The sequence below is a fragment of the Methylorubrum aminovorans genome, from assembly GCF_022179725.1.
Taxonomy (GTDB): domain Bacteria; phylum Pseudomonadota; class Alphaproteobacteria; order Rhizobiales; family Beijerinckiaceae; genus Methylobacterium; species Methylobacterium aminovorans.
On sequence record NZ_BPRC01000005.1, the window covers coordinates 1 to 56,052 of the forward strand.

The 56,052-nt window shown below is 70.2% G+C and carries 50 protein-coding genes and 1 pseudogene (1 of these 51 only partly in view); 30 read left to right on the forward strand and 21 right to left on the reverse strand.

What is annotated here, in order from left to right:
- The 4 genes and pseudogenes from MFF24_RS09170 to MFF24_RS09185 form a co-directional block, all read right to left on the reverse strand.
- Nucleotides 1–129: pseudogene (locus tag MFF24_RS09170) on the reverse strand (IS3 family transposase); the annotation flags it as partial.
- A gap of 92 nt (nucleotides 130–221) precedes the next feature.
- Nucleotides 222–1,748 (reverse strand): phosphomannomutase/phosphoglucomutase, encoded by a 1,527-nt coding sequence (locus tag MFF24_RS09175; RefSeq protein WP_238224121.1) that lies wholly within the window; start codon nucleotides 1,746–1,748, stop codon nucleotides 222–224.
- A gap of 76 nt (nucleotides 1,749–1,824) precedes the next feature.
- Complete coding sequence (locus MFF24_RS09180) at nucleotides 1,825–6,549, reverse strand: malectin domain-containing carbohydrate-binding protein (protein ID WP_238224123.1); 4,725 nt, start codon at nucleotides 6,547–6,549, stop codon at nucleotides 1,825–1,827.
- A 324-nt stretch (nucleotides 6,550–6,873) separates the two neighbouring features.
- Nucleotides 6,874–7,077 carry a hypothetical protein gene (locus MFF24_RS09185; RefSeq protein ID WP_238224125.1) on the reverse strand — a complete coding sequence of 68 codons (204 nt, stop codon included), beginning with the start codon at nucleotides 7,075–7,077 and terminating at the stop codon, nucleotides 6,874–6,876.
- Nucleotides 7,078–7,554: 477 nt separating this feature from the next.
- Between MFF24_RS09185 and MFF24_RS09190 the strand changes: the two genes are divergently transcribed.
- The 7 genes from MFF24_RS09190 to MFF24_RS09220 all read left to right on the forward strand — a co-directional run bounded on the left by MFF24_RS09190 (nucleotide 7,555) and on the right by MFF24_RS09220 (nucleotide 13,745).
- A complete protein-coding gene (locus MFF24_RS09190) occupies nucleotides 7,555–7,833 on the forward strand; it encodes a hypothetical protein (RefSeq protein WP_238224126.1) in 279 nt (92 codons plus the stop codon).
- A gap of 430 nt (nucleotides 7,834–8,263) precedes the next feature.
- Nucleotides 8,264–10,618, forward strand: coding sequence for a TonB-dependent siderophore receptor (locus MFF24_RS09195; RefSeq protein WP_238224127.1), 2,355 nt, complete (start codon nucleotides 8,264–8,266; stop codon nucleotides 10,616–10,618).
- Nucleotides 10,619–10,628: 10 nt separating this feature from the next.
- Nucleotides 10,629–10,931: an iron transporter gene (locus tag MFF24_RS09200; RefSeq protein WP_133089148.1), complete on the forward strand. Its 303-nt coding sequence runs from the start codon at nucleotides 10,629–10,631 to the stop codon at nucleotides 10,929–10,931.
- Nucleotides 10,928–12,523: a PepSY-associated TM helix domain-containing protein gene (locus MFF24_RS09205; protein WP_238224128.1), complete on the forward strand. Its 1,596-nt coding sequence runs from the start codon at nucleotides 10,928–10,930 to the stop codon at nucleotides 12,521–12,523. The genes MFF24_RS09200 and MFF24_RS09205 overlap by 4 nt, the downstream gene beginning before the upstream one ends.
- A complete protein-coding gene (locus MFF24_RS09210) occupies nucleotides 12,520–12,870 on the forward strand; it encodes a DUF3325 domain-containing protein (protein WP_166060652.1) in 351 nt (116 codons plus the stop codon). Before MFF24_RS09205 ends, MFF24_RS09210 begins: the two co-directional genes overlap by 4 nt.
- Nucleotides 12,870–13,169 carry a hypothetical protein gene (locus MFF24_RS09215; RefSeq protein ID WP_238224129.1) on the forward strand — a complete coding sequence of 100 codons (300 nt, stop codon included), beginning with the start codon at nucleotides 12,870–12,872 and terminating at the stop codon, nucleotides 13,167–13,169. Before MFF24_RS09210 ends, MFF24_RS09215 begins: the two co-directional genes overlap by 1 nt.
- 381 nt (nucleotides 13,170–13,550) lie before the next feature.
- Nucleotides 13,551–13,745, forward strand: coding sequence for a hypothetical protein (locus MFF24_RS09220; protein ID WP_238224130.1), 195 nt, complete (start codon nucleotides 13,551–13,553; stop codon nucleotides 13,743–13,745).
- Nucleotides 13,746–14,239: 494 nt separating this feature from the next.
- Here the strand turns inward: MFF24_RS09220 and MFF24_RS09225 are convergent, their stop codons facing one another.
- Nucleotides 14,240–14,863: a thermonuclease family protein gene (locus MFF24_RS09225; protein ID WP_238224138.1), complete on the reverse strand. Its 624-nt coding sequence runs from the start codon at nucleotides 14,861–14,863 to the stop codon at nucleotides 14,240–14,242.
- A 150-nt stretch (nucleotides 14,864–15,013) separates the two neighbouring features.
- Here MFF24_RS09225 and MFF24_RS09230 point away from each other — a divergent pair, with 150 nt between their 5' ends.
- The 3 genes from MFF24_RS09230 to MFF24_RS09240 are packed head-to-tail and all read left to right on the forward strand — an operon-like array spanning nucleotide 15,014 to nucleotide 17,403.
- On the forward strand, nucleotides 15,014–15,355 hold the full coding sequence (locus MFF24_RS09230) for a PepSY domain-containing protein (protein WP_133089312.1): 342 nt from the start codon (nucleotides 15,014–15,016) through the stop codon (nucleotides 15,353–15,355).
- Between the two features lie 18 nt (nucleotides 15,356–15,373).
- Nucleotides 15,374–16,051 carry a response regulator transcription factor gene (locus MFF24_RS09235; protein WP_108941823.1) on the forward strand — a complete coding sequence of 226 codons (678 nt, stop codon included), beginning with the start codon at nucleotides 15,374–15,376 and terminating at the stop codon, nucleotides 16,049–16,051.
- Complete coding sequence (locus MFF24_RS09240; protein WP_238224140.1) at nucleotides 16,048–17,403, forward strand: ATP-binding protein; 1,356 nt, start codon at nucleotides 16,048–16,050, stop codon at nucleotides 17,401–17,403. Before MFF24_RS09235 ends, MFF24_RS09240 begins: the two co-directional genes overlap by 4 nt.
- A 129-nt stretch (nucleotides 17,404–17,532) precedes the next feature.
- Here MFF24_RS09240 and MFF24_RS09245 read toward each other — a convergent pair whose 3' ends face one another.
- Nucleotides 17,533–17,913, reverse strand: a complete 381-nt coding sequence (locus tag MFF24_RS09245; protein WP_133089154.1) for a response regulator — start codon at nucleotides 17,911–17,913, stop codon at nucleotides 17,533–17,535.
- Nucleotides 17,914–18,384: 471 nt separating this feature from the next.
- On the opposite strand from MFF24_RS09245, the gene kaiC reads away from it, so the two are divergent.
- The 5 genes from kaiC (at nucleotide 18,385) to MFF24_RS09270 (ending at nucleotide 23,336) form a co-directional block, all read left to right on the forward strand.
- Nucleotides 18,385–20,046, forward strand: a complete 1,662-nt coding sequence (gene kaiC / locus MFF24_RS09250; protein WP_238224407.1) for a circadian clock protein KaiC — start codon at nucleotides 18,385–18,387, stop codon at nucleotides 20,044–20,046.
- Nucleotides 20,043–20,390, forward strand: coding sequence for a circadian clock KaiB family protein (locus tag MFF24_RS09255; RefSeq protein WP_373322678.1), 348 nt, complete (start codon nucleotides 20,043–20,045; stop codon nucleotides 20,388–20,390). The genes kaiC and MFF24_RS09255 overlap by 4 nt, the downstream gene beginning before the upstream one ends.
- A complete protein-coding gene (locus tag MFF24_RS09260) occupies nucleotides 20,387–20,734 on the forward strand; it encodes a circadian clock KaiB family protein (RefSeq protein WP_238224142.1) in 348 nt (115 codons plus the stop codon). Before MFF24_RS09255 ends, MFF24_RS09260 begins: the two co-directional genes overlap by 4 nt.
- The gene (locus MFF24_RS09265) at nucleotides 20,724–22,475 is read left to right on the forward strand and encodes an ATP-binding protein (protein WP_373322679.1); all 1,752 of its coding nucleotides are present in this window, start codon (nucleotides 20,724–20,726) and stop codon (nucleotides 22,473–22,475) included. Before MFF24_RS09260 ends, MFF24_RS09265 begins: the two co-directional genes overlap by 11 nt.
- A 264-nt stretch (nucleotides 22,476–22,739) precedes the next feature.
- Nucleotides 22,740–23,336, forward strand: a complete 597-nt coding sequence (locus MFF24_RS09270; RefSeq protein ID WP_238224151.1) for a hypothetical protein — start codon at nucleotides 22,740–22,742, stop codon at nucleotides 23,334–23,336.
- A 46-nt stretch (nucleotides 23,337–23,382) separates the two neighbouring features.
- Here the strand turns inward: MFF24_RS09270 and MFF24_RS09275 are convergent, their stop codons facing one another.
- Nucleotides 23,383–24,372 (reverse strand): L-threonylcarbamoyladenylate synthase, encoded by a 990-nt coding sequence (locus MFF24_RS09275; RefSeq protein WP_238224409.1) that lies wholly within the window; start codon nucleotides 24,370–24,372, stop codon nucleotides 23,383–23,385.
- A gap of 109 nt (nucleotides 24,373–24,481) precedes the next feature.
- Between MFF24_RS09275 and MFF24_RS09280 the strand changes: the two genes are divergently transcribed.
- Nucleotides 24,482–26,245, forward strand: a complete 1,764-nt coding sequence (locus MFF24_RS09280) for an acyl-CoA dehydrogenase (protein WP_238224153.1) — start codon at nucleotides 24,482–24,484, stop codon at nucleotides 26,243–26,245.
- 6 nt (nucleotides 26,246–26,251) lie between these two features.
- On the opposite strand, the gene MFF24_RS09285 is transcribed toward MFF24_RS09280, so the two are convergent.
- Nucleotides 26,252–26,926 (reverse strand): TetR/AcrR family transcriptional regulator, encoded by a 675-nt coding sequence (locus MFF24_RS09285; protein WP_238224154.1) that lies wholly within the window; start codon nucleotides 26,924–26,926, stop codon nucleotides 26,252–26,254.
- A gap of 140 nt (nucleotides 26,927–27,066) precedes the next feature.
- Between MFF24_RS09285 and MFF24_RS09290 the strand changes: the two genes are divergently transcribed.
- Together MFF24_RS09290 and MFF24_RS09295 are read left to right on the forward strand one after the other, a co-directional pair.
- Nucleotides 27,067–28,272 carry an HlyD family secretion protein gene (locus MFF24_RS09290; protein WP_238224155.1) on the forward strand — a complete coding sequence of 402 codons (1,206 nt, stop codon included), beginning with the start codon at nucleotides 27,067–27,069 and terminating at the stop codon, nucleotides 28,270–28,272.
- A 209-nt stretch (nucleotides 28,273–28,481) separates the two neighbouring features.
- The gene (locus MFF24_RS09295; RefSeq protein ID WP_238224156.1) at nucleotides 28,482–30,062 is read left to right on the forward strand and encodes a DHA2 family efflux MFS transporter permease subunit; all 1,581 of its coding nucleotides are present in this window, start codon (nucleotides 28,482–28,484) and stop codon (nucleotides 30,060–30,062) included.
- 9 nt (nucleotides 30,063–30,071) lie between these two features.
- On the opposite strand, the gene MFF24_RS09300 is transcribed toward MFF24_RS09295, so the two are convergent.
- From MFF24_RS09300 to mnmA, 4 genes are all read right to left on the reverse strand, one after another.
- Nucleotides 30,072–31,628, reverse strand: coding sequence for a sensor histidine kinase (locus MFF24_RS09300; RefSeq protein WP_373322680.1), 1,557 nt, complete (start codon nucleotides 31,626–31,628; stop codon nucleotides 30,072–30,074).
- A gap of 122 nt (nucleotides 31,629–31,750) precedes the next feature.
- Nucleotides 31,751–32,611, reverse strand: a complete 861-nt coding sequence (locus MFF24_RS09305; protein WP_238224158.1) for a TVP38/TMEM64 family protein — start codon at nucleotides 32,609–32,611, stop codon at nucleotides 31,751–31,753.
- Nucleotides 32,612–32,773: 162 nt separating this feature from the next.
- Nucleotides 32,774–33,430 carry a class I SAM-dependent methyltransferase gene (locus tag MFF24_RS09310; protein WP_108941810.1) on the reverse strand — a complete coding sequence of 219 codons (657 nt, stop codon included), beginning with the start codon at nucleotides 33,428–33,430 and terminating at the stop codon, nucleotides 32,774–32,776.
- A 254-nt stretch (nucleotides 33,431–33,684) separates the two neighbouring features.
- Nucleotides 33,685–34,842 carry a tRNA 2-thiouridine(34) synthase MnmA gene (gene mnmA / locus MFF24_RS09315; protein WP_238224160.1) on the reverse strand — a complete coding sequence of 386 codons (1,158 nt, stop codon included), beginning with the start codon at nucleotides 34,840–34,842 and terminating at the stop codon, nucleotides 33,685–33,687.
- A 336-nt stretch (nucleotides 34,843–35,178) separates the two neighbouring features.
- On the opposite strand from mnmA, the gene MFF24_RS09320 reads away from it, so the two are divergent.
- From MFF24_RS09320 to flbD, 8 genes are all read left to right on the forward strand, one after another.
- Nucleotides 35,179–36,606: a flagellar hook-length control protein FliK gene (locus MFF24_RS09320; protein WP_238224162.1), complete on the forward strand. Its 1,428-nt coding sequence runs from the start codon at nucleotides 35,179–35,181 to the stop codon at nucleotides 36,604–36,606.
- Between the two features lie 9 nt (nucleotides 36,607–36,615).
- Nucleotides 36,616–37,287, forward strand: a complete 672-nt coding sequence (locus MFF24_RS09325) for a flagellar hook assembly protein FlgD (protein ID WP_133089164.1) — start codon at nucleotides 36,616–36,618, stop codon at nucleotides 37,285–37,287.
- Nucleotides 37,288–37,428: 141 nt separating this feature from the next.
- Nucleotides 37,429–37,704, forward strand: a complete 276-nt coding sequence (gene sciP, locus MFF24_RS09330) for a CtrA inhibitor SciP (protein ID WP_009865968.1) — start codon at nucleotides 37,429–37,431, stop codon at nucleotides 37,702–37,704.
- 243 nt (nucleotides 37,705–37,947) lie between these two features.
- Nucleotides 37,948–39,573: a flagellar basal-body MS-ring/collar protein FliF gene (fliF, locus tag MFF24_RS09335; protein WP_238224164.1), complete on the forward strand. Its 1,626-nt coding sequence runs from the start codon at nucleotides 37,948–37,950 to the stop codon at nucleotides 39,571–39,573.
- Between the two features lie 43 nt (nucleotides 39,574–39,616).
- Nucleotides 39,617–40,672 (forward strand): flagellar motor switch protein FliG, encoded by a 1,056-nt coding sequence (gene fliG, locus MFF24_RS09340; protein ID WP_012255236.1) that lies wholly within the window; start codon nucleotides 39,617–39,619, stop codon nucleotides 40,670–40,672.
- Nucleotides 40,669–41,295 (forward strand): FliH/SctL family protein, encoded by a 627-nt coding sequence (locus MFF24_RS09345; RefSeq protein ID WP_238224166.1) that lies wholly within the window; start codon nucleotides 40,669–40,671, stop codon nucleotides 41,293–41,295. Before fliG ends, MFF24_RS09345 begins: the two co-directional genes overlap by 4 nt.
- 5 nt (nucleotides 41,296–41,300) lie before the next feature.
- Nucleotides 41,301–41,648, forward strand: a complete 348-nt coding sequence (gene fliN / locus MFF24_RS09350; RefSeq protein ID WP_108941805.1) for a flagellar motor switch protein FliN — start codon at nucleotides 41,301–41,303, stop codon at nucleotides 41,646–41,648.
- Between the two features lie 151 nt (nucleotides 41,649–41,799).
- Entirely contained in the window at nucleotides 41,800–43,170 is a 1,371-nt protein-coding gene (gene flbD / locus MFF24_RS09355; RefSeq protein ID WP_238224168.1) for a sigma-54-dependent transcriptional regulator FlbD, read from the forward strand.
- Between the two features lie 52 nt (nucleotides 43,171–43,222).
- On the opposite strand, the gene MFF24_RS09360 is transcribed toward flbD, so the two are convergent.
- A complete protein-coding gene (locus tag MFF24_RS09360) occupies nucleotides 43,223–43,507 on the reverse strand; it encodes a hypothetical protein (RefSeq protein ID WP_238224171.1) in 285 nt (94 codons plus the stop codon).
- A 22-nt stretch (nucleotides 43,508–43,529) separates the two neighbouring features.
- The gene (locus tag MFF24_RS09365) at nucleotides 43,530–44,876 is read right to left on the reverse strand and encodes a KpsE/RkpR family capsule polysaccharide export protein (protein WP_238224178.1); all 1,347 of its coding nucleotides are present in this window, start codon (nucleotides 44,874–44,876) and stop codon (nucleotides 43,530–43,532) included.
- A gap of 255 nt (nucleotides 44,877–45,131) precedes the next feature.
- Here MFF24_RS09365 and MFF24_RS09370 point away from each other — a divergent pair, with 255 nt between their 5' ends.
- Together MFF24_RS09370 and MFF24_RS09375 are read left to right on the forward strand one after the other, a co-directional pair.
- Nucleotides 45,132–45,584 carry a (2Fe-2S) ferredoxin domain-containing protein gene (locus MFF24_RS09370; protein ID WP_373322681.1) on the forward strand — a complete coding sequence of 151 codons (453 nt, stop codon included), beginning with the start codon at nucleotides 45,132–45,134 and terminating at the stop codon, nucleotides 45,582–45,584.
- Entirely contained in the window at nucleotides 45,577–46,746 is a 1,170-nt protein-coding gene (locus MFF24_RS09375) for a lysylphosphatidylglycerol synthase domain-containing protein (protein ID WP_238224182.1), read from the forward strand. Before MFF24_RS09370 ends, MFF24_RS09375 begins: the two co-directional genes overlap by 8 nt.
- Nucleotides 46,747–46,809: 63 nt before the next feature.
- Here MFF24_RS09375 and MFF24_RS09380 read toward each other — a convergent pair whose 3' ends face one another.
- The 4 genes from MFF24_RS09380 to MFF24_RS09395 form a co-directional block, all read right to left on the reverse strand.
- Nucleotides 46,810–47,367 (reverse strand): biliverdin-producing heme oxygenase, encoded by a 558-nt coding sequence (locus tag MFF24_RS09380; protein ID WP_238224183.1) that lies wholly within the window; start codon nucleotides 47,365–47,367, stop codon nucleotides 46,810–46,812.
- A gap of 7 nt (nucleotides 47,368–47,374) precedes the next feature.
- Nucleotides 47,375–49,996, reverse strand: a complete 2,622-nt coding sequence (locus MFF24_RS09385) for a histidine kinase dimerization/phosphoacceptor domain -containing protein (protein WP_238224185.1) — start codon at nucleotides 49,994–49,996, stop codon at nucleotides 47,375–47,377.
- Nucleotides 49,997–50,220: 224 nt separating this feature from the next.
- A complete protein-coding gene (locus MFF24_RS09390; RefSeq protein WP_238224187.1) occupies nucleotides 50,221–51,597 on the reverse strand; it encodes a dihydrolipoyl dehydrogenase in 1,377 nt (458 codons plus the stop codon).
- Nucleotides 51,598–51,600: 3 nt separating this feature from the next.
- Nucleotides 51,601–52,407 (reverse strand): SDR family NAD(P)-dependent oxidoreductase, encoded by an 807-nt coding sequence (locus MFF24_RS09395; RefSeq protein ID WP_133089175.1) that lies wholly within the window; start codon nucleotides 52,405–52,407, stop codon nucleotides 51,601–51,603.
- Nucleotides 52,408–52,676: 269 nt separating this feature from the next.
- On the opposite strand from MFF24_RS09395, the gene MFF24_RS09400 reads away from it, so the two are divergent.
- A complete protein-coding gene (locus tag MFF24_RS09400; protein ID WP_238224193.1) occupies nucleotides 52,677–53,105 on the forward strand; it encodes a VOC family protein in 429 nt (142 codons plus the stop codon).
- Nucleotides 53,106–53,125: 20 nt separating this feature from the next.
- Nucleotides 53,126–53,596 (forward strand): SRPBCC family protein, encoded by a 471-nt coding sequence (locus MFF24_RS09405; protein WP_238224194.1) that lies wholly within the window; start codon nucleotides 53,126–53,128, stop codon nucleotides 53,594–53,596.
- Between the two features lie 65 nt (nucleotides 53,597–53,661).
- Here MFF24_RS09405 and argF read toward each other — a convergent pair whose 3' ends face one another.
- From argF to MFF24_RS09420, 3 genes are all read right to left on the reverse strand, one after another.
- Nucleotides 53,662–54,612 carry an ornithine carbamoyltransferase gene (gene argF / locus MFF24_RS09410; protein WP_108941792.1) on the reverse strand — a complete coding sequence of 317 codons (951 nt, stop codon included), beginning with the start codon at nucleotides 54,610–54,612 and terminating at the stop codon, nucleotides 53,662–53,664.
- Nucleotides 54,613–54,640: 28 nt separating this feature from the next.
- A complete protein-coding gene (locus MFF24_RS09415; protein ID WP_238224195.1) occupies nucleotides 54,641–55,831 on the reverse strand; it encodes an aspartate aminotransferase family protein in 1,191 nt (396 codons plus the stop codon).
- Between the two features lie 179 nt (nucleotides 55,832–56,010).
- Nucleotides 56,011–56,052 carry the final stretch of a helix-turn-helix domain-containing protein gene (locus MFF24_RS09420; protein WP_238224196.1) on the reverse strand. 906 nt of this gene lie beyond the right edge of the window, so only the last 42 of its 948 coding nucleotides appear in the window; the start codon falls outside the window, past its right edge; the stop codon is at nucleotides 56,011–56,013.

Genomic DNA, 56,052 nt, shown 5'->3' on the forward strand with positions numbered 1-56,052 from the left:
GTAGTAGGTCACATCCGTCACGCCGATGGCCCGGATCGCCTCCACCACGCTCTGGCCCTGCGAGACCAGAACATCCCCCTGCCGCAGCTTGGCGACCACGTCTTCCGGCTTGTGCCGCTTCGTTCCCATCTGTCCGTCCTCATCTGGCTCAAAAGCCATACCTCAGGACGGACCACTTCAGTGGGCGCGGATCAAGCCGAAGCGATCACCCGGCTTCCGCATCAGATCGTCTGATTGTAGGCCCCCACCTCGGGATGCTGGCGCAGCACCCCGTCCACCGCGGCGAACATCTCCCGCAGCCGTGCCTCCGAGACCGGGCTCTCGACCACCACGACCAGTTCGGGCTTGTTCGAGGAGGCCCGCACCAGCCCCCAGGTGCCGTCGGCGGTGGTAATCCGCACGCCGTTGACCGTGACCAGATCGGTGATCGCGTGCCCGCCCACCGGCTCGCCGGCCGCCTGGAGCGCCCGGAACCGCTCGGTCACCGCCTCGACCACGCCGTACTTCACCTCGTCGGCGCAGTGCGGCGACATGGTCGGCGAGCCCCAGGTCTTCGGCAGCGCCCGGTAGAGGTCGGCCATGGTCTGTCCCGGATTGCGGTCGAGCATCTCGATCACCGCGATGGCGGTGAGCAGGCCGTCGTCGTAGCCGCGGCCCACCGGTGCGTTGAAGAAGAAGTGGCCGGACTTCTCGAAGCCGGCCAGCGCCGAGAGCTCGTTGACGCGGCGCTTGATGTAGGAATGGCCCGTCTTCCAGTAGTCGGTGCGCACGCCGCGGGATTGGAGCTCGGGATCGGCGGCGTAGAGGCCGGTCGACTTCACGTCGACCACGAAGGTCGCCTCCGGATGCAGCTTCGACAGGTCGCGGGCCAGCATGACGCCGATCTTGTCGGCGAAGATCTCCTCGCCCTCGTCATCGACCACGCCGCAGCGGTCGCCGTCGCCGTCGAAGCCGAGGCCGACATCGGCGCCGGTCTCGCGCACCTTGTCGGCGATGGCGTGCAGCATCGCCATGTCCTCAGGATTGGGGTTGTAGCGCGGGAAGCTGTGATCCGGCTCGACGTCGAGCGGGATCACCTCGACGCCGAGCCGCTCCAGCAGCGCGGGGGCGAAGGCGCCGGCCGTGCCGTTGCCGCAGGCGGCCACGACCTTGAGCTTGCGCGAGACGGGTTTGGCCCGCGCCACGAGATCGTCGAGGTAGACCTGCGCGAAGTCCGAGACGAACTCGTAGGCGCCGCCGTCGCGGTACCGGAACGCGCCCGTGGTGACGATCTCCTTGAGGCGGCCCATCTCGTCGGGGCCGAAGGTCATCGGCCGCTCGGCGCCCATCTTCACGCCGGTCCAGCCATTGTCGTTGTGCGAGGCGGTGACCATGGCCACGCAGGGGCAGTCGAGGGCGAACTGTCCGAAATAGGCCATCGGCGAGAGCGCCAGCCCGATATCCTTCACCCGCAGGCCCGCCGCCTGCATGCCGGCGATCAGCGCGAGCTTGATCGCGGAGGAGTAGGAGCGGAAGTCGTGGCCGGTGACGATGTCGGGGCGCACGCCGCGCTCATGGATCAGCGTGCCGAGGCCGAGGCCCAGCGCCTGGACACCCATCAGGTTGATCTCCTGCGGGAACAGCCAGCGGGCATCGTACTCGCGGAAGCCCGTCGGCTTGACCATCGGCCATTGCTCGAAGGCGAAGGTGTTCGGTTTGAGCTTCGGGACAGGCGTGGGAAAGGTCTTGGGGGACCGATCGGATGACATGGCAGACCTTTCGCGCGGGCGGTGACGCACGAGACCGCGTGCGCCGCCGGAAGAGAAGCTGAAGCCTGTTGCGGTTCTAGACCAAGAGAGCGTCCTGAGCCGAGGCGCCGTTGACCTTCCACACCTCGATCGCCGCCACGGTCGGGTTCTCGGCCGCGCCTTGCCAGAAGGCGAGATCGAGCGTCCCGTCGGTGATCGAGACCGTCCGCGTCAGGCTCGTCGCCGTCGCCCCCCCGGCAGCCGCGGCCCAGATGTCGTAGTTGGCGATCGTGGTGCCCTCGATGCCGATGTTGAACTGGCGCTGGCCCGCCCCGCTGAGGCCGCCCGGATCGTCGGGCTGGTTGTAGATCTCGGCGAAGTGCAGGATCACCTCGTAGGAGCCCGACGCCAGCGCGCTGCCGTCCGCGTTCTTGACGGCGTAGCCGAAGCGCCCGTCATCGGCATCGGTGATGGAGGCGCTCGCCCAGCCGAAGCGCTGGTTCTGGTAGAGGGCGTCGTCCGTGGTGCCCGCGATCGGATCGACGTCGGCGAAGATGGCGTTCCCGTCCTGGCCGGCGACGTAGAAGCGGTGCGGAGACGCCGCCGTGTCGGCCTCGAACAAGGTCCCGTCCGCGCGGGTATAGGCGCTCCCGCCGGAATTAATCGCCATGACGAGGGTGTCGCCGCCGGGCGTCACGTCGATGGTGAAGCCCTGCGAGGCGGCAGCGTTGGTGTTGGCCGCAGGGCTGCCGTCGGCGATCTCGCCGGCCTTGACGGTGGCGGTGTACGATCCGTCGGCCCAGCCGCTCGCCGGGGCGGCGACGAGGTAGGTGGCGGTGGCCGAAGTCGCGCTGGTCGCCACCTTCGATGCCAGACTGACGGCGCCGACCGTGCCGGGCCCGCTTACCGCAAGGTCCGCGGCGGTGATGCTGGCGAGATTGATGCCGGAGGCGTCGTTGTAGACCACCGTCACGCTGGCCTCGCCGCTGCCGGAGGCGGGACCCTGGATCGCGAAGGAGCCGACGGTCGGGCCGGCCGTGTCGGTGCCGCCCGTGGCTTGGCGCACGATGATGCCGCTGAGCTTGGCGTTGTCGAGGCCGTTGAGAAATTGCAGGTCCAGCGTGCCGTTGGCGCCCGCGGTGATCGGGCCGGAGACGTAGGTGTAGGGCGTGTTGAAGCTGCCGGTCTGGCCCAGGATGTCGAGATCGTTGAGGACGGTCTGGCCCTCCAGCGACACGTCGAACACGCGCTGGCCGGGATTGCTCCACCACAATTCGCCGAAACGCAGCTCGACGGTGTAGGCCTGGCTCGTGCTGGCGACCGGGATCGCGTAGCTGAAATTGCCGTAGCGTTCGGTCTGGTAGACGGTGTTGGTGAAGGCTGGCTGCAGGCCGTTGCCGCCGGTGCCGTCGATGAAGGTGGCGCCGCCGGTGAAATACTGATCGGCCGAGAAGCTGATCCCGTCCTGGATCAGCGCCGAACCACCGGCATTGATCGCCGCGACGATCCCGCCCGCGCTGCTGGTCTGGACCGAGAAGAGCTGCGAGGCGGCGAGGTTGGTGTTGGCCGCCGGGCTCGCATCCGCCACCTCACCGGTCTTGACGGTCGCGGTGTACTGGCCGTTGGTCCAGCCGCCGGTGGGCGCGGCGACGATGTAGGTCGCGGTCGCCGAGGTGGCGCTCGTGCTCGTCTTGGATTGCAGCGTGATCGCGCCGACCGTGCCGGGTCCCGTCACCGCGATGTCGGCGGCGGTGATGCTCGCAAGATTGATCCCCGAGGCGTCGTTGTAGACCACGGTCACGCTGGCGCTGGCATCGCCCGCCACCGGCGCCTGGACCGTGAAGGGGCCTACCGTCGGCTTGGTGTTGTCGGCGCCGCCACCGCCACTGGCCTGCCGCACGACGATGCCGCTGAGCTTGGCGTTGTCGAGGCCGTTGAGGAACTGCAGGTCGAGCGTGCCGTTGGCGCCGGCGGTGATCGGACCCGAGACGTAGGTGTAGGGCGTGTTGAAGCTGCCCGTCTGCGCGAGGATGTCGAGGTCGTTGAGGATGGTCTGACCCTCCAGCGACACGTCGAACACGCGCTGGCCGGGATTGCTCCACCACAGCTCACCGAAGCGCAGTTCGACCGTGTAGGCCTGGCTCGTGCTGGCGACCGGGATCGCGTAGCCGAAATTGCCGTAGCGCTCGGTCTGGTAGACGGTGTTGGTGAAGGCTGGCTGCAGGCCGTTCCCGCCGGCAACGTCGATGAAGGTGGCGCCGCCGGAAAAATACTGGTCGGCCGAGAAGCTGATCCCGTCCTGGGTCAGCGCCGAACCGCCGGCATTGATCGCCGCCACGACCGGATTCGTCGTGCCCGATTTCGCCGTGGTCGTGATGGTGATCCCGTCGAAATCCGCGGTGAACGGCGCGCCGTCGTTGGAGGTGGCGAGCAGGCCCACCGCCATGCCGCTCGCCTTGCCGCCGACGGTATAGTCGCCCTGAATCGCCTTCAGGAGCGCGCTGCCGCTCGGCACGCTCAAGGCGGTGCCGGCGGTGAACGCGGCGTTGGCGTCGGTGGCGGAGGAGACCGCGCCGGTGCCGAAGCGCCAGAGCGGCGTGACCGTGTTGGTCTCGAGATTGACCGCGAGGCGCAGCTGCACCCAGCTCGCATTGGCCGCATTCAGGAGGGCGTTGTTGGTGACCGCCGCGGTCTGGGCGACGCCGAGATTCTCCATCGAGGTCTCGAAGATCGCGCTGGTGTACTTGCCGCCCGCGCTCTCGCCGCGCCCGCCGAGCACCAGCTTGATGAAGTTGTCCTGGTCGCCCGTGCCGATCTGCAGGCCCGCCGAGGGGAAGCCGCCGTCGCTGGTGGCGTTGGGGATCCAGTTCGCCATCGTCAGGGTGACGTTGGCGGTGGCGACGCTGTCGTCAAACGTGACGCCGGCCTGGAGCGCATCCTTGAGGGTGTTGTTGCCTTCCGTGAAGTCGCCCTCCTGCACGTTCTTCAACTGGATGACGCCGCCCGCGCCGCCGGCGATGATGTTGGCGGAGGTGTAGAGACCGCCGTCGAGGAACGGGTCGAGCCCGTTGATCATCGCGCCGGTGAGCCCGCTGCCGCCGAAGGTGCCGGGGATCGCACCGGATTCGAAGTTGAACACCACCGTCTCGCCGCCCGAGATCACGTCGGTGCCGGCGGTGCCGTTGTCGGGGTCGAGGGCGAAGGGGTCGAGCGTGTTGTTGATCCCGTCGCCGTCGAGGTCGAGGTTCTGCGGATTGGTCGGCCCCGGCGTCAGGACCTTGATGTTGCCGTCGGCCAGCGTCGTGACCCAGACCGTGCCGGCGAACGGCTTGCCGTCGCCGACCGCGTCGATGCCCAGCGGCGCACCGCCGCCCATCGGCACGACCTGCTTGCCCGCCGCCACGATCTGGCCAGCGGCGCCCACCGTGGTGTCGACCCCGCCGGAGGCGTTGCGCGGGATGATGTGGAGATAGCCCGCGAGATCGGTGACGAGGATGGCGCCCTTGATGCTCGTGGTGCCGCCATCCGCCGTCGTCCACGTGGTCGAGGCGGTGTACTCGGCCAAGCCGTTGAGCGAGCCCTGGCCGGTATCGAGCGCCCCGTCGCTGATGCCGCCCTCGAAGAACACGCTCTCGCGCGGGTCGGCGGTGCCGGCCGGAATCACCGAGTCGAAGTCGGCCGGCAGGCCGGGATGGCCATGGGGGAGGAAGGTCGCGCCGTTGACGCCCGCGCCCGGCGTCAGGATCCAGCCGGCCTGGCCCCCCACGGCCCGCACGAGGTTGGGATGGCCGCCGTAATAGCCTTCCCCGGTGATCTCGTGGAGCTGGTCGTAGTTGAGCCGCTTGGTGCCGCCGTCCTGATCGGGCGTGTTGAGCGGGATCTGGCTCTCGCTCGTGACGACGTTGCCGGCGGCGTCCGACGGGCGCCCGCCCCAGCCGTTATTGGCGCCGTTGTCGTAGGTGAACATCTTGCCATCGGAGGTCAGCAGCACGTCATAGGCGTTGCGGTAGCCCGGCGAGTAGACCTGCACCGGGCTGTCGGCGGTGATCTTGGCCATGTTGAAGCCGTCGCGGCCGCCGAACGGGCCGCTGACGTCGGAGCCGTCCGGGTTCTCGTTGCCGGGCGTGCCGTTGTTGGGCCGGTAGGGATCGTCAAGGGTCGGCAGGTCGTAGAGGTAGGGGTTGAGGCTGTTGGGGTCCTTCACCGTCATGGCGTCGAGGGCCGTGAGATCGACCTTGAGCACGGCGGCCGCGTAGGCGAATTCGGGCAGCCCGGCGAAGTTGTTGGAGGGGGCGCCGGCATTGGTGTTGCCGCCTACCGCCACGTAGAGCGTCTTGCCGTCGGGCGAGAGGGCCATGCCGTTGGCGGAGTGGTTCTCCTCCGAACGGGGCAGGCCGCGCACGAGATCGACCTTCTTCCACGTATCGGTCGCGGCATCGAAGGTGAGACGGGAGATGATCGACGAGTTGGTGTCGAGATTCGTGTCCTCGCCGCCATTGCCCGCACCGATGCGGGGGTCGCTCGACGTGACGTAGAGGACCGGGTTATCGGCGGTGCCGGTGACGAGGATGCCGGTGACCTGGCGCTCTTCGAGGCCGAGGTTCAGCGTGCCGTCGTCGTTGTGGTTCGGGATGTCGAGGATGAGGTCGATCGATTCCGTGGCGGTGACGACGTAGCCGTTGCCGTTCTGAGCAACCGTCAGGGCCTTGATGCTGCCGAACCGCTCGGCGACGTAGAGGCGTCCGTCCGGTCCCCATTGCAGGGCCGAGGCCAGCCCCGAATACCCGGCAAGGATCGATTGCGAAAACGTCACGTCGGCCATGGTCAGTCCCCCCGTCCGAACTTGGCATCAAGCTCGGGGCCGACCGTATCCGCGCCCGATCCGGGCTCCATGCGCGCAGCGGTATTCCGCGGCGTTCTTCCGGGCTAGCGCGCCGTGAGCCGAAGGAGGGGCCGGTTCGGCGAAAGAGCACCCGCGGGAACAAGGGGGTGACGGGGCAGTCCGACGCCGTGGCCATCCGTATGCCGAAAGGATGAGGGGCGGGAACGACGTTCGGGTGATGCCGCTGCCCCGGCCATCGCCCGTTTCGGCCCTCCGGCGGGCTCCGGCCCTGGCGGCACGGCCCCGCCCCCGGACGTTCTGCGCTTAGATAAAGTGGCGGTAGACGACGGAGCGGACCGCCTCCTCGCCGTCACCGTCGCGATCGACGCTCGCGGTGCGGCCCTCCGCCAGACCGATCATCGAGACGAGCGCGAGTGGGATCACCTTCGGCCAGAAACGGGCGAGGTGACGCGCGGAGGATGCGAGGCCGCGCGCGGACCGAAACAGGATCGTTGTCAGGATCGTCATGCGGAAGGTCTCCCCCTCGCCGGCAGCCGCGCCACGATGCCCGATCGGTGATGCCGCATTGTGTCGGAAATCGGCAGGCCGCTGCGATGGAGCGCCCTGCCTGGATCCTGCGACCGCCCGTGATCAGGGCGTGGGGCGACGGCGGCCGAAAGCCCAGGTGCCGACGGCCAGGGCCCCCACCGGGGCAAAAAGGAGAGCGATCACGGACAGCATGCTCGACATGGATTGGGCCTCTCTCGCCGCAATGAGATCGGCTCCCGATCGTTCATGATCCGCGGAGCCGTTGCGCCTGCCTAACATGAAATATCGTTCGCTCCACGGGCGAATTGATCACTATTTCGCAAGAATGCCCCCGAGACGCCGTCCCGTGCGGCGGGGCTCCCTGGCTGGAGTTGGGACCGGACGTCTCGATCCGGCACAGGATGCGCTGGCATCCCGCTCGCACCGGCGCCGCCGTGTCGTTCGCGGACAGGCTTCATGTTTCCCAAACTGGTCGGGTCTCTCGCTCTCCTCGTGGCCGGATCTGTTCTCCTCCACAGCTGGGAGATGCCGCGCTGGGTGATCGCGACCCTGTGCGCCATCGGCACGGCCGCGACCGTTCTGCTCATCGCGCCCGCTCTGGAGCGGACGGTCGCTCCGGTCGCGGCGACGCCGGACCGCGAGACGCCGAAGGGGCCCGCGCCGGTCTTCGAGGGAATCTGGGATCCGCTCGACCATCGGCAGGTTCTGAGCGGATCGTCCGGAACGGATCTCTAGACCGTCGACCTGATTGCATCCGGTCGACGGTTTTCGGTCCTTGGTGTGTCGCGATTTCTGTCGACGAACCGGCATCCACCTCGTCGAAAAGCACTCTCGAACGCCGTTCCTCAAGGCTGACCGCGAGACGTCGGGAACCGATGCGCCTCCCGCCCGGCATCGCGCTGCCCGCCTTGCCGGCGTGTCCTGCAGCTGCGTTTGCATCCCCCGCTGCCACGGCCGGCCGATGCATCGCCGCAACAGGTTGCCAAAAACATCGGTCAAGTAGAATGATTGCGCATAAGCGAATTCGCGAAATCAAGTATTTGTATTTATAACAGTTATAAAACATAGATCTTGCATGCATCATTCGCTCTTTGCCATACGCGGCGCACAGTTCGTTGTGTCCCCTTAGGTCTTTATAACCTAAGTTAAAAGCGTTTCGGAAAAGATGTTCGAAGATCGCGCTGCTTACTCTCGGACGGCCCCACGCGCGGGCCGGATTTCACGCTTGTTGGCTTCGACGATTCTGTCGGGAACGGCCCTGTGCAGCCTCGCCGGGCCGGGTCTCGCCCAGGAGGCGGGCGGCGCCATCGAGCTGTCCGAACTGAGCGTGACCGGCCAGGGACGCGGCGCGACGCTCGGCGGCGCGCTCTACGGTCCCGGTGGCGCCCTGGGGGCGGTCCCGGGCTATGTCGCCAGCCGCAGCACGGTGGCGACCAAGACCGACACGCCGATCCTGGAGACGGCCCAATCGATCTCCGTCGTCGGCCGCAAGCAGATCGAGGACCAGAACGCGCTCAGCATCAATCAGGCCCTGCGCTACACGCCGGGCGTCACCACGGAGCAGCGCGGCGGCGCGGGCTCGACCCGGCTGGAGCAATTCCTGATCCGTGGCTTCAACGCTCCGGTCTTTCTCGACGGGATGGCGCTGATCGGCGGCCGTGACGCCAACGCCACGATCGAGCCCTATCGCTTGGAGCGCATCGACGTCATCAAGGGACCGGCCTCGGTGCTCTACGGACAGTCGGGGCCGGGCGGCATTGTCAATCTCGTGTCGAAGGTGCCGCAATTCGTCCGCCACGGCGAGGTCTTCGTCCAGGGCGGCGGCTTCAGTGAAGTGCGCGGCGGCGTCGATGTCGGCGGTCCGATCCAGTCCGACGTACCGTGGCTCGCCGACCAGTTCGCCTACCGCATCGTCGGCTTCGGCTGGAACGGCGACGGCCCTGTGGACACGACGCGGGTCGAGCGTGCGCTGATCAATCCGAGCCTGACCTGGCGTCCCTCCGCCGACACGCAGCTCACGATCATCGGCAACTACCAGCGCGATCCGTTCTCGGGCTTCTACGGCGGCTTCCCGGCGGTCGGTACGGTGTTCCCGCGCAACTTCGGCAACGGCGTGATCGGGCGCCTTCCGGTGAACTTCTATGACGGCGACCGTGGGATCGAGCGCTCGGACCGGACCCAGGCCTCGATCGAGTATTTGTTCGACCACCGCTTCAACGAGAACCTGCGCTTCCACTCGGCCGGCCGCTACCTGCGCACGCAGGGCGACTACCGCAGCGTCTACAGCGCCTTCAATCCCCGCAATGGGCCGTTCGCCTTCGGCCCGCTGCTCCCCCGCGCGGTCATCGGCACCAACGTGGCGGCGGAAGCCTACACGATGGACAGCAACTTCGTTGCCAACTTCGATACCGGCTTCATCGCCCACACCGCGTTGCTCGGCGTCGATCACCGGACCTTCAGCACCCGGACGAGCGGCACCCCGTTTCCGGACGCGCCAGACCTGAACGTGTTGGCGCCGAACTACAACATGAACATCGCGTTTCCGGCCTTCAACACCGTCTCGCGGGTCGATGCGCAACAGACCGGCGTCTACTTCCAGGATCAGATGAAGTTCGACCGCCTGGTGCTGACGCTAGGCGGGCGCTACGACGTCGCGCGCCAAACCGGGCCGACCCGCTCCTTCGCCGCGAACGGCGTGAGCACCCTGACGCTCCAGAATGCGCCGGCCGACGCATTCACCGGCCGGGCGAGCTTGCTCTACCTGTTCGATTCGGGTGTGGCGCCGTACGTCTCCTACAGCCAAGCCTTCGAGCCGATTGTGGCTGGCCGCGTGTTCGATCCGGCCTTCGGCACCGTCGGGCGCGTGCCAGATCCGCAATTGAGCGACCAGTACGAGGCCGGCATCAAGTACCAGCCGCCCGGCACCGACATCCTGCTCACCGCCGCCTTCTTCGACATCCGCCAGTCGAACCGCACGACCGCCGACCCGGCACGCCAGGGCTTCGTCGTCCAGACCGGACAGGTTGGCGTGCAGGGCATGGAGTTCGAGGCGCGGGCGAACCTCACCGAGGGCCTCACCCTGGTCGGCGGCTTCTCGCTGCTCGACATCCGCAACGTCCGGGACGACGGCCGAACCGCCAACGACCTGACCCCCGGTCAGACGGTTCCCCTCCAGGGTCGCAGCCCGGTGCTGGTGCCGGATTCCACCGCCTCGCTGCTCGCGACCTACCGCTTCAACGAAGGGCCGCTCCTCGGCCTGGAGGTCGGCGGCGGCGTGCGCTACCTCGGGCCGTCCTGGGGTGACGCAGCCAACACCTTCAAGGTGCCGGCGAGCGTTCTCGTCGACGCCACGCTCAACTACGATCTGAAGTATCTCGACGCGACACTTCAGGGCTTCTCAATGCAGGTGAACGCCACAAACCTCCTCGACGAACGATATGTCAGCGGCTGCAACGGCTACACGAGCTGCTATTACGGCTTGCCGCAGACTGTCTATGCAACCCTGAGGTATCGCTGGTAGGAGGCACCGCATGGCGGCACGGGGCAGAACGACGGCGCTTGAGCGGGCCTCCGTGGCTGGCCGGGTCGTGCTGGCGGCGGGCGGCGGCTACGGTGTCGCGGCGCTCGCCACCGCGCTGCTGTCGCTGACCCTGCCGATGGCGCGCTCCGAGGCGGTGGCGAGCGCGACGCTCCTCAGCTTCGCCGTGATGGCGGCAATCGTCGTGCTGGTCTTCTCGACGCGCACCTTCCTGCGGGCGCTGCTCACCGTCGCCGGCACGGCTCTCGTGCTCGGCGTCCTCCTCTGGCTGGCGATGGGAGGATCCGCGCCATGAAGGGAAGCTTCCGCCAGTCGATGGCGTGGCTGCACACCTGGTCCGGCCTGATCGTCGGCTGGGTGCTGTTCGCGATCTTCGTCACCGGCACCGCGAGCTACTACCGGCCGGACATCTCCCGCTGGATGCGCCCTGAACTCACGCAGGTCGAGCCGGTGGAGAATGCCGCTCTCGGCGCGGCGGCCGAGCGGGGAATCGCCTATCTCGGCCAGCACGCGGCCAAGGCGCGGACGTGGTTCATCGGCCTGCCGCAGCCGGACCGGCCGGTGCTCGACCTGTTCTGGCGCACGCGTCCCGGCGAGCCGCCGGGCCATGTCCTGCTCGATCCGCGGACGGGGACCGAATCCACCGTGCGCGAGACGCAGGGCGGCGACTTCCTCTACCGCTTCCATTTCGAGCTGCACATGCCGCCGCTGTGGGGGCGCTGGGTCGTCGGCCTCTGCGCGATGATCATGCTGGTGGCGCTGATCTCCGGCATCGTCACCCACAAGCGGATCTTTGCCGACTTCTTCACCTTCCGCCGCGACAAGGCGCCCCGGCGCAGTTGGCTCGACGCCCACAACGTCACCGGCGTGCTGGCGCTGCCGTTCCACCTGATGATCACCTATACCGGGATCGTCACGCTGGCGACCTTCTACATGCCCTGGGGCGTGACCGCCGCCTACAAGGGCAACGCCCAGACCTTCTTCACCGAGGCCGCCTGGATCACCACCCCGCGCGCGCCCGCGAAGCAGGCCGCCCCGCTGGCCCCGGTCGGGCCGATGGTGGAGCAGGCGCTCGCGTCCCGGCCGGAGCCGCTGGAGCGGCTGATGGTCGTCAATCCGGGCGACGCCAACGCCACCGTGGTCGCGGTGTTCGAGGAGCCGCACGGCCTCTCGCACGAGCACCCGCAGATCGCCTTCGACGGGGTGAGCGGCGCGATCCTGGAGGTGCGCGACGGCGGCCTCAAGCCCGCCGCCAAGACCTTCACGGTGATGACCGGCCTGCACGAGGGCCATTTCGCCGGCCCCCTGCTGCGGCTGCTGTTCTTCCTGTGCGGGATCATGGGCTGCGCCATGGTCGCGACCGGGGTCGTGCTCTGGTCCCTGGCCCGCCTGCCGAAGGCCGGCGAGCGATCGTTCTTCGGCCTGCGGCTGGTCCAGGCGCTGAACGTCGGCAGCATCGCCGGCCTGCCGGCGGCGGTGGCCGTCTACTTCCTCGCCAACCGGCTCCTGCCCGTCGATCTCGTCGGGCGCGAGGAATGGGAGATCCGCGCCTTCTTCGGCGCCTGGATCGTCGCGGCCCTGGTGCCGCTCGCCCGCCCGCAGCGCCGGGCGTGGTGCGAGGGTCTGGCCGCCGTCTCGGCGCTCTGCCTCGCGGTGATCGCCGCCGACATCCTGACGATCCCCGACCATCCCCTGCGGCTGGGAAGCGGCGAGGCGCTCTTCGCGTGGTTCGACGGCGCGATGCTGCTGCTCGCGGGCCTGTTCGCGCTGGCCGCCCGCAAGGTGCTGCGCTACGAGGCGCCCAAGCGAGATCGGGCCGCGAAACCGGCAGCGGCCGCGGCCCCCGCCCGCTTGGCCGCGCGGCGCCCGGAGCCGACCCACGCATGACGCCCCTCGTCCTCGCTGCGAATCTGGGCCTCAGCTTCGCCGCGCTCGCCGCCCTCTGCCTCAGCCTGAACCGGCACCATGCCGAGGTGTTCGACCGCAAGGCGGAGCGGACGGCGGTCTTACGCCTGCGCCTCTTCGGCTGGGGGGCGATCGCCCTCTCCTTCTTCGTTGCCGGGCTGTTCGAGGGTTGGGCCTTCGGCCCGGTGCAGTGGATCGGCGCACTGATCGGGGCGGCCGCGGCTCTGGTGCTGCTCCTGTCCTACCGGCCGCGCTTCGTCGCCCCCGCCGCGCTTGCAGCACTTGCCGCGGCAGCGCTGCCCTTGGCGTTCCTCGCCGCCTCGGCCTGATGCGTCCGCTGCCGCCGCCTCAGGCGCTCGCCCATGCGAGCCGCCTGCTTGCCGTGCACGGCTTTCGCGAGACCGCCCGCAACACGCGCGGCGACAGCCTCTACCTCGCCCGCGGCGAGGGGCCGGAGCGGCTGCGCCTGTCGAACCATGCCCGCACGCCGAAGCAGCGGCGGGTCCACCCGGAGGTGATGGCGAGCCTCGTGATCCGCGCGCCGAAGACGGAAGCGCAGGTCGCCGCCCTGGTGGAAGCCGCCCTGCGCGACTTCGCCGGCGGGCTCGCCCGACGGGCAAACACCTGACAGAGCCGCATTGACACGGCGCCGCGTACGCGGCCTTTGCCGACACGCTGAGCGAACAATGCGCTCCAAGTGCGGAGATCGAGCCGGATCCCCCGCTCCAGGACAGCCGACTCCTCTGCCGCCGTCGGCGAGCTCTTCAAGGCCGAAGCCGTCACCGACGAGCAGGTGAGCGCTACGATCGCGTGCTCTCCCACGCATCCCGAGATTGGCGCACCCGATTCACCAAAGGCTCGGGCCTGGATCTCGCCGCGGCCGGGCTTGGTCTCATGAGACGTGAGCAAGGCTCATAGCCGGGAGCATTTGCCGCCTTCAGAATATGCCGAACGCTTTTGGCCGGTTCCACGTTGAGGAGGGCTCAGCGCGCAGGTCCGGGAGCGAGGGATGACCGAAGCCGAGCGGGAGCAGCAGCTCCGGGATCAGTTGTTGGTCGAAATGGCCGCGGCCGTTGAAATGATGCTGGAGCTGACAAGGCATGCGCATCGTTCCGAATCAATGATTTGTTTCGGCGCAACGCAACAGCAGAGCAGGCTTGAAGCGGCCCGGGAGCGGTTCGTGGGCTCGCTGGGGAAACGCTAGAGCCGTATCCGACCTGATTGCATCAGGCCGGCGGCTCTAGGTCATTGTTTTGTCGCGCTTTCTTTCGACGAACCGGCCCCCACTTCGTCGGAAAGCGCTCTAGCAGCTCTCAAGGCGGTCGCCGCATCGTGTCAGCCAGTCCCTGATGTACGACGCCATCGGCACCGCAATTCTGCCGGCGCGGGTACGAACCGCGTGAACACGGCCCACCAATAAACCTGAGGCAACCCGGCGCTCGATGCCGTCGGCTCCGCCCTCGGTCGGCAGCTGCAATAGTGTCTCCCGAACGCGCGTGCGATCCACTTCCTCCGCAACGGCCGATTGGCGCAAGCTCTTCGGCGGGCCTCATTCGACCACGCGATTTTGCCCGTGCTTCGATGCAACAATCCTATCGTCACTTGGTCGGACGGAGCGCTGGCGCTGTAGACCGGCGGGACGCCACCCGCGGAATTGCGCGCCCCGAGCGTCACGGCACGAGGCGGCGACGGCCCGCATCAGAGGCCGGCGCTCGCTCGGAGCACCCGGCGGCGCTCGGCGGGCAGTTCGAACACACCGGACCACAGGCCGAGACGGCGGCCCCAGGCGCGGCGGTCTTGGTCGGTGTAGTCGGCCGAGACGCTGCGGTCGGCCACAGCGTATCCGCTGGCGACCATCCAGGCAGCGAGATCATCCTGCCCGAGCCGGCACACGACGCCGGCGCTGCCGTCAGCGGCAGCGCGCGGTTCGCAGGCGAGAGCGTCGCTTCCGATCCGCGCCGCCAGGGCGGCAGCGGCCACGCGGCCGCAAGGATAGCCCCGCTCGTGCCCGTCGAAGCAAATCTGGTCGAGGTCGGGGGCGTCGATGCCGTGGAGGCGTAGGCGCCGGCCGCCGATCTCGATCGTGCTCCCGTCGATGACGGTGGCGGGGCCGCTCACCGTCCGAAGCGCACCCTCGTCCGCGCGGGCCGGGGCCACTTGGAAACCGGCCAGCAGCGCCAGCGCGGGAACGAGGAGTGCGGCGAGCAGGCGCCGGGATCCCGGCTCTTCGGGGGCCCGATCCTCGTTGGATCGGGCCGGGCTGGCGATGGTGCCAGCGAGGCAGGCGGCGTAGATCAGCAGGATGGTGGCGGTGAGCGACATCGGAACGGGTCTCGCGGAGAGGGTGGGAGGGCGCGCCGGTCAGGGCCGCGCCGTCGATGCCGCTGTCTCGCAAACCCGATGGCGCGCGGGCCTGACGCCGCCTGTCAGCCTCCCGTCAGCCGGAGGCGGTCACACCCGGCCCGCGCCATGATGGTCCGTCCCGTGCTCCGCCCGCTCCTCCTCGCTCTGGTCGCCCTCGCCTCGATCCTGGCCCCTTGCCTCGCCCCTCCCCCCGGGGCCGTGCCGGCGCGGGCTGACGACGACGGCGAGCGGGCGCGCCGCGCCCTGGAGCGGGGCGAGATCCGCCCCCTCGACGCCGTGCTCGCCGCCGCCCGCGCCGCCGTGCCGGGGGACGTGGTGGCGCTCGATCTCAAGCGCGACGACGGGCGCTGGCTCTACAAGCTGCGCATCCTCGGCACCGACGGGCGGCGCCGCGACGTGAAGATCGATGCCAGCTCCCTCAAGCTCCTGGACGTGGACGACGATGACTGAGACCGGGAGCGAGGCGGCATGCGCATCCTCGTCGTAGAGGACGAGCCGCGCATCGCGGCCGATATCCGCGAGGGCTTGGAGCGGGCCGGCTACGTCGCCGAGATCGTCGGCGACGGCGAGGCGGCGTGGTTCCGGGCCGAGACCGAGACCTACGACGCCATGGTGCTCGATCTCGGCCTGCCGCGCCTCGACGGACTCGGGGTGCTGCGCCGCCTGCGCGGGGCCGACGTGGCGCTCCCGGTGCTGATCCTCACCGCCCGCGACGGCTGGCGCGAGCGGGTCGAGGGGATCGACGCGGGCGCCGACGACTACCTCGTCAAGCCGTTCCGCATGGAGGAGTTGGTGGCACGGCTGCGCGCCATCCTACGCCGCACCGCCGGCCACGCCTCGCCCGTGCTACGGGCGGGCGCGGTCGAGCTCGACACCCGCACCCGCGCGGTCTCGGTGGCGGGCCGCGAGACCGACCTCACCGCCCTCGAATACCGCCTGCTGGCCTTCCTGCTCCACCGCCAGGGGCAGGTGGTGGCAGCCGGCGAGTTGCTCGACCACCTTCACGGCAGCGACAGCGACCGCGAAGCCAACGCGCTGGAGGCCCTGCTGACCCGGCTGCGGCGCAAGCTCGGCCCCGGCATCATCGAGACCCGCCGCGGCCACGGCTACCTCGTGCCGGCCGATCCCCCCGGGTCGTCTGCGTGAACAGCGGCTCGCTGCGCCTGCGGCTCGGGCTCGCCGCCGCCGGGCTGATCGCCCTGGCGCTGGCGCTGGCGGGCGTGGGGCTGACGCTGATCTTCGACCGGGTGCTCGATGCCCGCACCGCCGACGGGCTTGACCGCACCGCCAAGCTGATCGCCGGACAGGTCGCCCTGGCGCCGGACGGTGCCCTGATCCTGCCCCGCGAGCCGCCGGATTCGCGCTTCTCGGCCCCCTATGGCGGCCTCTACTGGCAGGTCCAGCGCCAAGTCGAGCAGGCGGGCGGCACCGCCCTGCGCTCGCGCTCGCTCTGGGACCGCAGCCTCGGCACCGTGCCCAACGCCGCGGGGGAGCCGGCGGTCGGCGATCTCGCCGGGCCGGATGGCGGACGGCTGATCGCCGTGACCCGGCGCGTCTCGATACCCGCCAACGGCGCCACCGTGGCCCTGGCCGTCACGGTGGCGGAGGACCGGCGCGATCTGGCCGAGAGCCGCGCCACCTTCCTGCGCCTGCTGGTGCCCTCGCTCGGCGCCCTGTTCGTGGCGCTGACGCTCGCCATGTCGCTGTTCGTGCGCCGGGCGCTGAGCCCCTTCCGCACGCTGCGGGCGGACCTCGCCGCGATCCATGCCGGGACGCGGGCGCGGCTGCCCGAGACCTTTCCGGAGGAGGTGCGCCCGCTGGTGGCCGACCTCAACCGCCTGCTCGACGCGCAGGAGCGCGACCTGGAACGGGCGCGCACGGGTGCCGGCGACATGGCCCACGGCCTCAAGACCCCGCTCGCGGTGCTCGACGCGCTGGCCCGCCGCACGGAAGGCCGCGACCCCGCCCTGGCGGCGGAGATCGCCGAACAGGCCCAGGCCATGGGCCGGCAGGTAGAGCGCACCCTGGCCCGGGCGCGGGCAAGCGCGGGAGGCTTGCGACGCAAGGCCTGCCCGGTCGCGCCGGCGCTCGAAAAAATCGTCGGCGCTCTGAAGCGCCTGCCCGAGGGCGAGGCTCTGCGGTGGGAGATCGCGGTGGTGGACGGCCTCGCCTTTCCCGGCGATGAGGGCGACCTCACCGAGATTTTGGGAAATCTCCTCGATAACGCCCGTAAATGGGCCCACCGCCGCATCCGTGTCTCGGGAGGGGCGGAAGCCGGCGAAGGTCGTCTGGTGCTGGAGGATGACGGCCCCGGTATGAGCGAGGCGGCGATTGCCGGCATCGCCCGCGGCCGGCGCTGGGACGAGACCCGGCCGGGCACTGGCTTCGGCATCGCCATTGCCCGCGACCTCGCCGAGGGCGTCGGCGCGCGGATGCGCCTCAACCGCTCCGAACTCGGCGGCCTGCGGGTGGAGATGAGCTGGCCGGTTGCGGTTTGAAGGGAGCGCGTCAGGCCAAATCCGGTTGATCCCTTCGGGATGGCGGATTTGGACTTCGCTCAAGAGCCGCGCGGGCTGAGTGATACGGTGTCCGCTTCGATCAAGCGGAAACCGTATCAGGCCGCTTGATCAGGCCGCTTGTCCGAGTGCCCCGAGCAGATCGGAGCGGCCATAGGGCTTCGGCAGGAAGCCCGCATCCGGGAGGTCGCCCGGCCGAACCCGACCCGAGGTAACGACGAGGCGGATATGCGGCCAGCGCGCCCGCACCCGTGCGGCCAGCGTCAGCCCGTCCATTGAGCCCGGCATGTCGATATCGGTGAACAGGGCACAGAAAGCCTGTGCCTTCCCCTCCAGCAGTTGCAGGGCCGCGTCGGCGTCCGGCGCCTCGGCCACCGGCAGGCCGGCATCCTCAAGCATGTCCACGGCAACCATGCGCACGAAGCTCTCATCCTCGACGACAAGGATGCGGGGCGCGGGGGACAGATGGGGCGGTTCGGAGGGCTGAGACATCGGCGGGGGAGCGAGCTGGATCGGGTTAAGGAGAAGCGGCCTTTCCTCAAGAGCCCGCGCGGCAATTGGTTTCAGCGGAGCCGCAGAAGATTTCACCAAACATCGGCCATCATTCACGACCCGCGGAGTGCGCCGGTATCCGGGAGCACGCGTATTGCCACCCTCCGACCTTTGGATTACGGGAGCCCGGAATCGGGTGCTCGAGGCCCACCGTGACGCCTTTATCGACGCCCCTGGTCCTTCCCGTCGGCACCCGCGCCCGGCGCTCGCTCCCATCCTCCAAGCCCCTGCCACCGCCTTCTGCCACGACGATCGATGCGGGCAGGAAAGCGGACGCACGGCCCCCGGTATCGGCCGGGGAAGACATCGCCCTGGAGACCTGTTTTGGCGTCTGATCCTTTGACGTCCGTTCCTTCGGCGTCCGAACCCTCCGCGCCCGGATCCGCGAGCCGGCCCACCGGCGCGCCCGCGCTGGCGAAGGTCGCCACCGGCATCGACGGGTTCGATGCCATCACCTTCGGCGGCCTGCCGAAGGGGCGGCCCTCGCTGGTCTGCGGCGCGGCCGGCTGCGGCAAGACGCTGTTCGCCACCACCTTCCTCGTCAACGGCGCGACCCGCTTCGGCGAGCCCGGCGTGTTCATGAGCTTCGAGGAGCGCGCCGAGGATCTCGTCGCCAACGTCGCCTCGCTGGGCTACGACCTCGATCGCCTGGTGGCCGAGGGCAGGCTCGCCATCGACCATGTCCGCGTCGAGCGCTCCGAGATCGAGGAGACCGGCGAGTACGACCTCGAAGGGCTGTTCATCCGCCTGGGCTTCGCGGTGGATTCGATCGGCGCCAAGCGCGTCGTGCTCGACACGATCGAGACCCTGTTCGCGGGCTTCTCCGACGAGACGGTGCTGCGCGCGGAGCTGCGCCGCCTGTTCGGCTGGATCAAGGACCGCGGCCTGACCGCCATCATCACCGGCGAGCGCGGCGACGGCCAGCTCACCCGCCAGGGGATGGAGGAATACGTCTCCGACTGCGTGGTGCTGCTCGACAACCGCGTCGAGGACCAGATCACGACGCGACGCCTGCGCGTGGTCAAGTATCGCGGTTCGGCCCACGGCACCAACGAGTACCCGTTCCTGATCGATGCGGACGGCATCAGCGTCCTGCCGGTCACCTCGGCCGACCTCGACTACCGGATCGCCGAGGGCGTGATCTCCACCGGCATCCCCGGCCTCGACGCGATGCTCGAACCCGGCGGTTTCCACCGCGGCACCAGCATCCTGATCTCGGGCGAGGCCGGCACCGGCAAGACCATGATCTCGTCGAGCATGATCGACGCGGCCTGCGCCCGGGGCGAGCGCTGCATGGCCTTCGTGTTCGAGGAGAGCGGCCACCAGATCGCCCGCAACGCCCGCTCCATCGGCCTCGACCTCGCCCGCCACGTCGAATCCGGCCTGCTGCGGTTCGAGGCGGCGCGCCCGAGCCTCTACGGGCTGGAGATGCACCTGGCGCGCATGCACCGGGACATCGACCGGTTCGAGCCCAGCCTCGTGGTGATCGATCCGCTCTCGGCGCTGCGCGGCCCGCCGGCTGAGCTGCAGGCGACGATGCTGCGCATGATCGACATGCTGAAGAGCCGCGGCATCACCGCCGTCTTCACCAGCCTGCGCGAGGACGGCGAGATCGATCACGAGAGTGCGATCGGCGTCTCCTCGTTGATGGATGCCTGGATCAAGCTCCTCAACGTGGAGGCCAACGGCGAGCGCTCGCGCACCCTCTACGTCATCAAAGCCCGCGGCATGCGCCACTCGAACCAAGTGCGCGAGTTCGCGATGTCGAGCGAGGGCGTCGCGCTGATCGACGCCTATATCGGCCCGGCGGGCGTGCTGACGGGCACCGCCCGCGTCGTGCAGGAGGCGGCGGAAGCCGCCGCCGCCCTGCGCCGCGAGCAGGAGAGCCACCGCCGGCGACGTGATGCAGAGCGGCGGCGCCAGTCCCTGGAACGCCAGATCGACGAACTCCGGGCCACCCTGGAAGCCGTGGAGGAGGAAGAGGCGGTGCTGGTGAGCGAGGACGAGATGCGCGAGGCGGTGCTGACGGGCGAGCGGCGCATTCTGGCCGCGCGACGGGGAGGCACGAAATGAGCGGGGCCGGGCCGATGGGTGAGGACGGCGAGGGCGGTGCCGACGGCGCGATCGACGAGGGCCACTACCACCTGCGCCTCTACGTCGCCGGGCAAACCGCCAAGTCGCTGACGGCGATGGCCAACCTCAAGCGCTTCTGCGAGGAGCACCTCGCCGGCCACTACGACATCGAGGTCATCGACCTGATGAAGAACCCGCAGCTCGCCGCGGGCGACCAGATCCTGGCGATCCCGACCCTGGTGCGCCGCCTGCCCGCGCCGCTCAAGCGGATCATCGGCGACCTGTCCAACACCGAGAAAGTGCTGGTCGGCCTCGACATTCGTCCGAAGGCGGACGGGCTTTGAACGGCGGGGACAGCATGGGCGGCGGGCGCACCCGGTTGCGCCTCTACGTCGCCGGCACCTCGCCGCGCTCGACCCGCAGCATCGAGAGCGTGCGCCGCCTGTGCGAGCGCCGGCTCGGGGGGGCGTGCGACCTCGAAGTGGTCGACCTCTACCAGCAACCGGCGCTCGCGGGCGCCGACGGCGTGGTCGCGGCCCCGACCCTGGTGCGGCTCTCCCCCCTCCCCGCCCGGCGCATCGCCGGCGACCTGAGCGACGAGCAGCGCGTCCTCGACAGCCTCGAGCTCGCCGCGCGCGCGCCGGCGGATCCGCGCGAGACCGTGAGCGGGGGTGCCGGTGAGCGCTGAGGTCCTCGCCGAGGCGCAGGCGCGCATCCGCGAACTGGAGTCGCGGCTGGAGGAAGTCGAGGACACCCTCGCGGCGATCCGCCGGGGCGATTTCGACGCCATCGTGGTCGAGGGTCCGGCCGGCGAGCGGCTGGTCTACACCCTGGAGAATGCCGACCGGCCCTACCGCGTGCTGATCGAGCAGATCCAGGAGGGTGCCTTCACCCTCGGGCCCGACGGAACGCTGCTCTACTGCAACCGCCGGCTCGCCGAGACCCTGGGCACGCCGCAGGAGCGCCTGATCGGCCAGCCCTTCGCGCGCTTCGCCGCCGGGGGCCAGGACGCGGCGCTCACTGCCCTGATCGCCCAGGCGGCGCAGATGCCGGCCCGCGGCGAGATCGCCCTGTGCGACGAAGCGGGCATCGAGCGCCCGGCCTATCTCTCCCTGAGCCGCCTCGACGGCGACGGCGACACGCTGCTCCTGTGCGGCGTGATCACCGACCTCACCGCCGAGCGGCTGCGCCTGCACGAACTCGCCGAGGCCAACGAGCGCCTGCGCGCCGAGGTGGCCGAGCGCGAGCGGATCGAGGACGCCCTGCGCCAGTCGCAGAAGATGGAGGCGGTGGGCCAGCTCACCGGGGGTGTTGCCCACGACTTCAACAACCTGCTCACCGTCATCAAGTCGTCCACCGACCTGCTCAAGCGCTCCGACCTCGCCGAAGAGCGCCGCCGCCGCTACGTCGACGCCATCTCCGACACGGTGGGGCGCGCCGCCAAGCTGACGGGCCAGCTCCTCGCCTTCGCCCGGCGCCAAGCCCTCAAGCCCGAGGTGTTCGATGCCGGCCGCGGCGTCGCGGCGGTGGCCGACATGGTCGGCACGCTCACCGGCGCGCGCATCCAGGTGAAGACCCTGATCGAGCCCTGTTTCGACGCGGCGGGCGAGCCCTATGCCTGCCTCGTGGAGGCCGACCCGAGCCAGTTCGATACCGCGCTCGTCAACATGGTCGTCAACGCCCGCGACGCCATGGACGGCGAGGGCACGCTCACCATCCGCGTCGGCCATGCCGGGCAGATCCCGGCGCTGCGCACCCATCCGGCGGTGCCCGGCGACTTCGTCGCGGTGTCGATCTCCGACACCGGCACCGGCATCGCGCCCGCCGACCTGTCGCGGATCTTCGAGCCGTTCTTCACCACAAAAGGCGTCGGCCAGGGCACCGGACTCGGCCTGTCCCAGGTGTTCGGCTTCGCCAAGCAATCGGGCGGCGACATCGCGGTGGAGAGCGTGCTGGGAGAGGGCACGACCTTCACCCTGTTCCTGCCCCGCGCCAAGCTCGCCCCGACCATGCCGGACGCCGCCGACGAGCCCGAGCCGCTGGCGCCGGGCCACGGCACCTGCGTGCTGCTGGTCGAGGACAACCGCGAGGTCGGCGCCTTCGCCACGCAGGCGCTCGCCGAACTCGGCTACGGCACCGTCTGGGCAATGGATGCGGAGCAGGCGCTGGCCGAACTGGCCCGCACGCCGGAGCGCTTCGACGTGGTGTTCACCGATGTGGTGATGCCCGGCATGAACGGCGTCGAACTCGCCCGCACGATCCTGGGGCAGAGGCCGGGCATGCCGATCGTGCTTTCCTCCGGCTACAGCCACGTGCTGGCCGAGGACGGACGCCATGGTTTCCCGCTGCTACACAAGCCCTACTCGGTGGAGGATCTCTCCCGCATCCTGCGCCGGGCGATCCAGCGGCGCGGCAGCCGGGCAAAGTGATTTTCCTTTTCCCGCAGAGACTTGCAGCGCGGGCAAGAAAAAAGGCTCGGATTACTCCGAGCCTTGAAGGGAAAAGGCCATTGGGGGCTGAACTGGCCTTCGTGATCGGATAATGCGCGACGGCTCGACCGGTTCCGCAAGAAAGTTCAAAAAAACTTCGGGCGAAGGGTTCGCGCTTCCGCGAGGTGCGGCGGCACGCGGCAGACCCTCGAAAAACATGGTCGGCAGGCTCCGGCGGATCGCGCCAGTCCGGAGGCCCGCGGAGTGAACAGGGTGATGCGCTGGCTGCTGCGGACGCTGGGTGGCGTCGCCGCGCTCTTGATCCTGAACGGAGCGATCCTGCTGGGGACGTGGATCGTCCTGCGCAACATGACCTTCACCGATCCGTTCGCCGAGCAGATTGCGGCCCATTATCGTCGCTCGATACCGGCGGAGATCGACATCACGTCGATGGTCGCCCAAGGATCGGATGCGACCCTGATCGATCTCATCATTCCGGTCAGACGGGAGGGCTGCGGCGGGGCTGCATTTCAGCTCTCCGACGCGGCGGCTGCCCAGATCACGAAACAGGGTCTCGCGTTTCTGGGATCGGCCCGGATCGGGCGCGGCTACAAGAACGGCCCCAAGGAGTATTACGCGACCTATCAGCCCTGGCAGGAGACGCCCGTGCCGAGCACGTGGATGGGTGACGGCATTTGGGCGGCAGGGTTCGGATGCTTGAAGGACGATGCCCGTCACTTCGACGCCGACGCCGTCTACCGAGCCGTTCGTGTGCCGGGCGCCTACTTCACGACCGGGCCGGAGACAGAGCTTCTGATCATCCCGCGCCTGCGCCTCGTGGTGCTCACCTACTTCGGATGATCGTTCGCGGAGCCTAGCAGCCCTGCCGCGGCAGGCGGTGAAGGCTCTAGCGCGGAGCCGCCGCCCGGCGCAGGCGGTCGTTGATCGCCTCGCCGAGGCCGTCCTCCGGCACGGGCGCCACGGCGATCACGGGCGCGCCCGAGGCGTCGAGCCGGCGCAGGGCCCCGAATAGCCGGGCAGCGGCCTCAGCCGGATAGCCGCGCTCGCTCAGGCATTCCACGGCCGAGGCCTGCTCCAGGCCGGCGGGGCGGAAGGCGCCGAACAGAAGCGCCGCCTCACCCGGTTCGATGCGGACGGCGCCGAGCCGTACGCCGGCCCGCGGGGCGTAATGCGAGGCGAGCAGGCCCGGCCCCACGGGCCGCGAGCCCGGATCGCCGGCCGTCTCCGGGTCGAAGCCGAGCACGGCGGCCAGAGCCTGCCGGGTCACCCCGCCGGGGCGCAGCAGCCGGGGCGACCCGCCGAGGCAGTCGACGACGGAGGATTCGACCCCGACCGGGCACTCGCCGCCGTCGAGCACCGCCGCGATGCGCCCGTCGAGATCGCTCAGCACGTGCTCGGCGCTGGTGGGACTGACCCGTCCCGAGCGGTTGGCCGAGGGCGCCGCCACCGGCCGCCCGACCCGCTCCAGCAGCGCGCGGGCGGCGGCATGGGCCGGTACGCGCAGCGCCACGGAGTCGAGCCCGGCACGCGCAAGATCGCAGACCGAGCCGCCGGGGGCCGCCGGCACCACCAGGGTCAGCGGCCCCGGCCAGAATGTTTTTGCGAGGCGGAGGGCGGCTTCGTCGAACACGCCCTCGGCCAACGCAGCCTCGGGCGTCGCGACATGAGCGATCAGCGGGTTGAAGCGCGGGCGGCCCTTGGCGGCGTAGATCGCGGCCACCGCCTCCGGGTCGGTGGCGTCGGCCCCGAGCCCGTAGACCGTCTCCGTCGGCAGGGCGACGAGACGCCCCGCCCGGAGCAGAGCGGCCGCCCGCGCGAGGCCGTCCGCGTCGGCCACCAGGCGCAGCGTAGGAATGGTTGACGGTGCGGCGTCCATATCGGAGTGGATGCGAGGAAGAACGGCCGGCCGTAGACCCTTCAGCCGCAAGCCGTCAAACGGGATCGCCGCCCCCTCGACGCGCGGCGGGAGGAGCGGTGAACCGGTCATGAGCTATCGTGCGCCCGTCGAGGAGATGGCCTTCACGCTCCGCCACGTCGCGGGGCTCGACGCCGTGCTGGCGCATAGCGGGGCCGAGATCGGCCCCGACGACGCGCTCGCCATCCTCGAAGAGGCGGGCCGGTTCGCCAGCAACGTCATCGCTCCGCTCAACCGGATCGGCGACCGCCACGGCACACTGTTCTCGGACGGGACCGTCACCACCGCACCGGGCTGGGTGTCGGCCTACCGCGCCTTCGTCGAGGGCGGCTGGAACGGCGTGCTCGCCGCGCCCGACTACGGGGGGCAGGGCCTGCCGCACCTGATCGCTGCCGCCTGCACCGAGATGTGGAACGGCGCCAACCTCGCCTTCGGCCTCTGCCCCCTGCTCACCGCCGGCGGCATCGAGGCGCTGGCCGCCCACGGCTCCGACGACCTGAAGGGCCGCTATCTCGAGAAGCTCATCTCGGGCGAGTGGACCGCGACCATGAACCTGACCGAGCCGCAGGCGGGCTCGGACCTCTCCGCCCTGCGCACACGGGCCGAGCCCAACAGCGACGGCAGCTACCGGATCACGGGCGCCAAGATCTACATCACCTACGGCGAGCACGACCTTGCCGACAACATCTGCCACCTCGTGCTGGCCCGGCTGAAGGACGCGCCGGCCGGCACCCGCGGCATCTCGCTGTTCCTCGTGCCGAAGGTGCTGCCGGACGGGCGCCGCAACGACCTGCGCTGTTCGGGCATCGAGCACAAGCTCGGCATCCACGCCTCGCCCACCTGCTCCATGGCCTTCGGTGACGCCGGCGGCGCGACCGGCTGGCTGATCGGCGAGGAGAACCGGGGGCTGGCCTGCATGTTCACGATGATGAACTCGGCCCGGCTCAATGTCGGCCTGCAGGGCGTGGGCGTGGCGGAAGCGGCCTATCAGAAGGCCCTCGGCTATGCCCGCGAGCGCCGCCAGGGCCGGGCGCCGGGCTCGCCCGAGCCGGTCAGCGCCATCGTCGCGCATGCCGACATCCAGCGCATGCTTTTGACCATGAAAGCCTACACGGCGGCGGCGCGCGGCATTTGTTACCTCACCGCGCAAGCCCTCGACGCGGCGCACGGCCCCGAGGGCAAGGCGGCACATGACCGCGCCTCCCTGCTGACGCCGGTGGCCAAGGCCTTCTCCACCGACATCGCCAACGAGGTGACCTCGCTGGGCGTCCAGATCCATGGCGGCATGGGCTTCGTCGAGGAGACCGGCGCGGCACAGCTCATGCGGGATGCGCGCATCCTCGGCATCTACGAGGGCACCAACGGCATCCAGGCGATCGACCTCGTCACCCGAAAGCTGCCGCTCGCTGGGGGCACCACGGTCGGTGCCCAGATCGCCGCGATGCGGCGGGTGGCGGAAGGGCTCCTGAAGGACGGCGCGCCCGGCTTCGGCCTCGCCGCGCCGCGGCTTCGCGAGGGCATCGGCAGCCTCGACCGGGCGACGAGCTTCCTGCTGAAGGCGCTGGCCTCGAACCGGCCGCAGGACGCGCTGCCCGGCGCGACGCCGTATCTGCGCCTGTTCGGTCTCGTGCAGGGCGCGGCCTGCCTCGCGACCGCCGGCCTCGCCGCGAGCGCCGCGCTCAAAGCGGGCGAGACCGATCCGGCCCAGGCCGCGCGCATCGCGCTCGCCCGCTTCTTCGCCGAGAACCTGCTGCCGGCGGCCGGCGGTCTGGAACAGGCGATCCTGACCGGCGGCGACTTCGCCGACGATCCCGCCTTCGCGCTCGCGGGGTGAGCGCGATTACCGCGCTGCAGCCGGCCCGTATCCGGCGAAGAAGACCCGAACGGCTTCCGCGACCCGGTGAGCGATCTCCGCTTCGCCGGGCGCCTCGCCGGCGTTGAACAGCAGGCGCGTCAGCATCCCGGCCTGGCAGAGCTGGAGGAAGTGCTTGGCGGCGAGGTCGGTGTCGGCGGCGGCGAGGCGCCCGGCCGCGACCTGCGCGTCGAGATAAGCCTTGAGCCGGCCGACGCCGCAGGCCGGGCCGGCCTCGTAGAAGGCCTGCCCGAACCGGGGGAATTTCTCGCAGGCGCCGATCACCATGCGGATGATCGAGACGTGCTCCGGCCGCGCCATCATCGCGAGATAGCTGGTGCCGAGCCGCGTCAGCACCGCGCGCACGTCCGGGTCGTCCTCGTCGAGCCGGAACAGGTTCTCGGCCAGCCCTGTCTTCGCCTCGGTGGTCAGCGCCTCGAACAGCGCCTCCTTGCTGTCGAAGTAGACGTAGAGCGTGCCCTTCGAGACATTGGCCGCCTTGGCGATCTCGCCCATGCTGGCCCCGTCGAAGCCCGACGCCATGAAGACCTGCCGCGCGCCCTCCAGAATCTGCCGGCGCTTCTCGCTCTCGCCCGAAGGGGATATCTGGGAGGCTCCCTGCGGAGCCGCCGGCTCCCGCTCCTGTCTCGCCGCGCTCGCCATCGCCTGATCCGCTTACCCTGACCCGCCCGCATTGACCGAACCGTTCAGTCAGTGATAGCTAGCCTCCGAATGACGGCGGCGTCAACTCGACCCGTCGAGTGACCGAACGGTTCGGTCAGTGCATGTCTGGGATGTCAGCCATGTCGCTTCGTGAAGATTCCGACCGAGCCGAGTCTGCGCTCGAGACGGCCGAGGCGGAGCGGGCCGAGACCGGCCGTTCCCCGGCCCTGCGCCCTGCCCCCGTCGCCGAGCCGGTGCCGCCCTCCCCCGCCAAGCCCCGGCGTCCGCTGCGGCGCGCGCTGCTGGGGCTCGTGCTCTGTGCGGCTCTCGGCGGCGGCGCCTATGCCGGCTGGGATTGGTGGACGGTCGGGCGCTTCTTCGTCAGCACCGACGACGCCTACGTCCAGGCGGACATCTCGGTGCTCGCCGCCAAGGTGTCGGGCTATCTCGCGGCGGTACCGGTGGTGAACGGGCAGGCGGTCAAGCGCGGCGACGTGATCGCCCGGCTCGACGACGGCGATTACCGCCTCGCCCTGAAGGCGGCGCAAGACAAGCTCGCCACCCAGGAGAGCACCATCGCCCGGATCGGCCGGCAGGCCGAGGCCGCCCAGGCGCAGGTGCTGCAGAGCGCGGCGCAGATCGATGCCGCGAAGGCCGACGCGGTGCGAGCGGGCGCCGATTACGCCCGCGCCACGGGGATGCAGGCCGACTACGTCGCGAAATCCCGCCTGGATCAGGCGAAGGCCGACCGCGACCGCACCGAGGCGGCGGTGAAATCGGCCGAGGCCGCCCTCGTCGCGGCACGCGCCAATGTCGAGGTGCTGCGGGCGCAGGGGCGCGAGGCGGAAAACCTCGCCGCGGAGCTGCGCACCGCCGCCGACCGCGCGCAGCGCGACCTCGACTTCGCGGTGATCCGCGCGCCCTTCGACGGCGTCGTCGGCAACAAGGCGGTGGAGGCCGGCGCCTACGTTGCGCCGGGCTCGCGGATCGCCGCCCTGGTGCCGCTGCAGAGCGTGCGGGTCGATGCGAATTTCAAGGAGACGCAGCTCGGCCGGGTCCGGCCGGGGCAGGAGGTCCACATCCATGTGGACGCCTATCCCGACCGCGACATCGTCGGCACGGTGGAATCGCTCTCGCCCGCCTCCGGCTCGGTCTTCAGCCTGCTGCCGCCCGACAACGCCACCGGCAACTTCACCAAGATCGTCCAGCGCCTGCCCGTGCGCGTCCACGTGCCCGAGGCGGTCGCCCGCGAGGGCCTGCTGCGCCCCGGCCTCTCGGTGGTGGTCAAGGTCGATACCCGCGAGGGCACCGACGCGCCGGTGCAGCGGCTCGCCGCCCGGCGCTGAGATTTCTTGTCGCCCCGCAGAACCGGGCCGACTCAACCGCGCGTCCCGTCCACACCCCGATCCTGAGGTGCCGAAGCGAAGGCGGAGGCCCCGAAGGATCCTCCAGATCCCGCGCGATCCCTGGAGGATCCTTCGAGGCCCGCTTCGCGGGCACCTCAGGATGAGGTCGCGGGGTGGAACGCAACCTCGAACCGTCACCGAGGCGCCCCATGGCCGCCACCCTCGCTGCGACCGCCAAAGATCCCGTCACCGACCCGCCCATCGATCGCCGCCGCATGGTGGCGTTCCTGTGCATGGTGTTCGGGATGTTCATGGCGATCCTCGACATCCAGATCGTCTCGGCCTCGCTCAACGAGATCCAGGCCGGCCTCTCGGCCTCGGGCGACGAGATCCCCTGGGTCCAGACGAGCTACCTCATCGCCGAGGTGATCTCGATCCCGCTCTCGGGCACCCTGTCGCGGGTGCTCTCGACGCGGTGGATGTTCTCGATCTCGGCCGGCGGCTTCACGCTGATGAGCCTGATGTGCGCCACCTCCTCGTCGATCGGCGAGATGATCGTCTGGCGCGCGGCTCAAGGCTTCATCGGCGGCGGCATGATCCCGACCGTGTTCGCCGCGGCCTTCACGATCTTTCCGCCCTCCAAGCGCTCCATCGTCTCGCCGATGATCGGCCTCGTGGCCACGCTGGCGCCGACCATCGGCCCGACCATCGGCGGTTACCTCACCGACCTGTTCTCCTGGCACTGGCTGTTCCTGATCAACATCGTGCCGGGCATCTTCGTCACGGTCTCGACCTTCCTCCTGATCGATTTCGACCGGCCGAACTTCGATCTGCTGAAATCCTTCGACTGGGCCGGCCTTGCCTTCATGGCGAGCTTCCTCGGCTGCCTCGAATATGTGCTGGAGGAGGGCCCGAACCACGACTGGCTGCAGGACGAGGCGGTGTTCGTCTGCGCCATCGTCTGCGCCGTGTCGGGCCTGGCCTTCTTCGCCCGCGTCTTCACCGCGCGCCAGCCGATCGTCGATCTGCGCGCCTTCTCCGACCGCAACTTCGCCGCCGGCTGCGCGGCGAGCTTTGTCCTCGGCATCGGCCTCTACGGACTGACCTACCTCTACCCGGTCTATCTCGCCCGCGTGCGCGGCTACTCGGCGCTGCAGATCGGCGAAACGATGTTCGTCTCAGGCCTGTGCATGTTCGCCACCGCGCCGATCGCCGGAAAGCTCTCGGCGAAGCTCGACCCGCGGGTCATGATGGCGGTGGGGTTTTCGGGCTTCGCCGTCGGCACCTGGATCGTCACCGGGCTCACCAAGGACTGGGACTTCTACGAGTTGCTGTGGCCACAGGTGCTGCGCGGCTGCTCGCTGATGCTGTGCATGATCCCGATCAACAACATCGCGCTCGGCACCCTGCCGCCGGAGCGGATGAAGAACGCCTCGGGCCTGTTCAACCTCACGCGCAACCTCGGCGGCGCGGTGGGGCTCGCCCTCATCAACACGATCCTGAATGCCCGCTGGGACCTCCACCTCGCGCGCCTGCACGAGCGCTTCACCTGGGCCAACGGCGCGGCGCTGGAGCGGCTCGACGCCATGCGGCGCCAGTTCGAAGTGTTGGGCGGCGACGCCAACGGCATGGCACTGAAGGCGCTCAACAACACCGTGCGGATCCAAGGGCTGGTGATGGGCTTCGAGGACGTGTTCCTCGTCCTCACCATGCTGTTCTTGGGCATGGCCTGCGCCACGCCGCTGATCCGCCGCCCGCGCGGGGCCGCGCCGGCGGGAGCGGGGCATTGAGGGCCCTCCTCACGCCGCCTTCGCCCCCGCGGCGCGGTCGGGGATGACGATCCGGAAGCGCGCGCCGCCCGCCGTCTCGTCGAGGCAAAGGGTGCCGCCGTTGAGGCGCACCAGTTCCGAGGCGATGGCGAGGCCGAGCCCCGTGCCGCCGGCCCGGGTCGAGCCCTGGAAGGCGGCGAACAGGTTGACCTTGGCCCGCTCGGGCACGCCGGGGCCGTTATCGGTCACGAGCACCGTGACGGAACCCGCACCGGGCGGTCCATTGCGGATGCCCTCGATCAGCACGGTGCCGTCCGCGGTCTTGGCCGCCGCATGAGCCTGAACCGCGTTGCGCACGAGATTGGTCAGCGCCCGCAGGAGCTGCTCGGGATCGACGTCGATCTCCAGATCCGGCGCCGCGCGGGTCTCGACCCGGAGCTGGGCGGCCGGCATCAGGTCGGCAAGGTCGGTCAATTCCTCGAGCAGAGGCGCGAGCGCCACCATGCGCCGCTGCGGGTTCGGCTCCGTGGCACGGCCGTAGGCGAGGGTCGCCTCGCAGAAGCGGATCGCCCGGTCGAGGGTCTCGACGAGGCGCGGCGCAACGCGCTGCACCAGAGGGTCGGAGACGCTCTCCAGGCGGTCGCCGAGAAGCTGGGCGGTGGTGAGCAGGTTGCGCAGCTCGTGGTTGATCTTGCTCACCGAGAGGCCGAGTTCGGCCAGCCGCCGCCGCTGGCGCAGCTCGCCGCCGAGTGCCACCTGCATCCGGGCGAGCGCGTTCTCCGCCTGCCCGATCTCGTCGGTGCGCCCCGAAGACCGTTCCACACGATCGGTCCGCTCGGGGTCGTCGGCGAAGGCGGCGATGTCGCGGGCGAGCCGGACCACCGGCCGCACGATCGCCCGCTGGAGCACGAAGAAGACGAGCCCGGCCGCCAGCACCGCGATGATGAGGCAGGCCACGAGCAGCCGGAGCGAGAAATCGGCCAGAGCCGCCCGCAGAGGCCCCTCATCGAGCAGAACCTCGACCGCGTCGAACCCGTCCTGCCCCGGCCCGATCGCCCGGATCGGCGCCTCGGTGGGAAGGAACAGCGTCCGAAAGGCGCCGCCGACCGAGCCCGTCAGGCCGCGCTCGCGCAGATCGACCGTCTCGGCGACGGCGGTCGGCGCCGGCCCGTCGGTGAGATAGCGCCACGTATCGCCGACCCGCACGGCAATGGCGCGAGCGCCCACGCCCATCAGGAGGCGCCGGGCGGTCTCTTCGGGGACCTGTCCCTCGGGCGCGGCGTTCAGCACGAGGGCGGCGACGCGCGCCGCCGCGACCCGGTCGGAAAGCCGCGAGAGCCGGTAGGTCGCCACCGCCGGGACGTAGATCAGGATCTCGGCCAGGACGACGAAAGCGACCGTCAGCAGGAACAGACGGCCCGACAGCCCGAGCCGCCCGAGCCACGCGAAGGCGCGCGCACGCAACGGCGGCCTGCCAGCCGGTGCCTCGATATGCCAGAGCAGGGCAGCTTTTGCCGCCGGATCATTCTGAGTCGCGTCCACCGGCTCTGATGGCCGGCCAGGAAACGGAAGGCGGGGCCGTTTCAAGCGTCACCCGTCGTTGTGTCGTCCAATCGCAATCCGCATGGCGCGCTCTTTTGCCGGCCTCCCTACGCCGCACAAGTTGTGCGGCCGTCCGGTGACGCGCGCCATTCGCTTGTGCGCAAGTCTTATGCGCGAAGCGCCCGCCGCTCAAGCCGTCGGCGCAGATAAACTGTCAAAAGAGCAAATCCTGCCAAAGCCGCCAGCGCCGCCACCATTCCGGGCGTCACCAGCGCGCGCAGATCGATGCCCTTCGAGCAATCCGTCCCCCCGGCCGCGAGGCAGGCCGCCTTCGCCGCATCGCGCGTGGACAGCATGTCCTCAAGGCCGGCGCCGAGCCCGGCATAGATGAAGGCGCCCGGCGTCAGGCCGAGCAGGGTGGCCAGCGCGAAGGTGCGCAACCGCACGCCGAAGGCCGCCGGGGCGATGTTGGTGATCCAGTAGGGAAAAATCGGCAGCAGCCGCAGGATCAGGATGTAGCCGAAACCGTCGCGGCGGAAGCCCTCGGCGAAGCGCCCGATCCGAAGCCCGGCCTTGCGCCGGATCAGGTCGCCGGCGGCGTAGCGCCCGACCGAGAACACGATCGCCGCTCCCGTCGTCGACGAGCCGATGGCCATGATGGCTCCGGTGACGGGACCGAACAGCAGCCCGGCCAGCACCGTGAGCACCAGGGTGGCGGGCAGCGAGACCACCACCGAGCCGACATAGACGAGGCAGGCCAGCGCGATCGCCCGGATCCGGTCCTCGGCGATGAGCGACTGGAGCCAGACCCGCGACTCGGACAATCGATCGAGGTCGAGGATGTGGGCGCCGCCCGAGGCGAGGATGCCGACGGACAGCGCGGCGAGGACCAGAAGCGGGAGCCAGCGCAGCCAGGGCCGGCGCGCCCCCGATGCCTCGGGCCCGGCCTGCCGCTCACGCAGCCGATCCTTGGGCCGATCCTTGGGCCGGTCATCCGACCGACCGCCCTCCCCGCCCCCTGGCGTCATCGGCCTGCCTCCGCCGGACGGTGTTCGCGTGCTCGCGATTGTTTGCGCATCGTCTTTCTCCGAAAACCGGCAACCACCTTTCGGGACGATGCTCTAGAGCTTTGTGTTTCCATCATCTTTTCCGAAAGCCGGCGACCACCTTTCGGGATGATGTTCTCGCCTTCAGCCCGGCTTGCGCATGCGCAGGATCTTGAAGAAGCCGCCGGGGAAGGTCGGCGCGAGACCGACGACCTCGACGCCGTTGCGCCGGGCCCAGGCCTCGATCCGGGTCGCCTTGAAGTCGGAGGACCAGCCGATCTTGGTGCAGAGCGGCGCGACGATCTCCTCGACCCGCGCCACCGGACCGTTCGACTGGCCGAAATGGTTGGCAAGCACGATGCCGCCGCCGGGGCGGACCACGCGCAGGAATTCGGAGAGCGCGGCCTCCGGGTTCGGCACCAGGGTGATAAGGAACTGCGCTACCACCGCGTCGAAGCTCGCATCGGCGTAACCGAGGCGGCACACGTCCATCACCTGGAGCCCTTTGACGTGGGTCAGCCCCTTGCGCCGGACTTTTCCGCGGGCGCGCTTGAGCATGTCCTCGGAGAGATCGACGCCGCAGACGAAGCTGTCGCGGGGATAGTAGCCGAGGGACAGGCCAGTGCCGACGCCGGCCTCCAGCACCCGCGGCCCGTGAGCGACCGCCGCCTCGACGGCGGCGCGAGCGGCCGGCTCGGTGAGCTTGTCGTAGACGACGTCGTAGACCGGCGCCCAGCGGGCATAGGCCTTGCGCATCAAATCGGTGGTCGGCCCGGCCTCGGGCGCCCGCTCGCTCAGCATGTAAAAGTCACCCTTCCCTCTTTCCGGCCTCAAGCGCCAGCAGCCGCCTCCGCGGCTTTGGCTCTCGCTATTTCACTTCGCGTCGTCTCTTCCCGAAAGCCGGCGGCCACCTTTCGGGACGACGCGTTGAGACGCCTCGGCGTGGCCGAGGCCGCTCCGCGTGCGCTCCTCGCGCCTGACAAGCGGCACAATCGCTCGAAAAGCGATTGCAGGGTTTAGAAAAACCTGAATCCGCGCGGCGTGAAAAACCACCATCAGGCCGCCTCGGCGGCGCCTGCCTGCAACGCGCCGATGCGCCGGATGGTGCCGCCGCCGAGCACCTGCGCGCGCGGGCCGTCATCGGCGTAGATCACGCAAGCCTGGCCCGGCGAGACGCCGTCCTCGGGCGCGACCAGCTCGACCTCGGCGCAGGCCTCGGCCGCGTTCCACGACAGGCGCGCGGGCCGCGGCTCGCGGGTCGAGCGGACGCGCACCGCTACGGGGCGCTCGGTGATGTCTTCCGGCGCGCCGTCCCCGAGCCAGTTGAAGTCGGTGAGCCGAATGCGGCGGGTGGCGAGCGCCGCGCGGGGCCCGACCACGACGCGGGCGGTCTCGGGCTCCAGCCGCACCACGTAGAGCGGCTCGCCGACGGAGAGCTTGAGGCCGCGGCGCTGGCCCACGGTGTAGTGGATGATGCCCTCGTGATGCCCAAGCCGGCGGCCGTCGAGATCGACGATCTCGCCGGGCCGGGCCGCCTCGGGCCTGAGCTTGGCGATGATGTCGGCGTAGCCGCCCTGCGGCACGAAGCAGATGTCCTGGCTGTCGGCCTTGTCGGCCACCGCGAGGCCGAGTTCGCGGGCCAGCGCGCGGGTCTCGTCCTTGGGCCGCTCGCCTAAGGGAAAGCGCAGGTAGGCGAGTTGCTCCGGCGTCGTGGCGTAGAGGAAGTAGCTCTGGTCGCGGCCCGGATCGAGGGCGCGGTAGAGCGCCCTCCCGCCGCCCGGCCGCGCCCGGCTCGCCACGTAGTGGCCGGTCGCCAGCGCCTCGGCGCCGAGGTCGCGCGCCATCCCGAGCAGGTCGCGGAACTTGACCGAGCGGTTGCACTCGACGCAGGGAATCGGCGTCTCGCCCGAGAGGTAGCTCTCGGCGAAGCGATCGATCACCGATTCGCGGAAGCGGTCCTCGTAATCGAGGACGTAATGCGGAATGCCGAGCGTCTCGGCCACCGCCCGCGCATCGTGGATGTCGCGGCCGGCGCAGCAGGCGCCCTTGCGATGGGTCGCCGCGCCGTGATCGTAGAGCTGGAGCGTGACGCCGACGACGTCGTAGCCCTCGCGCTTCAACAGCCCGGCGACCACCGACGAATCGACGCCGCCCGACATGGCGACGACGACGCGCGTCTCGTGCGGGGGCTTCGGGAGATCCAGCGAGTTCATGGCCGGTGATGCGGGCCGGTTGCCGGCCATTGGCGGAGCCTTCGGGCATGCGCCGGCCGGCGGGGGCCGGGCGCATCGTGCGGATGTCTATAGCGATCCCGATCCGGAGTTTCCAGGGATGGTGCGGATGAGAGCGGGCCGAGGGCTCGCGGCGCTCCCGCGCGGGGCCGGCAAATCCTGCCGGGAGGACGGCAGATCCGACCGGGCCGGGGCGCGGCGGCGCCTTCGCCTTCAAATTTTCCCGATCAATACCAGAGACTTGGAGAAAACGCTCCGGTGGCGCGCCGCTTGCTGTGCCCTCCCGCGTCTTCGGCCCCGGAGGATAAGGACGGCATCGTGGTTTCGCGCGCAGATCTGGCGGAGGTGTGGTTCAGGCAGGTTCCGCGGACCGCCTCGTCCGCAGCGCGGGGGAGCGAGGGCACCCCACGCTTCAGCCTCGAGGCCGCGGAGCGGAAGCCGGCCGCCCCGATCCGGCCCGCCGCCCGCCGCGACGAGACGGTGTCCGCTCGCAGCGATGCCGGCCGGACGGACAGGATGGCGGCAGCAAGAGCCGAGAGCGCCGCGGCTGAGGCCGCCAAATCCGAAGCACTCAAGACCGAAGCACTCAAGACCGAAGCCGCCAGGACCAGGACCGCCAAGGCCGACGCAGCCGAGGGCGGGCGGGCCGGAGCGTCGCCGGAGAGCCGCGCGCCATCCGACGCCACCCGCAACAAGCCGCTCCCCTCGGTCCCTGCGCGGGACGGCACGGATGCCGCCTCGGCGCGGGTGCCGGGCGCCGCCGATTCCACCGCTCACCGGCCGGAAGGCCTGACCGAAGGCGAGGCGGCAAAAGCAGCGGCACAGGAGGCGGCTGCCGAAGGCGTGGCTGCGGAAGAGGCCGGGGCCGTCGTCCTGTCAGAGGACGAGACGCGGGACGAGACCGATGCGGCGGCACCGGACGCCGTCGATCCCCTTACCCTCCTCTCGGCCCCCCCGACTCCCCCTCCTCCCACTCCGGCGCAGCCCGCCGCGACGACGGGTGGGACTGCGGGCGAGGGCCGCATCGGCGCGGGCGAATCCGTCGCGGGCGGGCCCGGCGAAGCGGCGGCAACCGGACAGGCCGCCAAAGCCGACGCGTCCGAGGCATCGGCCTCCGCCGCGGCGGGCACGGCCGGCTTCGAGACGGCACTCAACGGGACGCGGGCCGCCTCGGCGCCCGCTCCGACCGGCACCGCGGCCCCCCTCGCCCCACCTGGCCACAGCGGTCTCGGCGCCGCGCAGGGAGCGCAGGCGGCCCAAGCCACGGACGCCGCGGCAGCAGCGGCTCAGCCCGCGACGCCGCCGATTCCCCTGGGCGCCGTGCCGATGACGATCGGGCTGCGCTCGCTGTCGGGCATGAACCGCTTCGCGATCCGCCTCGACCCGGTCGAACTCGGCCGCATCGACGTGTCGCTCGATCTCGACAAGGCGGGCGGCAAGGCGCGGGCGCATCTCGTCGTGGATCGCCCCGAAACCCTCGCCCTGCTCCAGCGCGACGCGGGCTCGCTGCAGCAGGCGCTGGCGCAGGCCGGTTTCGACGTCGGTGCCGAGGCGGGCGGGATCGACCTGTCCCTTCGCGGCGAGACGGGATCCCAGGGCGGACGGGAGGGCGAATCCGCGCCCCGCGGCGGCTCCGACCGCGGACCGGGCGGACGGGACGACGGCCCCGCTGCCCTCCCCGCTCCCCTCGACCCCGCCTCCCTCCGGCGCTTGCGTGCCGTCAGCGGCCTCGACATCCGAATCTAAGGGAACGCCATGGCCTCCGGGATCACGAGCAGCACCAGCATCACCGCCACCGGTGCCGCCTCGACGACCGACACGAAGTCGATCGCGGGCAACTTCACGCAGTTCCTGACGCTGCTCACCACGCAGCTCAAGAACCAGAACCCGCTCGACCCGCTCGACACCAACCAGTTCACTCAGCAACTCGTGCAGTTCGCCGGCGTCGAACAGCAGCTCAAGACCAACGCCTCGCTCGATACGATCCTGACGAACTCCAAGGCCGCCTCGGCCTCCTCCGCCTCCGGCCTGATTGGCCGGACGATCACGGCGGACGGTGCCAGCACCGACCTCGCCGACGGCAAGGCGAACTGGACGCTGACCCCGGAACGGCCCGCCGCCAAGGCCGTCATCACGATCAAGGGCAGCGACGGCTCCGTGGTGGCCACGAGGACCACGACGCTGAAGAGCGGCGCGCAATCCTTCGCATGGGACGGCACCGCGACCTCGGGGCTCGCGGCCAAGGACGGGCGCTACACGATCACCGTCGATGCCCTCGATACGACGGGCACGCGGGTCAACGTCGATACCAAGGTGACCGGCACCGTGGACGGCGTCGACCTCAGCGGCTCTGAACCAGTGCTGACGATCGGCTCGGCGCGCGTCCCGGCCTCGAGCGTCAAAACGCTTTCCGCGCCAGCATCTTGATGCATTGCAGCATCGAGGAAAGCGAAATTGTCCACATCCGTTAACAACGAACGAATCGCATTCGAACGGCCGACTTCAAGAACTTTTAAGCGGACGCAAGTAGCTTCCCTCTCGACAGGTCAGTCGAGTGTAGAGCGTATCATGACCGAAACACCCCGGCCCCGCGTGAAGTATGTGATTGGGCCCGACGGCAGCCCCCTGACGATCGCCGATCTTCCCCCCGTCACCACCCGCCGTTGGGTCATCCGCCGCAAGGCCGAGGTCGTCGCCGCCGTCCGCGGCGGCCTGCTCAGCCTGGAGGAGGCCTGCCAGCGCTACACGCTGACCACGGAAGAATTTCTAAGCTGGCAGTACTCCATCGACCAGCACGGTCTGGCCGGCCTGCGCACCACGCGCATCCAGCATTACCGCCACTGAGCTTTTAACACCATCGATCCGACCGTTGCGCATGCCTGTTCGCGCAACGCATGAGGAGCCGCCTCCGGAGCACCGGGGCGGCTCTCGTCGTTTCCGGCACCCTCGAGCGGATCGATCCGGCCGCGACTTCGTGAACGGCAGGGCCTCGGCGTTAACGCCTCGCTAACCACGCACCGGGCAATTCTTGCCGGGCGGTCGCGCATCCCTCGCAGCCGCATCCGCTGTCCTCAGGCGTGCCGGCCCGTGAAACCCATCCTCGATCTGGTGACGAAGCTCGGGCCCGCGCGCATCGCCGCGATGGCGGCCGTGACGCTGACGCTGGTCGGCTTCTTCGCCTTCGTGATCCTGCGGGTCTCGCGGCCCGATATGGGCGTGCTGTTCTCCGACCTGTCGATGCAGGATTCCTCGGCCGTGATCCGCGAGCTCGACGCCCGCGGCATCACCTACGAGACCAAGGGCGACATGGGTCAGACCGTGCTCGCCCCCCGCGCCGATCTGGCCAAGCTGCGGATGGACTTCGCCGGCAAGGGCCTGCCGGCGCAAGGCGGCATCGGCTACGAGATCTTCGACAAGGGCGACGCCTTCTCCTCGACGAGCTTCGTCCAGAACGTGAACCACCTGCGGGCGATGGAGGGCGAGCTCGCCCGCTCGATCCGCGCCATCGGCCGGGTCCAGGCGGCCCGCGTCCACCTCGTCATCCCCGAGCGCCGCCTGTTCGAGCGCGACCGCGAAGCGCCCTCGGCCGCCATCGTGGTCAAGCTGATGGGCGATCTCGATCCGAGCCAGGTGCGGGCGATCCGGCATCTCGCGGCCTCCGCGGTCGAGGGCCTGAAGCCCGAGCGGGTCTCGATCGTCGACGAGCGCGGCCGGCTGCTGGCCGACGGCGCCCGCGGTGCGGAGAAGGACGGGGCCGGCGCCCTGGAGGAGCGGCAGACGGGCATCGAGCGGCGGATGCGCTCGCAGATCGAGGAGATCGTGGCCGGCATCGTCGGCCAGGGCCGCGCCCGGGTCCAGGTCACCGCCGAACTCGACCTCAACCGGGTCGAGAGCCGCTCGGAAAGCTTCGACCCCGAGAGCCGCGTGGTCCGTTCCACCCAGACCCGCTCCGAGAACTCCCTCACCGGCGGGACCGAGGGGCAGGCGACCATCGGTAACGAGCTGCCCGGCGCCAACCAGACTCAGGCCCAGCCGCAGCAGAAGGATTCCTCGCAGAAGAACGAGGAGGTCACGAACTACGAGATCTCCCGCGTCACCAAGGTCGAGACCCTGGAGGGCGGCCGCCTCAAGCGGCTCTCGGTGGCGGTGCTGGTCGACGGTGTCTACGCCCCCGGCGCCGACGGCAAGACCGCCTACCAGCCCCGCTCCGACGCCGAGATCGCGCGCATCACCGCGCTGGTGCGCACCGCGGTCGGCTACGACAAGGCCCGCGGCGATCAGGTCGAGGTGGTCAACCTGCGCTTCGCCGAGACGCCCACCGCTCCCGAATTCGCCGAGCCGGGCCTGATCCAGTCGTTCCTCAGCCCGAGCAAGGAGGACGTGATGCGCCTCGTCGAGCTCACGGTCCTGAGCCTGCTCACCCTGGTCGTGCTGATGGCGGTGGTGCGCCCGCTCCTGCGCCGCGTGCTCGAATCGGAGGCGCCGGTGGCGGCGCTGGCCGGCCCGGCCGGCGCGCTGGCGCTGGCCGGCGCGACGGGCGGCGAGGGGCCGGTCGAGCTCGCGGTGCGCGAGAACAGCACCAACCGGTTCCTCGAATCGGCGAAAATCAACGGCCAGATCCAGGCCGAGACGGTGGAGCGCGTGGTCGACATGGTGCGGGCGAGCCCGACCGAGACCGTCGAGGTGCTCCGCAACTGGATCCACGATTCCTGATGCGCGCCGAGACCAGCCATAGCCGGGAGAGAGGAGAGGGTTCGTGTCCGCGGGCGTAAACTTCAACGCTGCCATGGAGAGCCTCGACGCCTCGAAGGCCTTCGCCGAGATGCCGGGCCCGCAGCGCGCTGCCGCGCTGCTGCTTCTGCTCGGCGAGGAGGAGGGCGCGCCGATCTGGCAGCGCCTCGACGAGGACGAGATCAAGCTCGTCAGCCACGCCATGGTGCAGCTCGGCTCGCTGGAGGCCGCCACCGTCGAGCGGCTGATCGTCGATTTCGTCTCGCGCCTGTCCTCGGGCGGCGGCATCACCTCGAACTTCGAGCGCACCGAGTCGCTCCTGCTCAAGATCTTCCCCCCTGAGCAGGTCTCCTCGATCATGGCGGAGATCAAGGGCGCGAGCGGAAAGCGCGTCTGGGCGAGCCTGACCCAGATCGATCCCGAGATCCTCGCGAACTTCCTGCGCAACGAGTACCCGCAGACGGTGGCCGTCGTGCTCTCGAAGGTGCGGGCCGACTACGCCGCCAAGGTGCTCACGATCCTGCCGGAGGAGTTCGCCATCGACGTGCTCAACCGGATGCTGCGCATGGAGACGGTGCAGAAGGAGGCCCTGCGCCACATCGAGGAGACCCTGCGCACCGAGTTCGTCTCGACCATCGCCCAGACGACGCGGCGCGACGCGCACGAACTCATGGCCGAGGTGTTCAACGCCTTCGACCGGCAGACCGAGACCCGCTTCCTCGCGGCGATCGATCAGGCCAACCGCGGCTCGGCCAAGAAGATCCGCCAGCTCATGTTCACCTTCGAGGATCTCCTGAAGCTCGATCCGGGCTCGGTCCAGACCCTGATGCGCAAGGTCGACAACGACACCCTGTGCCGGGCGCTGAAAGGCGCCGACGAGCGGGTGCGCGCCTTCTTCATGCGCCAGATGTCGACCCGCGCGGCCAAGAACCTCACCGACGAGATGGGCTCGATGGGCCCGATCCGCCTCAAGGAGGTCGATGAGGCGCAGGCCAAGATGACGGAACTCGCGAAAGAGCTGGCCGAGAAGGGCGAGATCATGATCGCCAAGAACGGCGGCGAGGAGGAGTTGGTCTATTGAGCGCGCGCGCCTCCCGCCCCTTCCTGTTCGACACCGATTTCGGACGCCCGCGCGGCCCCTCCGCCGCCGATGCGGAGGCCGCCGCCCGGACCGAAGCCGAGCGCGCGGCGCTGGAGGCGGCGGCCTATGCCCGCGGCCTTCAGGACGGCCGGGCCGAGGCCGCCCTCCAGGAACAGGCGCGGCTCGCCGACGCCCTGACCCGGGTCGGGCTGGCCGCCGCCGGCCTGCTCAACCAGTCCGATGCCCGTGACGGCGAGCGCGAGGCGCAGGCGCTGGCCTTCGCGAACGCGCTCGCCCGCCGGATCGCGGGCGAGGCCCTCGACGCGCGCCCGCTCGCGGCGGTGGAGGAGGCGGCCCGCTCGGCGCTGCGCCACCTGCGCGGCGTGCCCCATCTCGTCCTGCGGGTGAACGAGGCGCTGGTCGATGACGCCGAAACGCTGATGAAGCGTCTCTCCCGCGAGCACGGCTTCGAGGGCCGCCTCGTGGTGCTGGGCGAGCCCGACATGGCACCGGGCGACGCCCGGCTCGAATGGGCCGATGGCGGCGTCGTGCGCGAGCGCGCCCGCATCGAGGCCGCCGTTGAGTCCGCCCTCTCTCCCAACTTCGCCAGCGCGGAGGCCTGAGCCCGATGTCGAGCGACGATTTCAGCCTGCCCCAGCTCAACGAGGGCGACCTGCCCTACGACGAGGGCGGCCCCGGCTCCGTGCGCGACGCGCCGACGTCTCCGAAGAGCGCAGCGGACCTCGAACAGGTCTTCGACGTGCCCGTGGTGGTCTCGGCGGTGCTGGGCTCCTCGCGCATGCCGATCGGCGACCTGCTGCGGCTCGGCCCCGGCGCCGTGCTCGAACTCGACCGCAAGGTCGGCGAGGCGATCGACGTGTTCGTCAACAACCGCCTCGTCGCCCGCGGCGAGGTCGTGCTGGTCGATGAGCGCCTCGGCGTGACCATGACCGAGATCATCAAGAACGATCACTGATCCTTGGGTGTGCCGATCCCGGCCTGCGGCCGGGATCGGCACGTCCGGCGGATGGCCGCCGCCCCGCCGTCGCGGGGGCGGCCTGCGATGAGGGATCATCGCAGGCCGAGCGGGCCATCTGAATCGGAAGAATTGTCGGAGGTACCACGCCATGCGGCTGCTCATCGTCGGACGGCTCTCGGGCGAACTCGTCACCGCCTCGAAGATCGCCATGAACCGGGGGGCCTCGGTCACCCACGCGGACGGGATCGACCAGGGGCTCGCGGCCCTGCGCGCCAAGGGCGGTGACCTCGTCATGGTCGATGTCGGCCTCGACATCCGCCGGATGGTTCAGGCGCTCTCCGACGAGCGCATCCGCACGCCGGTGGTGGCCTGTGGCATCGCCTCCGACGCGCGCGCCGCGGTGGCCGCGATCCAGGCCGGCGCCAAGGAGTACATCCCCCTCCCCCCCGATCCGGACATGATCGCGGCCGTCCTGGAGGCCGTGGCGGCGGATGCCCGCAGCTTCGTCTGGCGCGATCCGTCGATGGAGCGCGTGGTGCGGCTGGCCGAGCAGGTCGCGCGCTCGGAGGCTTCGGTGCTCATCACCGGCGAGAGCGGCACCGGCAAGGAGGTGCTCGCCCGCCACGTCCACGCCAAGTCGAACCGGGGAAACCGCCCGTTCGTCTCGGTCAATTGCGCGGCGATTCCCGATGCCCTGCTCGAATCCGAGCTGTTCGGCCACGAGAAGGGCGCCTTCACCGGCGCGATCGCCCGGCGCATCGGCCGGTTCGAGGAGGCCAACGGCGGCACGCTGCTCCTCGACGAAATCTCCGAGATGGACGTGCGGCTACAATCCAAGCTGCTGCGCGCACTGCAGGAGCGGGTGATCGACCGGGTCGGCGGCGGGGCCCCCGTCAAGGTCGATATCCGCGTGCTCGCCACCTCCAACCGCAACCTCGCCGAGGAGGTGAAGAAGGGCACGTTCCGCGAAGACCTGTTCTACCGCCTCAACGTCGTGCACCTGCGCCTGCCGCCCCTGCGCGAGCGGATGGCCGACATCCTCGAACTCACCGCCCACTTCGCCCGCAAATATGCGGAGCTGAACGGCCTGCCGCTGCGGCCGCTGGCCCGCGAGGCGCAGGCGCTCGTCGCCCGCAACCCCTGGCCCGGCAACGTGCGCGAGTTGGAGAACACGATCCACCGTGCGGTGCTGCTGGCGCAGGGATCCGAGATCGGCCCCGACGCGATCCTGAGCCCGGAGGGCGAGTCGCTGGCCGCGCCCGCCGCCTCCGGCCCGGTCGAGCGGGCGGCGAGCGCGGCGGAAGCCGCCACCCGCGGTCTCGTCGGGCGCACCGTAGCGGAAGTCGAACGCGACCTGATCCTCGACACCCTCGACCATTGCCTCGGCAACCGCACGCACGCCGCGCGCATCCTCGGCATCTCGATCCGGACCCTGCGCAACAAGCTCAACGAATATGTCGAGGCGGGCCTGCAGGTGGCCGAGCCCGGCGGGGTGCGGGCGGTGGCAGCCTACGGCTGAGATCCGACGGGGCCGAAGGCTGCGGCGCGCACCTGCCACGCGCCCGCGCGCCTCACCGCTTCTTGGCGAACTGCGCCTCGTACTCGGCGTTCTGTGCCGCGCGCGCCTGCTCGATCTTGCGCAGGGTGAGGAAGCGGACGATGTCGAACTCGACGTCGCGGATCGTCTCCTCGATCAGATGGCGCTGGAGCAGGATGCGGGGATCGTCCCCGGCCAGGCTCTCGCGCTCCTGGAGCCGCTGCACCGCCTGCCGGACCACGGTGTAGACCTGCTCGCGCTCCTCCCGGCTCATGGACGGGCTGACGGCGCGAGCGATGAGGTCGGTGAAATCCGCCATGACAACCGTCCGCGTTCGCCGCTCAGAGCCGGTTGTCGTTGACCGCCGCGGTCACGAGCGAGACCGAACTCCACAGCACGGTAAAGCAGAACAGGGCCGCGAACAGGGCGTAGAACGGGGCCGGGTACTCCGAATAGGTCGGCAGAAGCGGCGGCACGAAGGTCGCCAGATAGATCTGCTGCTTGGCCGCCGCGATCCGGGCGCGATCGAGGATCAGCTGCATCGAGGAGTTGAGCTTCTCCGCCACCGTCTGCTCGACCATCAGGCCCTCGTATTCGAGCAGGGCCTGGGTGAGGTTGTGCTCGGAATTCGAGACGATGCCGTCGGTGGTGAGGCGGCTCTGCAGGTCCTTGATCTGGCCATCCAGCGCACCGACGGTGGCCACGAGCACCTGGATGCCGCGGCTCTTCTCGTCGAGCTTGGAGTCGCGCAGGACGCGCAGGTCGTTCTCCGCCTTGATCTTGTCCTTGCGTAGGAGTTCGATCGTGGTCACGGCGGCCTCGGCCGATTTCACCGGGTCGATGATGCCCCAGCGGTTGCGGAATTCCTGCAGGGCGAACCGCGCTTGCTTGAGCCGCTCGGCGGTCTGCTCGACCTCCTTCTTCGCGTTGGTGATCATGTCCTCCTGGGCCCGGCGCGAGATGCCGTTGACCAGGGTCTCGGAGCGGGTGATCACCTCCTGCGAGATCGCGACCGCATCCTCGGGCTTGAAGGCGCGCACCTTCAGGTGGATCACGCCGGAGATCGCATCGATCTGCGGAATCACGTGCCGGCGCCAGTAGCGCACCAGCTTCTCGACCGGCTGGCTCTCGTCGTAGCGGGCCCAGAAGTCGATCCCGTCTTCCGAGAACATCTTCGCGAGGCCGAGCTTGGCGTCGATGGCTTCCACCATCGGCCGGCTGCCGATGTAGTCGCGCAGGATGAAGCTGTCCTGGCTGTTGTGCTTCTGGATCAGGTCGGTGTGCAGGCCGAGTTCGGCGCTCGCCATCGGCTCGACGTTGCCGCGCACGGCGAACTGCGACTCGACGATGTATTGCGGCGAGGCGATCACGAAGACGTAGAGCCCGACCACCGCGGTCGGCAGCAGCGCGAACAGGGCGTAGCTGCGGAACAGGCGCTTGACCATCCGCTCGGGCGGACGCGCTTCCCGCGGCCGCAGGCCGGGCAGCCGGGTCCATTCGAGACCGCGCCGCGCCCGATCGACCAGGGCTGTGCCGAGAGACCGGCCCCGGCCGGGCGCGACCGGCTCGATCGTCTCGGCGTTGCGCCGCAGGTCCGGCACGGAGCGCCGGGCGAGCTCCATGAGCGACTGGACGCTCGGGCTCGGCCGGACTCGGGTCGCCTGCTTGACCTCGTCGTCGGAACTCATCGAATGGGGGTCCTCACGGATCCACGGCCGGAGCGCGCCCGCACGAAATGCCTCGCGCCCGCCCCCCGCGATACGCACGGGCAAGGCTTTTCGGCAAGCTCGGGCAGCATCCTGTCTGGTGGTTCAGGTCACGTTCTTTTCGGCCCTTTTTAAGGCGCGGCGATCCGCCGGGATTGCGCCTCGGGCGGGGGGGCTGCGATACCGCCCCGGACATCGGGGCACGGCCCGAATCGAGCAGGCCGGACGGGAGGGCATGTGGCAGGGCGGCAGGATCCGGGCGGGGCGGCCCGCGAGACCCAGGGCGAGACGGTACGGAGCGAGGCGACGAGGGCCAAAATGACAGGGCCCAAGACGGCCAAGGCGGGCTTCTCGGATCTCGTGCTGGTCTGCCGCAAATGTGCCAAGCGCCAGGGCGTGGCCCGCAAGCAGATCGGCCGTGCCGTCAAGCGAGCGCTCAAGCAGGAGGCGCGCGGCGACGGTTCCGCGAAGCGTGCCGGCAAGGTCCGCCTCGTGGAGACGGGCTGCCTCGGGCCCTGTCCCAAGCGGATGCTGACGCTGGCCACGCCGGATTCCCTGGCCCACCGCCGCGTCATCCTCGTCGATCCGGCGCTCGAAGACCTCGCCGCTGGGGGCCTCGTCCTCGCGCCCTTGCCGGCGTCGATCGAAGCGAGTCCCGAGGTGCCGGCCGATGGAGCGGGGAATGGCTGAGTCACCCGCTCGCCGCGAGGAGCGGTGTCAGGAGCCCGGCGACCTGCGCCACGATCGGCGCCCCGCCGAACCATCGCTGCCGCAGCGCCTCCTGCGCGGGCTGCTGCGCCGGTTGCCGCTCGTCGGCACCCTGGTCGGACTGGGGCTGGGCGTGTGGCTCGTCGCCACCAACGACCTCGCGGCGATCGGTGCGGCCTTCGGGCGGATCGGTGCGGCGGGTCTTGCCGCCATCGTCGGGGTGCGGGTCGTCATCGTGCTCCTGTGCGGGCTCGCCTGGGCGAGCGTGCTGGCCGGCCTTCCGCCCTCCGGCCGCTCCCGGACGGGCGCCCCGGCCGAGCCTCCAGTCGAGACCGGCGCCTTCGTGATCCTGCGCTTCGTGCGCGAGGGCGTGAACGTGCTGCTGCCGGTCGCCTCGGTGGGCGGCGAAGTCGTGGGCGGGCGCCTGCTGACCTTCTGGGGCGTCGCGGGCAGCCTCGCGGCGGCCTCGCTCCTCGCCGACATGCTGATCCAGGTCGCGACGCAGGTGGCCTTCACCGGGCTCGGCGCCGCCCTGCTCTGGCGGCTGCCGGGGGAGGCCGCCGCCGCGCTCGCGTGGTGGACGACGCAGGCCGCCGTCGTGGCGGTGGCGGCGGTCGCCGCCTTCTTCGCCCTGCAGACGCTCGGCGTGGCGCGCGGTCTCGAGCGGCGCCTCGCCGGCCTCGGCCGTCGCTTCCTGCGCTCGGCGGCCCCGGAGGGGGCGAAGCCGGAGGGAGACGCCGCCGGCATCCTCTCGGTGCAGGAAGCTCTCGATGCGGTCTGGGCGCGAGACCGGCGCGGGCGCATCGCCCAGTCGGTCGCCCTGCACGCCGTGGCCTGGGGACTCGGTGCGGCCGAGATCTGGATCGTGCTCGCCTGCATCGGGGTCGAGGTGAGCCTGACCGAGGTTCTGGTGCTGGAATCTTTGTCCCAGGCGATCAAGTCGGCGGCTTTCGCGGTGCCGAGCGGGCTCGGCGTTCAGGAGGGCGGCTTCGTCGTGGTGGGCGCTCTGTTCGGGCTCGATGCGGGCACCGCCATCGCCTTGTCGCTCGCCAAGCGCGTTCCCGACGTGGTTCTCGGCCTGCCCTCGCTGATCGTCTGGCAGAGCCTCGAGGCGAAGCGGGCGCAGGTGCTGCCGCCGCGCTGAACCGGACTTTCGAAAGGACGCGTCCTTGTCATAGGGCCCAGGGCGGAGCCCCGGACGAGCGCCTCACCCCTCGCCCGCGACGAGCCAGCGCCGCATCGCCTCGAAGGTCGCAATCCCGGCGGCGAAGGCCGCGGCGGCTTGCCCCTCCGGCAGCCCGTCCAGCCGCTCGCGAAAGCTGCGCCAGAGCGGCCCTGTCTCTCGCCCGCGGCCCGCGTAATAGGCCAGCGGCACGCCCGCCCCGTGCAGGCGGGCGACGTGGCGGCCGATGACGGCGCCGCCGAGCGTCGAGCCTTCCAGCACGTAGAGCGCGCCGAGCGCGGCGCCCGGCCCGTCGAGCCAGGGCGCGGCGGGCGCGGGCAGGGTGTCGGGTGCTGTCCCGTCGAGGGCGCGCAGATCCGCGTCGAGGGAAGGGAGCCGCCGCCGGGGATCGAAGAAGGGCGCGTCGGCGAGCGCGACCCCGATCACCGGCTCGTAGGCAGCGTGGAAGCCGCGCAGGCCCGCCAGCAGGTCGCGGTAGCCGGGCAGCGTCGCCACCCGCGCCTCCCAGTCGAGGTCGCGCTCCAGCGCCTCATGGGCCGCGGCCGTGGCTCCCCGCAGGCGGGCGTGCAGGCTGTCGCTCAAGGAGGGCTCAGGCGTGAACGGTGAAGCAGGCGCCGTCGGCGTTCTCGACGTCGAGGCGCGCGCCGATCTGGTCGAGCATGGCCCGGATCAGCTTCATGCCGAGTCCGGTGCCGCGCGCCTTGCCTCTCTCCCAGCCCGGCGGCATGCCCTCGCCGTCGTCGCAGACCCTGAGGCGCACGGCGCCCTCCCCGCCCGCGACGGTGACACTGATCCGCGCACCCTTGTCGGGCCGGCCGGCATATTTGAACGCGTTGGTGACGAGTTCGGTGGTGATCAGAGAGAGCGCGACCGCGTGGCGGTAGGGCACCATCAGGCCGGGCTCCGCGGTCAGCTCGACGCTGTGCTCGTCGCCGGCCATGCCGGCGAGGTCGCTGCACAGGGCCTGGATGGTCTGGCCGAGATCGACCTGCTCCATGCTCTCGCCCTGATACAGGCTGTCATGGACACGGGCGACGCTCATGACGCGGGCCGAGGTCTCGGAGAAGGCCTGCCGCGCCTCCGGGTCGGCGATCTGGCGGCGCTGCATGTGCAGGAAGGCCGTCACGATCTGGAGCGAATTCTTGACCCGGTGGTCGATCTCGCGGGTGAGCAGATCCTTCTGCTCCAGCAAGCGCTCCTTGTCGGCGAGCAGGCCCGTCAGTTCATCGATCTTGCGGCGCTGGCGCAGCACCACACCGTCGACGGCGTCGGCAAGTTGGGCGGCGAGCGCCACCTTCCACGTCGCCCAGGGTGTGGAATGCCCGCGGCGCTCCTCGATCCAGCGCTCGAACGAGCGCCGCGGCAGCACCGCCACCGGGCCGCTGCCGGGCAGAACGGGTTTGCGCGGGTCGCCGCCCCAGGTCACGGTGCTCGGCACCTCCGGCTTCACCCAGAACAGGAGGTGCTGGCGCGAGGAGCCGACGAAGGCGGCGAGCAGGCCGCTGGCGTTCTCCGTGTCCGCCGCGGCCGGCGCGTGATGCAGCACCAGCGTGTCGGTGACGAAGGTGGTCTCGCCCGGCGCCAGACTCTCCCGCAGCCAGTCGGCGAGCGCGCGCACCTTCGCCGCTTCCGGCGTGGCACCGACGAGGCAGACGGATTCGTCCGAGACGATGCCGGCGCCGGTGGCGCCGAACAGGTCGAGCAGGGTCGGGCTGCCCTGGGTCAGGGAGGCGACGAAATCGTCGGAGCGGGTGAGCCCGCGCACGAGCCGGCCCTGCACGTCGAGATGGCGCTGCCGCTCGCCCCAGAGCGCCTTGCCCTCGATCTCCTGCACCCGCATGGCGAAGCCGTCGGTGAGCACGGTGGCCGCGGCACGAGTCTCCGGCGCGACGTAGTGCGGCCGGCGGTGATGGCCGATCATCAGGCCCCAGAGCCTGTCCTCGACCATGATCGAGATCGACATCGAGCCGTCGACGCCGAGATTGCGCTGATATTCGAGGTGGATCGGCGAGAGCGAGCGGTTCTGGGCGAAGGTGAGGTCGATCGGCGCGTTGCCGGCGGAGCGGTCGGCGACGAGCGGCACCGGCACGCAGTCGCGATCGATCACGAAGCGGCTCTTGGCCTTGGTGTAGAGGGCGCGGGCCTGGGCCGGGATGTCGGAGGCGGGAAAGCGCAGGCCGATCAGCGGGCGCTGCCAGTCCGGCACCATGTCCTCGGCGATGGCCTCGCCGTTCCAATCCGCGTCGAAACGGTAGACCAGCACCGATTCGAAGCCGGTCATGGCGCGGATTTCGAGGGCAGCGATCTGCGCCGCCTCGGTCAGGGTCTCGGCGGCACGCAGCCGCATCATGGCGAGTTCGGCGTCGAGCGGGCTCGCGGTGAGGAAGTCCTCGGGCCGCTCCGGCGCCAGTTCCAGCTCGACGATCACCCGGCCGAGATGGGCGTGCGCCACGAGGTGGAAGCGCTCCTCCCGCAGCGGAAGCGTGAGCGTGCGGCGCAGGAGGCGCCCGTCGGTCAGGGTGTGGGCGGCCAGCCCGTCGCGGATCGCGGAGACGATCGCGCCCGGCAGCAGCGCCTCCAGGTTGAGGCCGGTGGGCGGAAACTGCTCGGGGGCCAGCACGTCGGCGGCGTTGGCGCTGAAGGCCAGGATCTGGAGGGTCACGGCGTCGGCGGCGAGCATCACCGCGTTCGGCTGGATCGAGCCGGGGATGTGGATCGGCTCGCGCTCGCACAGGCTCGGATCGACCGGTTCGGCCCGGCTGCGCTGAGAGATCGCGGCGAAAACGGCCTCGCGCGAGGGGCCGGCGGCGATCTGCTCGAGGGGGCTGATCGTCAGCCACGTGCAGTTCGCCCCCGCTCGCAGGCCGATCCGCGCCCGCAACGGGGCCGGGATGCGGCCGAACACGAATTCGAAGGCTTGGCCCGCCACGGCCCGGCGCTGAGCGGCGAGGAAGCGGCCGTAAAAGCCGGGCACGTGGGCGCTCGGCACGAGATCGCGGAAGAAGTTGCGCCCAACCATCGCGTCGGGCGGCAAGCCGCACAAGCTTCCCGCGGCGCGATTGCAGGCGAGCACTCTCCCGGCGGCGTCGAGAGCGAGAATGCCCACGCCGATTTCATCCCGCTGCTCGGGGGTGAGCGCGTCGAGATCGACCGGAAGGTCGATCGGACCATCATTCGGTCCCCTGGCGTGCATCTGCGACGGATCGACCATTACGGCAGCCGGTATGCCTTCCGCGCTCGGGTTACGCAATGCCGAGGCGCCTGCAGCCATTCGTTTGAGATCACCGAAACGTCGCACCAAGTGCCTGAGAAGCCCAAGCTTTGTCTAAATGCATACAGACGCCGCGACACAGTGCGTAAGCCGCGCAGAGCCACCGCGGCACGCGCGGCGGCGCGCTCCGAAAAGCGGTCGCAGCAAAGCCCGACCCGTCCACCTCACCGATCCGCGAGATCGGACAGGGCCGTCTCGAGCCCCTCCTCCAGGGTCGGATGGTAGAACGGGCGATCGCGCAGGCTCCGGACGTCGAGCCCGTCCTGCACCGCGTAGGCGAGGAGGTGGCCGAGATGCTCCACATCCGGGCCGATCAGCTCGGCGGCGGCGAGGCGCCCGTCGGCCTCCGCGTAGAGCCGGATACCGCCCTGCGCCCGATCCATCACCTGGGCCCGGCCCTGGTCGCAGAAATCGGCGCGGCCGACGCGATGGCCCGCCTCAGGGTCGAAGCCGCCGCCGATCACGGCGATCTGCGGATCGCTGAACACCATGGCGAGCGCCACCCAGCGCCCCGGCCGCTCAGCGCCCTCGCCGCGGGCGAGCCGCGCCGCGTTGCGCCCGGCGATGCGGCCCTGGCGGCTCGCCTCGTGAAGAACCGGGCGGTCCGCGTTGGCATCGCCGGCGATCAGGATCGGCGCACCCTCGCAGATCAGCGAGCGGGGATCGTGCATCGGGCCGCCCTTTTCGTTCAGGCGCATGCCGGTGCGATCCAGGCCGATGCCCGACACGTTCGGCGGACGGCCCGCGGCGGCCAGCACCCGATCGAAGCGCCGCTCTCCCTTGCCGCCCTCGCCGTTCCAGCCGAGGCGCGCGCCCTCCCCGTCCGTCGCACCGCTCTCGACCTTGGCGCCGAGATGGAGGTCGAAGGCCTCCGAAAAGATCTCGCGGGCGGCCCGCTTCAGGTCGGGGTCGCCCAAGCCCCCGAGGCTGTCGCCGGGATCGAACACGCTGGTCGCCACACCGAGCCGGGCCATGGCCTGCGCGAGCTCCAGGCCGACCGGGCCGGCTCCGAGCACGGCGAGCGAGGCGGGCAGATCCTCGATCTCGAACAGGGTATCGGTGGTGAGAACCCTGTCACCGAGCCCCCGCAACGGTTCGGGAACGCTCGGGCTGGAGCCTGTCGCCAGCACCGCCGCCTTGAAGCGCAGGCGGGTGTGGTCGTCGATGCGCAAGGAATCCGGCCCCTCGAACACGGCTCGGCCGGTCAGGCGCGTCTCGTCCGGCAATCGATCAAGCCCCTCGAACACGGAACCCACGAACCGGTCGCGCAAGCGCCGCATCCGGGCCAGCACCGCCGGGCCGTCCACCTGCACCGCGCCGACCCGGATGCCGAGCCGATGCGCCGCGCGGGCCTCGTGCGCGGCCTCGGCCGCGGTGATCAGCAGCTTCGAGGGCATGCAGCCGACACGGGCGCAGGTGGTGCCGCCGGGCCCCTGCTCGATCAGCACGGCGCGGGCGCCCGCATCGAGGGCGGCGCGATGGGCGGCGATGCCGGCGGTGCCGGCCCCGATCACCGCGACGTCGCAAGACATCTCGCGCATTGCTCAGGACGCCATGGTGAGGACGGCGCCGCCGTCGACCCGCAGGTTCTCGCCCGTGATGTAGCTCGCCTGTTCCGAGCAGAGGAAGGCCACGGCCGACGCGACCTCCTCGACCCGGCCGCGGCGCTTGGCGACGATGCCGGGACGCTTCTCCTCCAGGAAGCTCTCGATCGCCTCATCGAACGAGACGCCGAGCTCCTCGGCGCGCTTCTCCATCATCGCATCGGTCATCGGCGTGGCGACGAAGGCGGGCGCCACGGAGTTCACCAGCACCCCGTCCGGGCCGTAGGCCTTGGAGAGGCCCTTGGTCAGGTTCATCAGGCCGGCCTTGGCGGCGCAGTAGGGCAGTTCCTCGACATAGGGCTGGACCGCGTCCTCGGAGGTGAAGAACACGATCCGCCCCCATTTCTGCGCGCGCATCCCCGGGATGAAGGCGCGGGCGACACGGACCGCCGCCATCAGGTCGGCCTGGATCGTGGACATCCAGCCCTCGTCGTCGATTTCCAGGAAGTCGCCGGTGGCCCCGGTGACGCCGGCGGCGTTGACGAGGATGGTGGGGGTCTCGCCGAAGGCTTGATCGGCAAAGTCGCGCAGCTTGCGCGCGCCGGCGTCGCTGGAGAGGTCGGCCTGGCACGCCTTCACGGCACCGAGGGCGGCGAGCCGTCCGGCCGCCTCCCCCAATTCCTTCTCCTTCAGGTCGGAGAGGACGACCTTCACGCCCTCGCGCAGCAGGTACTCCGCGCTCGCGTAGCCCATGCCGGAATCGCCGCCGGTGATCACCGCGACGCGGCCGCTGATGCCGAGATCCATAGTTCGACCTTCTTCGTTGGCGGCGTCCGGTTCGACCGTTCCGTGTCGGCGCGGGCTACCCTTTGATAAATGCGCGGGCCAACGGAGGGCGTCGGGGATCGTTCCAGTCCGGCGCCGGGCTGCGGCGATCCGACCGCCGCCTCGGACGGAATGAGAGGCGGCTCTCGTCCGTGGCGGACGGCCTTTTGCGCGCAAAAACACTTTGCACGGGCGCCGGCCCGCGGCACCCTCCCGGCCCTGGCGATAGTGACACGAAGAGGGAGAGCAAGATGAGCGAGACCGAGGCGACGCAACCGGGTCCGGCCGTTCCCCCGAAGGGCGGCGTGGTCGCCTACCTCACCGTCGATGGTGCCCTGCGGGCGGCGGAGTTCTACCAGAAGGCCTTCGGTGCCGAGATCCTGGCCTCCGTGCCTCCGGACGAGAAGGGGCGGACCATGCACGTTCACCTCGCCGTGAACGGTACCTCGGTGATGCTGTCCGACGCCTTTCCCGAATACGGCCACCCGCTCAAGGCACCGCAGGCCTTCAGCCTGCTCCTGCCGGTCGACGACATCGCGGCGTGGTGGGACCGGGCGGTAGCGGCGGGCGCCGAGGTGGTGACGCCCTACCAAGAGATGTTTTGGGGCGACGTCTACGGGCAGCTGCGCGATCCGTTCGGCGTGATCTGGGCGATGAATCAGCCCAAGCGTGCCGCCTGATCCAATTCGGGAGACAGACCATGAGCGACGCCGACGATCCGCGCGACCTCGTCCTCACCCGCCTGATTCCGGCGCCGCGCCGGGCGCTGTGGCGGGCCTGGACCGAGCCGGAGTTGCTGAAGACGTGGTTCGCGCCCGCACCCTACACGACACCGATCGCCGAACTCGATGTCCGGCCGGGCGGGTCGAATCTCATCGTGATGCGCAGTCCCGAGGGGCAGGATCTGCCCAACCGGGGCGTCTATCTGGAGGTGGTGCCGGACACGCGCCTCGTCGTCACCGACGCCTACAGCGCGGCCTGGATACCGTCCGAGAAACCGTTCCTGACGGTGATCCTCACCTTCGCCGACGAGGCCGGTGGCACACGCTACACCGCGCGGGCGCGTCACTGGACGCTCGAAGACCGCCAAGCGCACGAGGCCATGGGGTTCGCGCAGGGCTGGGGGATCTGCGCGGATCAGCTCACCGAGGTGGTGAAGGGATTGGGCTGACGGGCTCCCAAATGCCCTCCCCCTGCGGGGGAGGGGGATGCGCGGTTACCGGGATGCGCTGCGGGTCAGGCCGCCTCGCCTAGGCACCAGGCCAAAATACCCTTCTGCGCGTGCAGCCGGTTCTCGGCCTCGTCGAACACCACCGATTGCGGGCCGTCGATCACGTCTGCCGTGACCTCCTCGCCGCGATGGGCCGGCAGGCAGTGCATGAAGACCGCGTCCTTGGCGGCGGCGGCCATCAGCTTGGCATCGACCCGGTAGGGCGAGAGCAGGTTGTGGCGGAAATGCTCGTCGTCGTCGCCCATGGAGACCCAGCAATCGGTCACGACGGCATCCGCTCCCTCGACCGCCGCGTAGGCGTCGGTGGTGGCGTTGACGCGCGCGCCCTCGCGCTTGGCCCAATCGACGAGCGCCGGCGGCATCGCCAGCTCCCGAGGCGCGGCGACGTTGAGGGTGAAGTCGAAGCGGGCGGCGGCGTGGACCCAGCTCGCCAGCACGTTGTTGGCGTCGCCCGACCACGCGATGGTGCGGCCCTTGATCGGCCCGCGATGCTCCTCGAAGGTCAGCACGTCGGCCATGATCTGGCACGGATGCGAGGCCTTGGTCAGCGCGTTGATGACCGGCACCTCGGCATGCTCGGCGAGCTCCATCACCAGGCCGTGGTCGAGGGTGCGGATCACGATCGCGTCGACGAAGCGCGACAGCACGCGGGCGGTGTCGGACACCGTCTCACCGCGGCCGAGCTGCATCTCCTTGCCCGTCAGCATCAGGGTGTCGCCGCCGAGCTCGCGCATCGCCACGTCGAAGGAGACGCGGGTGCGGGTCGAGGGCCGGTCGAACACCATCGCCAGCATCTTGCCGGTGAGCGGTCGCTCCGCCGCGCGCTGGCCCTTCACCCGCGCGCGCTTCATCGCGGCGGAGGTGTCGAGGACGCCGCGCAGGGTTTCGGCGGAGAAGTCCTTCAGGTCGAGGAAATGGCGGACATGCGGGCCGCTGCCGTTCAGGGTCGTGGTCATCTCAAATTCTTCGCTCGCGACGCTCCCCTTAGGCAGCGCCGCGCATCTGCGCCTCCAGATCGGTCGCCGCGGCCTCCAGCCGGGCCACGGCCTCATCCAACTCCGCCTCGCCGATGATCAGCGGCGGCAAGAGACGAACCACGTTGTCGCCGGCCGGGATCACCAGCAGGTGCCGCGCGCGGGCGGCCGCGGCGAACTCGGTGTTCGGCAGGTTGAGCTTCAGGCCGCGCATCAGCCCCTGCCCGCGCAGCTCGGCGAAGACGTGGGGGTGGCGGTCGATCAGACCGGCGAGCTTCTGCGTCAGCAGCAGGCTGATGCGCTCGACATGCTCGAGGAAGCCGGGCGCCAGCACCACGTCGAGCACGGCGTTGCCCACCGCCATGGCGAGAGGGTTGCCGCCGAAGGTGGTGCCGTGGGTGCCGGCGACCATGCCGCGGGCGGCCTCGCGCGTGGCGAGGCAGACGCCGAGCGGGAAGCCGCCGCCGATGCCCTTGGCCGCGCTCATGATGTCGGGGGTGATGCCCGACCACTCGTGCGCGAAGAACCTGCCCGTGCGGCCGACGCCGGTCTGCACCTCGTCCATGATGAGGAGCAGGCCATGCGCGTCGCACAAGCTGCGCAGGCGCCGCAGCGTCTCGCCGGGAATCACCCGCAGGCCGCCCTCCCCCTGGATCGGCTCGATCATCAGGGCAGCGGTCTCCGGGCCGATCGTGGCTTCCAAAGCGGCGAAGTCGCCGACGGGCACCTGATCGAAGCCCTCGACCTTCGGGCCGAAGCCCTCGATGTATTTCTGCTGGCCGCCGGCCGCGATGGTCGCGAGCGTGCGCCCGTGGAAAGCGCCCTCGAACGTGATGATGCGGTAGCGCTCCGGATGGCCGCCGGCCGCGTGGTACTTGCGCGCCATCTTGATGGCGGCCTCGTTGGCCTCGGCGCCGGAATTGGCGAAGAAGGCCACGTCGGCAAAGGTCGCGTCCACGAGCCGCCGGCCCAGGCGCTCCCCTTCGGGGATCTGGAACAGGTTCGAGGTGTGCCAGAGCTTCTGCGCCTGGGTGGTCAGCGCATCCACGAGATGCGGATGGGCGTGGCCGAGCGCGTTGACGGCGATGCCGGCGCCGAAATCGAGGTAGCGGTCGCCGTCCTCGGCGACCAGCCATGCGCCCTCGCCTCGCTCGAACGCGATCGGGGCACGGGCATAGGTCGGCAGCAGGGCGGAGGTCACGCGGGTCCGTCTCCTCGGGCTCGATCCAGGGGGAAGTCGCCAAAAGAAAGTGCCGCCTCGGGGGACGGGCGGCACGCGCGCGATTACTATGGAAGCGGCCGTGTCTGTCAATCGCGGCGGCGGGTTTGCCGGCCCCGATTCGACCGGAGGTGGTGCCGTGCGGCACCCCGCACGCGCGGTCAGGCCCGCTGCAGCCGGGCCGCCTCGGTCGGCGAGCGCCC

What these genes read in the sequence shown, in the direction of transcription:
- MFF24_RS09290 (WP_238224155.1), top strand. Translation starts at nt 27,067, where the DNA reads ATGTCGCTTCGTGAAGATTCCGACCGAGCCGAGTCTGCGCTCGAGACG.
- MFF24_RS09215 (WP_238224129.1), top strand. Translation starts at nt 12,870, where the DNA reads ATGCGTCCGCTGCCGCCGCCTCAGGCGCTCGCCCATGCGAGCCGCCTG.
- MFF24_RS09195 (WP_238224127.1), top strand. Translation starts at nt 8,264, where the DNA reads ATGTTCGAAGATCGCGCTGCTTACTCTCGGACGGCCCCACGCGCGGGC.
- MFF24_RS09205 (WP_238224128.1), top strand. Translation starts at nt 10,928, where the DNA reads ATGAAGGGAAGCTTCCGCCAGTCGATGGCGTGGCTGCACACCTGGTCC.
- MFF24_RS09230 (WP_133089312.1), top strand. Translation starts at nt 15,014, where the DNA reads ATGGTCCGTCCCGTGCTCCGCCCGCTCCTCCTCGCTCTGGTCGCCCTC.
- sciP (WP_009865968.1), top strand. Translation starts at nt 37,429, where the DNA reads ATGACCGAAACACCCCGGCCCCGCGTGAAGTATGTGATTGGGCCCGAC.
- MFF24_RS09255 (WP_373322678.1), top strand. Translation starts at nt 20,043, where the DNA reads ATGAGCGGGGCCGGGCCGATGGGTGAGGACGGCGAGGGCGGTGCCGAC.
- MFF24_RS09275 (WP_238224409.1), bottom strand. Translation starts at nt 24,372, where the DNA reads ATGGACGCCGCACCGTCAACCATTCCTACGCTGCGCCTGGTGGCCGAC.
- MFF24_RS09180 (WP_238224123.1), bottom strand. Translation starts at nt 6,549, where the DNA reads ATGGCCGACGTGACGTTTTCGCAATCGATCCTTGCCGGGTATTCGGGG.
- MFF24_RS09305 (WP_238224158.1), bottom strand. Translation starts at nt 32,611, where the DNA reads ATGACGCCAGGGGGCGGGGAGGGCGGTCGGTCGGATGACCGGCCCAAG.
- MFF24_RS09395 (WP_133089175.1), bottom strand. Translation starts at nt 52,407, where the DNA reads ATGGATCTCGGCATCAGCGGCCGCGTCGCGGTGATCACCGGCGGCGAT.
- flbD (WP_238224168.1), top strand. Translation starts at nt 41,800, where the DNA reads ATGCGGCTGCTCATCGTCGGACGGCTCTCGGGCGAACTCGTCACCGCC.
- MFF24_RS09175 (WP_238224121.1), bottom strand. Translation starts at nt 1,748, where the DNA reads ATGTCATCCGATCGGTCCCCCAAGACCTTTCCCACGCCTGTCCCGAAG.
- MFF24_RS09390 (WP_238224187.1), bottom strand. Translation starts at nt 51,597, where the DNA reads ATGCGCGAGATGTCTTGCGACGTCGCGGTGATCGGGGCCGGCACCGCC.
- MFF24_RS09400 (WP_238224193.1), top strand. Translation starts at nt 52,677, where the DNA reads ATGAGCGAGACCGAGGCGACGCAACCGGGTCCGGCCGTTCCCCCGAAG.
- MFF24_RS09310 (WP_108941810.1), bottom strand. Translation starts at nt 33,430, where the DNA reads ATGCTGAGCGAGCGGGCGCCCGAGGCCGGGCCGACCACCGATTTGATG.
- MFF24_RS09280 (WP_238224153.1), top strand. Translation starts at nt 24,482, where the DNA reads ATGAGCTATCGTGCGCCCGTCGAGGAGATGGCCTTCACGCTCCGCCAC.
- MFF24_RS09235 (WP_108941823.1), top strand. Translation starts at nt 15,374, where the DNA reads ATGCGCATCCTCGTCGTAGAGGACGAGCCGCGCATCGCGGCCGATATC.
- fliN (WP_108941805.1), top strand. Translation starts at nt 41,301, where the DNA reads ATGTCGAGCGACGATTTCAGCCTGCCCCAGCTCAACGAGGGCGACCTG.
- MFF24_RS09385 (WP_238224185.1), bottom strand. Translation starts at nt 49,996, where the DNA reads ATGGTCGATCCGTCGCAGATGCACGCCAGGGGACCGAATGATGGTCCG.
- MFF24_RS09220 (WP_238224130.1), top strand. Translation starts at nt 13,551, where the DNA reads ATGACCGAAGCCGAGCGGGAGCAGCAGCTCCGGGATCAGTTGTTGGTC.
- argF (WP_108941792.1), bottom strand. Translation starts at nt 54,612, where the DNA reads ATGACCACGACCCTGAACGGCAGCGGCCCGCATGTCCGCCATTTCCTC.
- MFF24_RS09405 (WP_238224194.1), top strand. Translation starts at nt 53,126, where the DNA reads ATGAGCGACGCCGACGATCCGCGCGACCTCGTCCTCACCCGCCTGATT.
- MFF24_RS09285 (WP_238224154.1), bottom strand. Translation starts at nt 26,926, where the DNA reads ATGGCGAGCGCGGCGAGACAGGAGCGGGAGCCGGCGGCTCCGCAGGGA.
- MFF24_RS09245 (WP_133089154.1), bottom strand. Translation starts at nt 17,913, where the DNA reads ATGTCTCAGCCCTCCGAACCGCCCCATCTGTCCCCCGCGCCCCGCATC.
- MFF24_RS09200 (WP_133089148.1), top strand. Translation starts at nt 10,629, where the DNA reads ATGGCGGCACGGGGCAGAACGACGGCGCTTGAGCGGGCCTCCGTGGCT.
- MFF24_RS09295 (WP_238224156.1), top strand. Translation starts at nt 28,482, where the DNA reads ATGGCCGCCACCCTCGCTGCGACCGCCAAAGATCCCGTCACCGACCCG.
- MFF24_RS09325 (WP_133089164.1), top strand. Translation starts at nt 36,616, where the DNA reads ATGGCCTCCGGGATCACGAGCAGCACCAGCATCACCGCCACCGGTGCC.
- MFF24_RS09210 (WP_166060652.1), top strand. Translation starts at nt 12,520, where the DNA reads ATGACGCCCCTCGTCCTCGCTGCGAATCTGGGCCTCAGCTTCGCCGCG.
- MFF24_RS09375 (WP_238224182.1), top strand. Translation starts at nt 45,577, where the DNA reads ATGGCTGAGTCACCCGCTCGCCGCGAGGAGCGGTGTCAGGAGCCCGGC.
- mnmA (WP_238224160.1), bottom strand. Translation starts at nt 34,842, where the DNA reads ATGAACTCGCTGGATCTCCCGAAGCCCCCGCACGAGACGCGCGTCGTC.
- MFF24_RS09360 (WP_238224171.1), bottom strand. Translation starts at nt 43,507, where the DNA reads ATGGCGGATTTCACCGACCTCATCGCTCGCGCCGTCAGCCCGTCCATG.
- MFF24_RS09365 (WP_238224178.1), bottom strand. Translation starts at nt 44,876, where the DNA reads ATGAGTTCCGACGACGAGGTCAAGCAGGCGACCCGAGTCCGGCCGAGC.
- MFF24_RS09185 (WP_238224125.1), bottom strand. Translation starts at nt 7,077, where the DNA reads ATGACGATCCTGACAACGATCCTGTTTCGGTCCGCGCGCGGCCTCGCA.
- MFF24_RS09190 (WP_238224126.1), top strand. Translation starts at nt 7,555, where the DNA reads ATGTTTCCCAAACTGGTCGGGTCTCTCGCTCTCCTCGTGGCCGGATCT.
- MFF24_RS09225 (WP_238224138.1), bottom strand. Translation starts at nt 14,863, where the DNA reads ATGTCGCTCACCGCCACCATCCTGCTGATCTACGCCGCCTGCCTCGCT.